The sequence below is a fragment of the Bradyrhizobium sp. DOA1 genome (assembly GCF_001593325.1).
Taxonomy (GTDB): Bacteria; Pseudomonadota; Alphaproteobacteria; order Rhizobiales; family Xanthobacteraceae; genus Bradyrhizobium.
Window position 1 is genome coordinate 2,066,983 of the sequence record NZ_JXJM01000001.1, and the last position, 55,415, is coordinate 2,122,397.

55 protein-coding genes and 2 pseudogenes are annotated in these 55,415 nt (G+C 64.1%); 29 read left to right on the forward strand and 28 right to left on the reverse strand.

Features of this window, described 5'->3' with window-relative positions:
- Both SE91_RS09650 and SE91_RS09655 read left to right on the forward strand, forming a co-directional pair.
- On the forward strand, nt 1-211 hold a 211-nt coding region (locus SE91_RS09650), incomplete at its 5' end, for a putative endonuclease domain-containing protein (protein WP_245318408.1).
- 98 nt (nt 212-309) lie between these two features.
- Nucleotides 310-861: a tetratricopeptide repeat protein gene (locus tag SE91_RS09655; RefSeq protein WP_156489547.1), complete on the forward strand. Its 552-nt coding sequence runs from the start codon at nt 310-312 to the stop codon at nt 859-861.
- Here SE91_RS09655 and SE91_RS09660 read toward each other — a convergent pair.
- Entirely contained in the window at nt 804-1,661 is an 858-nt protein-coding gene (locus SE91_RS09660) for an HD domain-containing protein (protein WP_060736520.1), read from the reverse strand. The two genes, SE91_RS09655 and SE91_RS09660, sit on opposite strands and share 58 nt — an antisense overlap.
- Nucleotides 1,662-2,030: 369 nt before the next feature.
- Here SE91_RS09660 and cynS point away from each other — a divergent pair, with 369 nt between their 5' ends.
- Entirely contained in the window at nt 2,031-2,519 is a 489-nt protein-coding gene (gene cynS, locus SE91_RS09665; protein WP_061847422.1) for a cyanase, read from the forward strand.
- Here the strand turns inward: cynS and SE91_RS09670 are convergent.
- Nucleotides 2,506-3,333, reverse strand: a complete 828-nt coding sequence (locus SE91_RS09670) for an isocitrate lyase/PEP mutase family protein (RefSeq protein ID WP_061847424.1) — start codon at nt 3,331-3,333, stop codon at nt 2,506-2,508. The genes cynS and SE91_RS09670 overlap by 14 nt on opposite strands.
- On the opposite strand from SE91_RS09670, the gene SE91_RS09675 reads away from it, so the two are divergent.
- On the forward strand, nt 3,289-4,410 hold the full coding sequence (locus tag SE91_RS09675) for a LysR family transcriptional regulator (RefSeq protein ID WP_245318410.1): 1,122 nt from the start codon (nt 3,289-3,291) through the stop codon (nt 4,408-4,410). The two genes, SE91_RS09670 and SE91_RS09675, sit on opposite strands and share 45 nt — an antisense overlap.
- A 5-nt stretch (nt 4,411-4,415) precedes the next feature.
- Here the strand turns inward: SE91_RS09675 and SE91_RS09680 are convergent, their stop codons facing one another.
- On the reverse strand, nt 4,416-4,739 hold the full coding sequence (locus SE91_RS09680; protein WP_008564165.1) for a DUF1476 domain-containing protein: 324 nt from the start codon (nt 4,737-4,739) through the stop codon (nt 4,416-4,418).
- A gap of 320 nt (nt 4,740-5,059) precedes the next feature.
- On the opposite strand from SE91_RS09680, the gene purC reads away from it, so the two are divergent.
- On the forward strand, nt 5,060-5,827 hold the full coding sequence (purC, locus tag SE91_RS09685) for a phosphoribosylaminoimidazolesuccinocarboxamide synthase (protein WP_173015815.1): 768 nt from the start codon (nt 5,060-5,062) through the stop codon (nt 5,825-5,827).
- Between the two features lie 15 nt (nt 5,828-5,842).
- Nucleotides 5,843-6,082, forward strand: coding sequence for a phosphoribosylformylglycinamidine synthase subunit PurS (gene purS, locus SE91_RS09690; RefSeq protein WP_061847426.1), 240 nt, complete (start codon nt 5,843-5,845; stop codon nt 6,080-6,082).
- Nucleotides 6,083-6,235: 153 nt separating this feature from the next.
- On the opposite strand, the gene SE91_RS09695 is transcribed toward purS, so the two are convergent.
- Nucleotides 6,236-7,252 carry a magnesium and cobalt transport protein CorA gene (locus SE91_RS09695; protein WP_061847429.1) on the reverse strand — a complete coding sequence of 339 codons (1,017 nt, stop codon included), beginning with the start codon at nt 7,250-7,252 and terminating at the stop codon, nt 6,236-6,238.
- A gap of 167 nt (nt 7,253-7,419) precedes the next feature.
- Between SE91_RS09695 and purQ the strand changes: the two genes are divergently transcribed.
- Nucleotides 7,420-8,121, forward strand: a complete 702-nt coding sequence (purQ, locus tag SE91_RS09700; protein ID WP_061847431.1) for a phosphoribosylformylglycinamidine synthase subunit PurQ — start codon at nt 7,420-7,422, stop codon at nt 8,119-8,121.
- Entirely contained in the window at nt 8,118-9,092 is a 975-nt protein-coding gene (locus SE91_RS09705) for a tripartite tricarboxylate transporter substrate binding protein BugD (protein ID WP_061847433.1), read from the forward strand. The genes purQ and SE91_RS09705 overlap by 4 nt, the downstream gene beginning before the upstream one ends.
- Before the next feature lie 27 nt (nt 9,093-9,119).
- Here the strand turns inward: SE91_RS09705 and SE91_RS09710 are convergent, their stop codons facing one another.
- The 3 genes from SE91_RS09710 to SE91_RS09720 form a co-directional block, all read right to left on the reverse strand.
- Entirely contained in the window at nt 9,120-9,545 is a 426-nt protein-coding gene (locus SE91_RS09710) for a GFA family protein (protein WP_061847435.1), read from the reverse strand.
- A 47-nt stretch (nt 9,546-9,592) separates the two neighbouring features.
- On the reverse strand, nt 9,593-10,558 hold the full coding sequence (locus SE91_RS09715) for a DMT family transporter (RefSeq protein WP_061847437.1): 966 nt from the start codon (nt 10,556-10,558) through the stop codon (nt 9,593-9,595).
- Nucleotides 10,559-10,634: 76 nt separating this feature from the next.
- Complete coding sequence (locus tag SE91_RS09720; protein ID WP_061847439.1) at nt 10,635-11,114, reverse strand: PaaI family thioesterase; 480 nt, start codon at nt 11,112-11,114, stop codon at nt 10,635-10,637.
- 186 nt (nt 11,115-11,300) lie between these two features.
- On the opposite strand from SE91_RS09720, the gene purL reads away from it, so the two are divergent.
- A complete protein-coding gene (purL, locus tag SE91_RS09725; protein WP_061847441.1) occupies nt 11,301-13,511 on the forward strand; it encodes a phosphoribosylformylglycinamidine synthase subunit PurL in 2,211 nt (736 codons plus the stop codon).
- Between the two features lie 124 nt (nt 13,512-13,635).
- Here the strand turns inward: purL and SE91_RS09730 are convergent, their stop codons facing one another.
- Entirely contained in the window at nt 13,636-14,823 is a 1,188-nt protein-coding gene (locus SE91_RS09730; RefSeq protein ID WP_061851071.1) for an acyltransferase family protein, read from the reverse strand.
- 175 nt (nt 14,824-14,998) lie between these two features.
- Here SE91_RS09730 and SE91_RS09735 point away from each other — a divergent pair, with 175 nt between their 5' ends.
- Nucleotides 14,999-15,172 carry a DUF1328 domain-containing protein gene (locus tag SE91_RS09735; RefSeq protein ID WP_061847443.1) on the forward strand — a complete coding sequence of 58 codons (174 nt, stop codon included), beginning with the start codon at nt 14,999-15,001 and terminating at the stop codon, nt 15,170-15,172.
- Nucleotides 15,173-15,302: 130 nt separating this feature from the next.
- Here the strand turns inward: SE91_RS09735 and SE91_RS09740 are convergent, their stop codons facing one another.
- Nucleotides 15,303-15,662 carry a DUF427 domain-containing protein gene (locus SE91_RS09740; protein WP_061847445.1) on the reverse strand — a complete coding sequence of 120 codons (360 nt, stop codon included), beginning with the start codon at nt 15,660-15,662 and terminating at the stop codon, nt 15,303-15,305.
- A 198-nt stretch (nt 15,663-15,860) separates the two neighbouring features.
- Between SE91_RS09740 and SE91_RS09745 the strand changes: the two genes are divergently transcribed.
- Nucleotides 15,861-16,115 (forward strand): BolA/IbaG family iron-sulfur metabolism protein, encoded by a 255-nt coding sequence (locus SE91_RS09745; protein WP_060736517.1) that lies wholly within the window; start codon nt 15,861-15,863, stop codon nt 16,113-16,115.
- A 25-nt stretch (nt 16,116-16,140) separates the two neighbouring features.
- Complete coding sequence (locus SE91_RS09750; RefSeq protein ID WP_061851072.1) at nt 16,141-17,334, forward strand: low temperature requirement protein A; 1,194 nt, start codon at nt 16,141-16,143, stop codon at nt 17,332-17,334.
- A 10-nt stretch (nt 17,335-17,344) separates the two neighbouring features.
- Here the strand turns inward: SE91_RS09750 and egtD are convergent, their stop codons facing one another.
- Both egtD and egtB read right to left on the reverse strand, forming a co-directional pair.
- A complete protein-coding gene (gene egtD / locus SE91_RS09755) occupies nt 17,345-18,313 on the reverse strand; it encodes an L-histidine N(alpha)-methyltransferase (RefSeq protein ID WP_061847448.1) in 969 nt (322 codons plus the stop codon).
- Between the two features lie 43 nt (nt 18,314-18,356).
- Nucleotides 18,357-19,652 (reverse strand): ergothioneine biosynthesis protein EgtB, encoded by a 1,296-nt coding sequence (gene egtB, locus SE91_RS09760; RefSeq protein WP_061847450.1) that lies wholly within the window; start codon nt 19,650-19,652, stop codon nt 18,357-18,359.
- A 234-nt stretch (nt 19,653-19,886) separates the two neighbouring features.
- Here egtB and grxD point away from each other — a divergent pair, with 234 nt between their 5' ends.
- From grxD to SE91_RS09780, 4 genes are read left to right on the forward strand one after another with little or no spacing between them, the layout of a single operon-like run.
- The gene (gene grxD / locus SE91_RS09765) at nt 19,887-20,213 is read left to right on the forward strand and encodes a Grx4 family monothiol glutaredoxin (protein ID WP_008564203.1); all 327 of its coding nucleotides are present in this window, start codon (nt 19,887-19,889) and stop codon (nt 20,211-20,213) included.
- A 4-nt stretch (nt 20,214-20,217) separates the two neighbouring features.
- Nucleotides 20,218-20,769, forward strand: a complete 552-nt coding sequence (locus SE91_RS09770; protein WP_061851073.1) for an O-acetyl-ADP-ribose deacetylase — start codon at nt 20,218-20,220, stop codon at nt 20,767-20,769.
- A 46-nt stretch (nt 20,770-20,815) separates the two neighbouring features.
- A complete protein-coding gene (locus SE91_RS09775; RefSeq protein WP_061847452.1) occupies nt 20,816-22,102 on the forward strand; it encodes a serine hydrolase domain-containing protein in 1,287 nt (428 codons plus the stop codon).
- A 1-nt stretch (nt 22,103) separates the two neighbouring features.
- A complete protein-coding gene (locus SE91_RS09780; protein WP_061847454.1) occupies nt 22,104-23,363 on the forward strand; it encodes a serine hydrolase domain-containing protein in 1,260 nt (419 codons plus the stop codon).
- Nucleotides 23,364-23,467: 104 nt separating this feature from the next.
- On the opposite strand, the gene SE91_RS09785 is transcribed toward SE91_RS09780, so the two are convergent.
- Both SE91_RS09785 and SE91_RS09790 read right to left on the reverse strand, forming a co-directional pair.
- A complete protein-coding gene (locus tag SE91_RS09785; RefSeq protein WP_060737805.1) occupies nt 23,468-24,535 on the reverse strand; it encodes a threonine aldolase family protein in 1,068 nt (355 codons plus the stop codon).
- A gap of 15 nt (nt 24,536-24,550) precedes the next feature.
- On the reverse strand, nt 24,551-24,991 hold the full coding sequence (locus SE91_RS09790; RefSeq protein ID WP_245318413.1) for a type II toxin-antitoxin system RelE/ParE family toxin: 441 nt from the start codon (nt 24,989-24,991) through the stop codon (nt 24,551-24,553).
- Between the two features lie 473 nt (nt 24,992-25,464).
- Here SE91_RS09790 and SE91_RS38240 point away from each other — a divergent pair, with 473 nt between their 5' ends.
- Nucleotides 25,465-25,632, forward strand: a complete 168-nt coding sequence (locus tag SE91_RS38240) for a hypothetical protein (protein ID WP_156489553.1) — start codon at nt 25,465-25,467, stop codon at nt 25,630-25,632.
- A gap of 165 nt (nt 25,633-25,797) precedes the next feature.
- Here the strand turns inward: SE91_RS38240 and rpsD are convergent, their stop codons facing one another.
- The 5 genes from rpsD to murI all read right to left on the reverse strand — a co-directional run bounded on the left by rpsD (nt 25,798) and on the right by murI (nt 29,672).
- A complete protein-coding gene (gene rpsD / locus SE91_RS09800; protein WP_008564227.1) occupies nt 25,798-26,415 on the reverse strand; it encodes a 30S ribosomal protein S4 in 618 nt (205 codons plus the stop codon).
- A gap of 200 nt (nt 26,416-26,615) precedes the next feature.
- Nucleotides 26,616-27,383 carry a hypothetical protein gene (locus SE91_RS09805; protein WP_061847456.1) on the reverse strand — a complete coding sequence of 256 codons (768 nt, stop codon included), beginning with the start codon at nt 27,381-27,383 and terminating at the stop codon, nt 26,616-26,618.
- A 105-nt stretch (nt 27,384-27,488) separates the two neighbouring features.
- Nucleotides 27,489-27,872, reverse strand: a complete 384-nt coding sequence (locus SE91_RS09810) for a cupin domain-containing protein (protein WP_060736511.1) — start codon at nt 27,870-27,872, stop codon at nt 27,489-27,491.
- Between the two features lie 67 nt (nt 27,873-27,939).
- Nucleotides 27,940-28,713 carry an HpcH/HpaI aldolase family protein gene (locus SE91_RS09815; protein WP_061847458.1) on the reverse strand — a complete coding sequence of 258 codons (774 nt, stop codon included), beginning with the start codon at nt 28,711-28,713 and terminating at the stop codon, nt 27,940-27,942.
- A 161-nt stretch (nt 28,714-28,874) separates the two neighbouring features.
- Nucleotides 28,875-29,672, reverse strand: coding sequence for a glutamate racemase (gene murI, locus SE91_RS09820; protein ID WP_061847460.1), 798 nt, complete (start codon nt 29,670-29,672; stop codon nt 28,875-28,877).
- Between the two features lie 185 nt (nt 29,673-29,857).
- Between murI and SE91_RS09825 the strand changes: the two genes are divergently transcribed.
- Nucleotides 29,858-30,499, forward strand: a complete 642-nt coding sequence (locus tag SE91_RS09825) for a glutathione S-transferase family protein (RefSeq protein ID WP_061847462.1) — start codon at nt 29,858-29,860, stop codon at nt 30,497-30,499.
- A gap of 17 nt (nt 30,500-30,516) precedes the next feature.
- Here SE91_RS09825 and SE91_RS09830 read toward each other — a convergent pair whose 3' ends face one another.
- Both SE91_RS09830 and SE91_RS09835 read right to left on the reverse strand, forming a co-directional pair.
- The gene (locus SE91_RS09830) at nt 30,517-31,323 is read right to left on the reverse strand and encodes a Crp/Fnr family transcriptional regulator (protein ID WP_060736509.1); all 807 of its coding nucleotides are present in this window, start codon (nt 31,321-31,323) and stop codon (nt 30,517-30,519) included.
- 251 nt (nt 31,324-31,574) lie between these two features.
- Nucleotides 31,575-32,654, reverse strand: a complete 1,080-nt coding sequence (locus tag SE91_RS09835; RefSeq protein ID WP_061847464.1) for a SecDF P1 head subdomain-containing protein — start codon at nt 32,652-32,654, stop codon at nt 31,575-31,577.
- A 226-nt stretch (nt 32,655-32,880) separates the two neighbouring features.
- Here SE91_RS09835 and SE91_RS09840 point away from each other — a divergent pair, with 226 nt between their 5' ends.
- From SE91_RS09840 to SE91_RS09855, 4 genes and pseudogenes are all read left to right on the forward strand, one after another.
- Nucleotides 32,881-34,788 (forward strand): acyl-CoA synthetase, encoded by a 1,908-nt coding sequence (locus tag SE91_RS09840; RefSeq protein WP_061847467.1) that lies wholly within the window; start codon nt 32,881-32,883, stop codon nt 34,786-34,788.
- A 203-nt stretch (nt 34,789-34,991) separates the two neighbouring features.
- Nucleotides 34,992-36,812 (forward strand): caspase family protein, encoded by a 1,821-nt coding sequence (locus tag SE91_RS09845; protein ID WP_061847468.1) that lies wholly within the window; start codon nt 34,992-34,994, stop codon nt 36,810-36,812.
- A gap of 48 nt (nt 36,813-36,860) precedes the next feature.
- Nucleotides 36,861-38,707: pseudogene (locus SE91_RS09850) on the forward strand (caspase family protein).
- A 23-nt stretch (nt 38,708-38,730) separates the two neighbouring features.
- Nucleotides 38,731-40,486: pseudogene (locus SE91_RS09855) on the forward strand (caspase family protein).
- Nucleotides 40,487-40,678: 192 nt separating this feature from the next.
- Here the strand turns inward: SE91_RS09855 and SE91_RS09860 are convergent.
- Together SE91_RS09860 and SE91_RS37560 are read right to left on the reverse strand one after the other, a co-directional pair.
- Nucleotides 40,679-41,698: an ABC transporter substrate-binding protein gene (locus tag SE91_RS09860; RefSeq protein ID WP_245318415.1), complete on the reverse strand. Its 1,020-nt coding sequence runs from the start codon at nt 41,696-41,698 to the stop codon at nt 40,679-40,681.
- 18 nt (nt 41,699-41,716) lie between these two features.
- Complete coding sequence (locus SE91_RS37560) at nt 41,717-42,106, reverse strand: twin-arginine translocation signal domain-containing protein (protein WP_245318417.1); 390 nt, start codon at nt 42,104-42,106, stop codon at nt 41,717-41,719.
- 202 nt (nt 42,107-42,308) lie between these two features.
- Here SE91_RS37560 and SE91_RS09865 point away from each other — a divergent pair, with 202 nt between their 5' ends.
- Nucleotides 42,309-44,162, forward strand: a complete 1,854-nt coding sequence (locus SE91_RS09865) for an ATP-binding protein (protein WP_061847470.1) — start codon at nt 42,309-42,311, stop codon at nt 44,160-44,162.
- Nucleotides 44,163-44,268: 106 nt separating this feature from the next.
- Here the strand turns inward: SE91_RS09865 and SE91_RS09870 are convergent, their stop codons facing one another.
- Together SE91_RS09870 and purB are read right to left on the reverse strand one after the other, a co-directional pair.
- Nucleotides 44,269-45,441 (reverse strand): M20 aminoacylase family protein, encoded by a 1,173-nt coding sequence (locus SE91_RS09870; RefSeq protein WP_061847472.1) that lies wholly within the window; start codon nt 45,439-45,441, stop codon nt 44,269-44,271.
- A gap of 105 nt (nt 45,442-45,546) precedes the next feature.
- Nucleotides 45,547-46,854: an adenylosuccinate lyase gene (purB, locus tag SE91_RS09875; protein ID WP_008564771.1), complete on the reverse strand. Its 1,308-nt coding sequence runs from the start codon at nt 46,852-46,854 to the stop codon at nt 45,547-45,549.
- 568 nt (nt 46,855-47,422) lie between these two features.
- Between purB and SE91_RS09880 the strand changes: the two genes are divergently transcribed.
- A complete protein-coding gene (locus tag SE91_RS09880; protein WP_061847474.1) occupies nt 47,423-48,010 on the forward strand; it encodes a TetR/AcrR family transcriptional regulator in 588 nt (195 codons plus the stop codon).
- An 18-nt stretch (nt 48,011-48,028) separates the two neighbouring features.
- On the opposite strand, the gene SE91_RS09885 is transcribed toward SE91_RS09880, so the two are convergent.
- From SE91_RS09885 to SE91_RS09895, 3 genes are all read right to left on the reverse strand, one after another.
- On the reverse strand, nt 48,029-48,334 hold the full coding sequence (locus SE91_RS09885) for a hypothetical protein (protein ID WP_060736501.1): 306 nt from the start codon (nt 48,332-48,334) through the stop codon (nt 48,029-48,031).
- 111 nt (nt 48,335-48,445) lie between these two features.
- Nucleotides 48,446-49,099, reverse strand: a complete 654-nt coding sequence (locus tag SE91_RS09890) for a response regulator (protein WP_061847476.1) — start codon at nt 49,097-49,099, stop codon at nt 48,446-48,448.
- A gap of 7 nt (nt 49,100-49,106) precedes the next feature.
- Nucleotides 49,107-50,474 carry a sensor histidine kinase gene (locus SE91_RS09895; RefSeq protein ID WP_061847478.1) on the reverse strand — a complete coding sequence of 456 codons (1,368 nt, stop codon included), beginning with the start codon at nt 50,472-50,474 and terminating at the stop codon, nt 49,107-49,109.
- A 199-nt stretch (nt 50,475-50,673) separates the two neighbouring features.
- Between SE91_RS09895 and SE91_RS09900 the strand changes: the two genes are divergently transcribed.
- From SE91_RS09900 to SE91_RS09920, 5 genes are all read left to right on the forward strand, one after another.
- Nucleotides 50,674-51,444: a MotA/TolQ/ExbB proton channel family protein gene (locus tag SE91_RS09900; RefSeq protein ID WP_060736499.1), complete on the forward strand. Its 771-nt coding sequence runs from the start codon at nt 50,674-50,676 to the stop codon at nt 51,442-51,444.
- On the forward strand, nt 51,441-52,127 hold the full coding sequence (locus SE91_RS09905; protein ID WP_008564749.1) for a DUF2135 domain-containing protein: 687 nt from the start codon (nt 51,441-51,443) through the stop codon (nt 52,125-52,127). Before SE91_RS09900 ends, SE91_RS09905 begins: the two co-directional genes overlap by 4 nt.
- Nucleotides 52,120-52,725: a hypothetical protein gene (locus SE91_RS09910; RefSeq protein ID WP_060736498.1), complete on the forward strand. Its 606-nt coding sequence runs from the start codon at nt 52,120-52,122 to the stop codon at nt 52,723-52,725. Before SE91_RS09905 ends, SE91_RS09910 begins: the two co-directional genes overlap by 8 nt.
- A gap of 66 nt (nt 52,726-52,791) precedes the next feature.
- A complete protein-coding gene (locus SE91_RS09915; RefSeq protein WP_061847480.1) occupies nt 52,792-53,532 on the forward strand; it encodes a metallophosphoesterase family protein in 741 nt (246 codons plus the stop codon).
- A gap of 5 nt (nt 53,533-53,537) precedes the next feature.
- A complete protein-coding gene (locus SE91_RS09920; RefSeq protein WP_061847482.1) occupies nt 53,538-54,977 on the forward strand; it encodes a serine/threonine protein kinase in 1,440 nt (479 codons plus the stop codon).
- Nucleotides 54,978-54,983: 6 nt separating this feature from the next.
- Here SE91_RS09920 and SE91_RS09925 read toward each other — a convergent pair whose 3' ends face one another.
- Nucleotides 54,984-55,175: a hypothetical protein gene (locus tag SE91_RS09925; protein WP_060736495.1), complete on the reverse strand. Its 192-nt coding sequence runs from the start codon at nt 55,173-55,175 to the stop codon at nt 54,984-54,986.
- Between the last annotated feature and the right edge of the window lie 240 nt (nt 55,176-55,415).

Sequence of the window (55,415 nt, forward strand, 5' to 3'; positions counted from 1 at the left end):
CATTCCGGACTTCGTCTCCTTCCCGCACCGGATCGCGATCGAGCTGGTCAATCCGGGTGAGGGCGAAGCGATCGCCGCGGACCGGGCGGGGCGGCGGACTTGGCTGGAAGCGCGGGATTATCGCGTGCTCGACATCCGCGCGGCGGACGTGGAGCGCGATCTCGAGGCGGAGCTGGTGCGGCTGCAGGGGATGATGGGGGAGGGTGCGTAGGGTCGAGCCGGCCGGCGGCGCCTATTGCAACCAAGGGTGTGCAGGAGCGCGATCAGCTGCTGTGGCAGTCTCCGGGAATTGAGTTGGGGACGGCATGCTTGGAAATAACAGGCTGCGCCCTTGTTTGTGCGGCAGCTATCCGGTCTTGTGGCGTTGTTGCAAGGCGCAGTGACCAGCCGAGCCAGCTGAGCGAGGCTGCAAAGCAGCTCGACGCGACGAAATGGCCGGCGCCGATTATCAATCTGTTCATTGGCATGGTGACGCCGGAGCAAGTGCTCAGCGTTGCCGAGGGCCTCGACCGGGTGAAGAGCAAGGGGCAGGTCCGCGAGGCGAATTTCTATGTTGCAGAGCGCGCGCTGCAGAGCGGCTTCACGGACGAGGCGTTGAAGCGGTTCGAGCTGGCGGCAGCCGATTGCCCGAAAACCTTTATCGAGAACCAGCCGCTGATTTTGAGCTCGGCGCGCTGCGAGCAAACCGCTGATGGAACGGGCGCGCTAGTCGGCCCGTGCGGGAAGACCTGCCGTTCCAGGCACGTGAGCAAACAGAAGAGTGGCGGAGACTTGATCGAGATCAACCGAAAGCTTTGGAATACCTATAGCTGCGGACCAGACAGCCCGACCTCTCTCTCAGCCCGAAGGACATTGCCATAGAGACTGCCGATCCATTGTCTTCCGCTCGAGGTTACATTCAAATAGCGGAGGGCAATCTGGATTTGCGGTGCAACCTTGGTCCAGTAGAATTGGGGATATTTGTACACCACGTCCGCGGGCGTGGCATATCCGAGCGATTTGTTGAGTCCTATCTCCTCGAACTCGTAGAACAGCGCATTTGATTTCTTCATGTAGTTCGGATCGCCGAGCTGACCGATCAGGTCGGCGGCGCGAAGCAACAAACCTTCCTCTTCGTCAAGATCATCTTTGAGTTCGTTCGGAGATGCGTCTGCATAAGGAAAACGAGTGTATTCGATGGCCTGGGCAACGCGAGCGGCATCAATGTCGTCGACTGGGTCAAGCCGCTCCACGGCGAATAATTTTGAGCGGTCGACATGATAGGGCGCAAGCGCTGCATCGGAGGAGCCGATCGGCAACTCAACCGTTCGGCCGGTACCATCAACAACAAAGGTTCCGTCCTGGTCTCCGTGAATTATTCCCCTCACGTAGCCGATATCGTGAAGCAGGCACGCCAGGATAAAGTGAGCATAGTCGCTGGCCGTCGTTGGCCTCAGAAGAGAGCGCCCGATCAGGATGTCGTGCCCGACCAGCGTGACCAACAAGGTGTGCTCGACGTTGTGGTAGAGTGCATCGCTGTTACCGATACACTCCAGAGCCAGTTTTGCTGCGTAGGGGAGCAATTCCGGCAAGCTGGCGTGAGACGAGCCGAAGCGACCGCTGGTCTCCGAGATCAGGAACGCACCGAGCGCCTGGGACGTCAGTTCTGGAATCGTTATCATGAGCAAACTCTCACTTTCGTCGCCCAACCTTCAGGAGTCCTCCTGCAGGATCGGGAAGGAGAGGACCCCTCTAGAAGGGTGAAGCCAAAGGGTGGGTGATGCTTGACCTAGATCAACGGCAGCGAGGCAGGGCCACGCGCGCCCGGTGGCAATTTCCGCTGAGGGTTCAGAAGCGGCCGTCAACCGGGGGCGACGCGAAGGTCGGCCAAGGCCCCACAAGCCGACATCAGGGTTGCGCAAATGGAGAATGGTTCGCCGGAGTCTTTCGCGCGCGGGGACGCCGGTGAAGCGCTGGCCTGGTTTACTGGCACGTTTCGTGCCTCCCAAAGCGGCAGGCCCGACACAGTGCCTGATCAAGGGAGACCCGACATGAAACGCGAAGACCTCACCGAGAAGCTGCTCGACATCAAGCGCGAGAAGGGCTGGAGCTGGAAGCACATCTGCGAGAGGATCGGCGGCTATTCCGAGGTGCTGATCGTCGGCGCGATCATGGGGCAGATGAAGCTGACCAAGCCGCAGGCCGCCAATGCCGGCGAGCTGTTCGGGCTGTCGAAGACGGAAGTCGCGATGCTGAACGAGGTGCCGATGCGCGGCACCGGCACGGCGATGCCGCCGACCGATCCCCTGATCTACCGCTTCTACGAGATGGTGATGGTGAACGGTCCCGCCTGGAAGGCGTTGATCGAGGAGGAGTTCGGCGACGGCATCATGTCGGCGATCGACTTCGACATGGGCATCGAGCGCGTCGCCAACCCGAAGGGCGACCGCGTCAAGATCACCATGAGCGGCAAGTTCCTGCCGTACAAATATTACGGCGCCAGCGGCAACGTGCCGGAATACGGCTTTAAGGAGGAGTGACCGCGGCGAAGGCGGCGCGCAGCTCGCCGACCGGTGCCATCTCGCTGACGTAGGTGAAGGACCCTTTCTCCTTCATCTCGCGCGCGCAGTTCAGGAACGCGGCGAGCGCGTAGCGAGACATTGCGCCGCCGACGCTGATGCGCTTGACGCCGGCGGCGGACAATTGCGATGCCGTCAGCGTCGGGTCGGCAAAGCCCATCACGTGGTTGAAGGGCTTACTGATCGAGGACACGACGGTCCGGATCGTCGCGAGATCGTACAGGCCCGGCGCATAGAGGACGTCGGCGCCGGCAGCCTCGAAGGCCTGCAGGCGGCGGATCGTGTCGTCGATATCCTTGCGGCCGTGCAGGAAGTTCTCGGCCCGCGCCGTCAGCGTGAACGGAATTGGCAGCGCGCGCGCCGCTTCCACCGCGGCCTGGACGCGCTCGACGGCATGGGAAAAGTCGTAGATGGGGCGGTCGCGGTCGCCGCTGAAATCCTCGATCGAGGCGCCGACCGCGCCAGTCTCTGCTGCACGCCGAATGGCTTCGGCGGCGCGCTTCGGCTCGTGTGCGCCGCAATTCTCGAGGTCGACGCTAACGGGAAGGTCGGTGGCATCCACGATCGTACGCGCATTGGCAAGGATGAGGTCGAGACCGACGTCGCTCTTACCGAGCATGTTGGCAACCCCGAGGCTCGTGGTCGCCAAGGCCTCGAAGCCCATCGCCGCGAGCAGCTTTGCCGTGCCGGCATCCCATGGATTGGGAATGATGAAGGCACCGGGGCGTTCGTGCAGCGCGCGAAACGCTCTCGCCTTAACCAACTGGCTTGTCATCCTCGTCTCCATTGTCTGTCCCAACGAGCTGTAGGCGCACTTCCGTCATCCGCCAAATTTGTTATTCTTTCGCATATCATCAGCTTTTTGCATGAGGTCGCGATGGACAGTGACGCCCTCAACACCTTCCTGGCGGTTCATCGCAGGGGTGGGATTTCGAACGCCGCGAAATTCCTGCATCGTTCGCAGCCGGCGATCTCGCGCCGTATCGCGCTTCTGGAGCAGGAGCTCGGCGTTCCCCTGTTCGAGCGGGTGGCGGGCCGCACCCGGCTCAGCGATGCCGGGCGCGTGCTGATCCCCTATGCCGAGCGTGCGGTGGCGGCGGCGCAGGATGCCGAACAGGCGATCCGCGCGTTGACCAAGCAGAATGCCGGGCCGGTTTCGCTGGCCGTGACCGGCACGCTCGCCGACGGCCGCCTCTCGACCATCATGAAGCGGTTCGCCAAGGAGCATCCCGTTGTCACGCTGAGCTTGCGGACGGCGACCAGCGCGGAGGTCAGCGATCTCATCCGCCGCGGCGAGGCCACGATTGGCCTCCGCTACAACGCCGACCCCTCCGGCGATCTCGCCTGCGAGCAGGTCCTGCGCGAGCCGTTGCAAGTGGTCTGTGCGCCCGACCATCCTCGCGCCGGACAGCGCGTGAAGCGCCTTGCCGAGCTAGTTCGCGAGCGCTGGATCGCATTCCCGGAGAATCGCGGCCGTCGCGAGATTGCCGCGGCTCACGTGTTCGCGTTGTTTCTGACGCGGGGACTTGGCGAGGTGGAGTGGACCGCGGTGGACAGCCTCACCGCGCAGAAGCGGCTGGTGGAAGCAGGCTTCGGCCTTGCCCTGTTGGCAAAAAGTCATTTGGCCGAGGAGCTGCGTGCGGGCTCGATCGCGACGATCGCCGTGGGCGATCTTGATGCGCACCAGGACATCGTCCTCGTCACGCGCAGTGGCGGCTTTCTGAGCGCTGCCGCCGAGCGCCTGCTCGAAAGCATTCGCCGCAACTATGCCGGGCCGGATGTCTCGACCACGCGGAAAGGCAGAAAGAGAACGCCGACGCGCAAGGGTGTTGCGCGCCGGCGCTTGGTTTGACTCGCTTATTTCCCCGCCTTCACCTCGGCGGCTGCCACCGCGATGAGTTCGCTCATCTTGGCGCGAATCGCCTGCTCGGTGATGGCGACGTTCTTGGCGGCGAAATCGCCCGTGATCTTGCGCAGGACGTCGGCATCCCCGGCCTCCTCGAAATCGGCCGCGACCACCTCCTTGGCATAGGCCGTGGCGGCATCGCCCGTGATTCCGAGCTTCTCCGCCGCCCACAGACCGAGCAGCCGGTTGCGACGGGCCTCTGCCTTGAATTTCTGCTCCTCGTCGAGGGCGTACTTCTTCTCGAAGCCTTCCTGGCGCTTGTCGAACTCGCTCATGCCTGTTCCAAATCCCTTCTAAATGGAGCCGGCGGCTTACGTTGCGGCGACCCGGCTCCGTGCCTACATAGATAGCACAAAAAGGCAAAACAACGGGCCGTTAAGCCGCAGGCAGGACGGTATAAGTTGGCGCCGGACGGCCGGATCGATTGTGCTGGGACAGCCAATCGGATAGGTTGCCTGAAGGTTTGGTTCCTGTTCTGTTTCCAGGGGTTACAGACGGGTTCCCAGCCGTTCACGGCAGCTCCGCTGTGGGTCGTAATCCTAGTCAACCGGAGCACACCAAATTCATGGATTTCAACAAAACACGGTACATCCCCATGAGCCGTCGGCGTCGCATTTATGAAGGCAAGGCAAAGGTTCTCTACGAAGGCCCGGAGCCCGGCACCCTGATCCAGCACTTCAAGGATGACGCGACCGCGTTCAATGCGAAAAAGCATCAGGTGATCGAGGGCAAGGGTGTCCTCAACAACCGGATCTCGGAGTACCTGTTTCAGCACCTCAACGACATCGGGGTGCCGACCCATTTCATCCGCCGCCTCAACATGCGCGAGCAGTTGATTCGCGAGGTCGAGATCGTGCCGCTGGAGGTGGTGGTGCGTAACGTCGCCGCCGGCTCGCTGTCGCAGCGTCTCGGCATCGAAGAGGGCACGCAGCTGCCCCGTTCGATCATCGAATTCTACTACAAGAACGACCAGCTCAACGACCCCATGGTGTCGGAAGAGCACATCACCGCCTTCGGCTGGGCGACGCCGCAGGAGATCGACGACATCATGGCGCTGGCCATTCGCGTCAACGACTTCCTCACGGGCCTCTTCCTCGGCATCGGCATCCGCCTCGTCGACTTCAAGATGGAATGCGGCCGCCTGTTCGAGAACGAGATGATGCGGATCATCGTCGCCGACGAGATCTCCCCTGACTCCTGCCGTCTGTGGGACATCAAGTCGAACGAGAAGCTCGACAAGGACCGTTTCCGCAGGGATCTCGGCGGCCTGCTCGAGGCCTATACCGAAGTCGCAAAGCGCCTCGGCATCCTCATGGAGAACGAGCGTCCGCAGGGCTCCGGCCCGGTGCTGGTGAAGAGCTGAGAGAGGATCTTTGACGTGAAGGCACGTGTCACCGTGACCCTGAAGACGGGTATCCTCGATCCGCAAGGCAAGGCCATCGAAGGCGCGCTGAAATCGCTCGGCGTCGATGGCATCGCCAGCGTCCGCCAGGGCAAGGTGTTCGACATCGAGCTTGCCGGTGCCGACAAGGCCAAGGCCGAGGCCGCGCTGAAGGACGCCGCTGACAAGCTGCTGGCGAATACCGTGATCGAGAACTATCGGGTCGAGATCGTCTGAGGCTGCCTCGTAGACCCTCATGGCGAGGCGCGCGAAGCGCGTCTCGAGCCACGCGGGCCCGCCGCTTACACCTCGGCCTTCATCCTTCGAGACGCGCGCAAAGAGAGGGTTCCCCAGGCTGAGGGGCGAGACCCGGACGCAGCTGCAATTCGCTCACAGCCACCCCACGCTGCGGAAACGCCAGTATAGCGAGCCGCATGCCGTCAGCATCACGCCGAGCAGCATGAAGTAGCCGTACTCCCATTCCAGCTCCGGCATGTGCTTGAAGTTCATGCCGTAGATGCCGGCGAGCGCGGTGGGAATGGCGATGATCGCGAGCCAGGACGCGAGCTTCTTCGACACCGCGGTCTCCTGGGCCTGGCCGACCAGCAGGCTCGCCTCGAAGGCGAAGGCCAGAACCTCGCGCATGGAATCGATGCGCTCCTGGATGTTGCGGACGTGGTCGGTGACGTCGCGGAACAGCGGCTGCATGGCCTGCCGCACCATCGACAGTTCGTCATGCTCGAGCCGGCGGCAGACCTCCACCAATGGGCCGATCGCGGTCCTGAGCCGCAACAGGTCGCGGCGCAGCATGTAAAGGCGCTCGATTTGCGCTTTGCTGATCGCCTTGGACAGCACGTCATCCTCGATGCCCTCGATCTCCTCGTGAATGCTCTCGAGCACTGGCGAGTAATTGTCGACGATGAAATCGAGAATGGCGTAGAGAATGTAATCCTCGCCGCGGGCGAGCGCCCGCGGGCAGCTTTCGCAGCGTTCGCGCACGGGCGCGTAGGACGTCGAGGCGCCGTGGCGCACCGAGACCAGATAGCCGTCACCGACGAAAATGTGCGTCTCGCCGAAGGCGATCCGGCCCTCGATCAATTGCGCGGTGCGCGCCACGATGAACAGCGCCTCGCCATATTGCTCGATCTTGGGACGCTGATGGGCGTGGTTGGCGTCTTCGATCGCGAGATCGTGCAGGTCGAACTGCTTCTGCACCGCGCCGAGCAGCGCCATGTCGGGCTCGTGCAGGCCGATCCAGACCACATGGCCGGGCTTGGCCCGCCAGCTCGAAGCTTCGCTGATGGCGATGTTGGCGACGCGGCGGCCGTCGACATAGGCACCGGCAGCGACGACGCCTTCGGCAGACACCGGTTCGGAGGGGGAGATGGGCAGCGACGGGACGTTCATGGCTTCAATCCCGGGCAAGATCGTCAGGCAAAAGCGCCGAGGCTATGGCCTGTGTACAAGGCCGCCTGGCAAGGCTAGCACTGGTAAAATTCCCGTCAAATGGCTATGTCTCCTGACGAATTGGCCTTGGGGCCAGCCCGATTCCCGTCACCGCCGGAACTTAAGCCATGAAAGCCGCCATCCTCGTCTTTCCCGGAATCAACCGTGAGCGCGACATGGCGCGTGCCTTGCGGCTGGTCTCGGGCCATGACCCCGCGATGGTGTGGCACGCCGAGACCTCACTGCCGGCGGGGACTGATCTCGTGGTCGTGCCGGGCGGCTTCTCCTACGGCGATTATCTGCGCTGCGGCGCGATCGCGGCGCGCGCACCGGTGATGGATGCGGTGCGCGACTACGCTGCCAAGGGCGGGCTCGTGCTCGGCGTTTGCAACGGCTTTCAGATCCTCTGCGAGTCCGGCCTGTTGCCGGGCATCCTGATGCGCAATGCGCGGCTGAAATTCATCTGCAAGGACGTGCATCTGCGCGTGGAGCGTTCCGACACGCCGTTCACCCGCGGCTACAATGCCGGCCAGGTGATCCGTGTGCCCGTGGCTCATGGCGAAGGTAACTACGCGGCCGACGTGGAGACGATCAAGCGGCTCGAAGGCGAGGGCCGGGTGCTCTATCGCTATTGCGCGGCTGACGGTAGCTTCGACGACCTCAGCAACATCAATGGCGCCGCGCAGTCGATCGCGGGCATCGTCAACGACAAGGGCAACGTGCTCGGCATGATGCCGCATCCGGAAAACCACGTCGAAGACATCATGGGCTGCACCGACGGCCGCGGCCTGTTCGCCGGCCTCGTCCAGCATCTGGAAAAGGCCGCGTGATCGCTTACGCGCTGAAGCGGTCGCTCGCCGCGCTCGCGGCGCTGTCGTTCGCGTCCGCTGCGCTGGCGCAGGATTATCCCAAGCGTCCGATCACCATGATCGTGCCGTTCGCGGCCGGCGGCACCTCGGACGTGATCGCGCGCACGGTCGCCGAGCAGATGGGCATCGCGCTCGGCCAGACCATCGTGATCGAGAACGTCGCCGGCGCCGGCGGTTCGACCGCACTCGCGCGCGCCGCCCGCGCCGAGCCCGACGGTTACACCATCGCCATCGGCAATGCCGGCACCAATGCTGCGACCTACACGATCTATCCAAAGCTGCCGTTCACGCCGGACTCCTTCGTTCCGATTGCGATGGTGGCGAAGACCTTCGGCATCATCGCGCTCCGCAAGGATTTTCCGGCGAAGGACCTGAAGGAGTTCATCGCCTACGCCAAGGCCAATCCCGGCAAGATCAATCTCGGCCATGCCGGCGTCGGCTCGTCGAACTATCTGATCTGCAAGAGCTTCGTCACATCAGCTGGGATCGACGCGACGCTAGTCGGCTATCGCGGCGCCGCGCCCGCGCTGACGGACGCGGTCGGCAGCCAGATCGACGGCGTCTGCGACGCGGCCGCCTCCGTTTCACAATCGATCAACGAGAAGCTGGTGAAGGGCCTCGTGGTCGGCTCGACCGTGCGCCTCGCCACGCTGCCGGACCTGCCGACGTCCGCCGAAGCTGGCCTGCCCGAATTCGAGGCGCAGGGCTGGAACGGCCTGTTCGCGCCCAAGGGCACGGCGCCGGCCGTCATCGCCAAGCTCAACGCCGTCGCGCGTACGGCGGTGGAAACGGAGGCGGTGAAGAAGCGCTTTGCCGATCTGTCGACCGTTGCCCCCGATCCAGACGAGCACGCGCCCGAGGTGCTCGAGAAGCTCGTGACGCGCGACGTCGAGAAGTATCGGAAGATGCTCGCGGACGACGGCAAGCAATAGCTTCGCCGTCAATCGCCGACAGCGTGACTAATGAGCCGGAATGAAGCGGAGCGTGCCTGCCCGACGCGTCGGCTTGCCGGTATCGTTGGTGTGATTGACGCCATCCATGACCGGCGCCTCTGCGAAATCGAACGGGCTTATCCCATCAAGGCAGGCCACGTTGACGGCATAGAGGGTCGTGTCGGATCGTCGTTGATGATGCGTGTATATTCCGCAGTAAGAACAGAAGAAGTGCTGCGCCGATCCGGTATGGAAGCGGTAGGTTGTCAACGCGTCTTCGCCCTGCAGCAACTTGATCCCGCCCATTTCCGCCATGACGACGACGGCGCCCCGCATACGGCAGTAAGAGCACGTGCAGCGGCGAATCGAATTGAAGCCGTCGCTCAGCGTCGCCTCGAAACGCACCGCACCGCAATGACATTGGCCGGTTCGTACGATCGTGTCGCGCACCATGTTGATTGACTCTTCTGTTCAGATTGCTTGCACGGCTTGCTGCAGTCCTAGCGCAGCTTGAACTTCTCCGCCGGCACCGTCATCGCCGCAACACCCGCCATCACCAGCAGCAGCCCCAGCGCGAGGTTCGACGGCACGCTCTCGCCGAGCAGCAGCACGGAGAGGCCGACGCCGATCGGGATGCGCAAATAGCCTTGCGCGTTCGTGGTCAACGTGCCGAGCCGGCCGAGGCAGACGTAGAACAGCATCAGGCCAAGCGCGCTGGAGACGATGCCCATGACGATGGTGGCGATAATCGCCGTCGGCGTCGGATGCAGCGTCCAGGGCTGGTCGATGATCAGCGCGGGCGGCAGCAGCACGAGGCCGCCGAACAGCAGTGAGCCGGCCGCCACCACCATCGCGTCGTATTCGGAGAGGCGGAGGCCGAAGATCGTTGCGCAAGCGAAGGAGATGGTGGCGAGCAGGATCGCGATCTCGGCAATGATCTCGCTGCCGAAGCCGCGTAGCGCGTCGAGCCCGACGATAGCGACGGTGCCGGCGAGTCCCAAAATCGCGCCGGCGAGCTTGAGCAGCGTCGCCGGCTCGTGCCGCGTGATCAGCGAGGTGATCAGGAAGGCGAAGATCGGCGTCGTCGACGCCAGCACCACCGTGTTCGACGCCGGCACATATTGCTGCGACCAGGTGATGATCAGGAACGGGAAGGTCGAGTTGATCAATTGCTGGGTCGCGAACAGCTTCCACGCTTTGGCGTCGGTCGGAACCTTGATGCCTCGGATCCAGAGGATCGCGAACAGGAAGGCGGCCGCGATCAGCGAGCGTGCCGAGATGAACGTGACGGGTGGGATCGTGGGAAGCGCCAGCTTGGTCAGCGGATACGTCGAGCTCCAGCAGCAGGCGAGCGCGAGCAGCAGCGCATAATCGCGCCAGCTTCGTGCACCGGTGGTGGCCATGGAAGGCAATGACGTTGAGACGGAGGCGGCTGAGCGCCCCTTCGGCGATGTGCTCTGCGGCACCTTGTTCCTGCTCCCCGGCGCGATAGCGCTCGCCGGGAAGTCTGGGCGAGGGCGTTAGAAAAGGGAAGGTGCCGAGCTATGCGTTTGGCTGAGGTGCCGGCTTCCGCTTCACCCGCTTGATCGTGCCGGAGAAGGTGAACAGCGGCCGCCCGGCTGAGGTCAATTTCCCACGGAGAAAGATCAGCGAGCCACCCGCGCGAGATACCTCGCCCGTACATTCAACCAACTCGCCCTCGCGTGCCGCGTCAAGGAAATCGCAGGCAAAATTGGTGGTCACGGCCGGGCCGTCCAGCTCATGGGTGGCGATCGCGAACAGGCAGTAGTCGGCAAAGGCCATGAAGCAGCCGCCATGGACGTTGCCGGAGCCGTTGAGGTGCTTCTTCTCGACCCGGAAGGCGCTGCGGACGCTGCCGTCCGCCTCGATCTTGTGCCAGAAGGGGCCGACATGGGACTCGAAACTGTCGCGAATCCAGGTGCGCCAGCCCGTAAACTCGCCCTCGGTGGCGACGTGCAGGTCGGGACGGCGGATGGAGGGGACTTTGGTCAATTCATGCAAGGAAATAAGCCTTCAATTGCGGGTCTGGAGCCCTTAAATCCGATCCGTCAGCGCTGTGCAATTCCTGTTCCCGCGGGGCCCCCGGCGCAAAACGTGGGACAGCGGGAAAATGCGCCATAAAGGGCTTTTCGTGAGCCTCCGATGTTCCTAAGAACGGCCAAACCGCCGCCGAAAGCCCCTGAAGCCATGAAGAACGAACCCAAGATCACCCCCGAGTTGGTTGCCGCCCACGGGCTCAAGCCCGACGAATATGAGCGCATCCTGAAGCTGATCGGGCGGGAGCCGACCTTCACCGAGCTCGGCATCTTCTCGGCGATGTGGAACGAGCACTGCTCGTACAAATCCTCGCGGATCCATCTGCGCGGCCTGCCGACCAAGGCGCCATGGGTGATCCAAGGCCCCGGCGAGAACGCCGGCGTGATCGACATCGGCGACGGCCAAGCCGTGGTGTTCAAGATGGAGAGCCACAACCACCCGAGCTATATCGAGCCCTATCAGGGCGCGACCACCGGCGTCGGCGGCATCTTGCGCGACGTGTTCACGATGGGCGCGCGGCCGATTGCCTGCCTCAATGCGCTCAGCTTCGGTGCGCCAGAGCATGCCAAGACGCGGCATCTCGTCTCCGGCGTCGTCGCCGGCGTCGGCGGCTACGGCAATTCCTTCGGTGTGCCGACGGTGGGCGGTCAGGTGCGTTTCCACACGCGTTACGATGGCAACATCCTCGTCAACGCGATGGCCGTCGGCCTCGCCGATGCCGACAAGATCTTCTACGCGGCCGCCTCCGGCGTGAACATGCCGATCGTCTATCTCGGCTCCAAAACGGGCCGCGACGGCATTCACGGCGCCTCGATGGCCTCTGCCGAGTTCGACGACAAGTCCGAGGAGAAGCGCCCGACCGTTCAGGTCGGTGATCCCTTCGCCGAAAAGCTGCTGCTGGAAGCCTGCCTCGAGATCATGGAGAAGGGCTGCGTCATCGCGATCCAGGACATGGGCGCGGCGGGCCTGACCTGCTCGGCGGTCGAGATGGGCGCCAAGGGCGACCTCGGCGTCGACCTGGATCTCGACGCGGTGCCGACCCGCGAGACCGGCATGAGCGCCTACGAGATGATGCTCTCGGAGAGCCAGGAGCGCATGCTGATGGTGCTCAAGCCCGAGAAGGAAAAGGAAGCCGAGGCGATCTTCAAGAAGTGGGGTCTCGACTTCGCGGTCGTCGGCTACACCACGCCGAGCAAGCGTTTCGTTGTCAAGCACGGCGGCGACGTCATGGCCGACCTGCCGATCAAGGAGCTCGGCGACGAGGCGCCGGTCTATGACCGTCCGCATGTACCGTCCGCCGCGCTGCCGATCGTGCATGCGCGCGACGTGCCGGCGCCGATGGCGCTCGGGCCTGCGCTGGAGAAGCTGATCGGCACGCCCGACATGTGCAGCAAGCGCTGGGTCTGGGAGCAGTACGACCACGTCATCCTCGGCAACACCATGCAGCGCCCCGGCGGCGATGCCGCCGTGGTGCGCGTGCAGGACGGGCCGAAGGGGCTGGCGCTTACCGTCGACGTCACGCCCCGCTATTGCGAGGCCGATCCTTATCAAGGCGGTATGCAGGCGGTGGCGGAAGCCTGGCGCAACATCACAGCGGTCGGCGGCAAGCCGCTCGCGATCACCGACAACCTCAATTTCGGCAACCCTGAAAGGCCCGAGATCATGGGCCAGTTCGTCGGCTGCCTGAAGGGCATCTCGGAAGCCTGCCGCACGCTGGATTTCCCGGTCGTCTCCGGCAACGTCTCGCTCTACAACGAGACCAACGGTCGCGCGATCCTGCCGACGCCCTCGATCGGAGGGGTCGGCCTGCTCGACGATTTCACCAAGTCGGCTTCGCTGGCGTTCAAGGCCGAGGGCGAGGCGATCCTCCTGATCGGCGAGACCCATGGCTGGCTCGGCCAGTCGGTGTACCTCCGCGACATCTGCGGTCGCGAGGAGGGCGCGCCGCCGCCGGTCGATCTCGCCGCCGAGAAGCGCAACGGCGATTGCGTGCGCGGCATGATCCATGCGGGCACCGCGACCGCCGTGCATGACCTCTCCGACGGCGGTCTGTTGATCGCGCTTGCCGAGATGGCGATGGCGAGCGGCATCGGCGCAAAGCTGCTGGCGGCGCCGACCGCGCTCGTGCCGCAGGCCTATTGGTTCGGCGAGGATCAGGCGCGCTATCTCGTCACCGTGCCGGAAACCGAAGCCGGCCGCGTGCTCGCCAAGATGCGCGGCTGCGAGGTGCCCTGTGTGCGCATCGGCACCACCGGCGGCGATGCGATTACCATCGCCGGCGAAGCGCCGATCGCGATCGATACGCTGCGGGCTTCGTTCGAGCGCTGGCTGCCGGAATATATGGGCGGGAAGGCGGCCTGAGCCCACACCGCGTATTCCGTCATTGCGAGCGAAGCGAAGCGATCCAGAAATCTCTCCGCGGAGGGATCCTGGATTGCTTCGTCGCAAGGGCCTCCTCGCAATGACGGGCGGAGAGACCTTGCCTTCACAACACGTGCGAAGCCCCCGGAATCCGGCGCAAGGCGGCCGTCAGGCCCCAGCTCAGGATCACGGTGAGCACGAAGCCGACCGCGGCCTTCACGATCGCCGGCAGTTCGTAGTCGAACAGAACGTACTGGATCCACAGCGCGATCGGGTAGTGCACCAGGAAGATGCCGTAAGCATCCGCCTGCATGCGGTCGAGCAGGGTCGGCCCCGGCGCCTTCGAGTGCAGGAAGAAGGCGAGGATCGCGAGCAGGATCGAGGCGGAGAACAGGACGAGGAACGTGCCGTAGAACACGTGGTACCAGTGCGGCAGATGATCGGGATTCCCGAGGATCTCGCGCTTGATGTAGATCATGCACCACATCAGGCAGTAGGGGACCAGCGTGATGATCACCCACAGCCAGCGGTCCTTCGGCAACCGTCCCTCGGTGCTGAGAATGCCCCGATCGAAATTCGCGGCACCGACGCTGGCACCGATGAAGAAATAGCCGAAGTAGAGCAGGATGCGGCTCGCCTGCACGGAGAACGGCCCGAACTCGAACCATTTGTTGGTGCCGAAATAAAGCAGCGCCGGCAGATAGACGATGACGCTCACGACGACGAGCATCAGCCAGAATACGGCGGGCTGCTCGAATCCGCGCAGCGAGATGCGATTGCCGGGATCGACCAGATGCGCCGAGACCCGGTAGAGCAGGCTGGCGGTCAGGTCGAAGGCCAGCAGCACCCACACGAACCAGATCGGGCCGCTCGGCCAGGGCCCCGCCGTCACCATGTTCCACCAGAACGCCGCGAAGGTCAGATCCGGCTGCTGCCGCAGCGCAAGCGCGTAATAGGCGAGCGGAATGACGGTGAAGGCCGCGATCGCGAAGGGCAGCCCGAGCCGCAGCAGGCGGTCGCGCAAGAAGACCGACGGCGCCTTGCGCGCGATGCCGGGCCAGGTGAACAGGCCCGACAGGAAGAAGAACATCGCCATGAAGAAGCTGTCGGTGGCGAGCACGATCACGTCGAAACCGGCCCAGGAGGCCGGATCGGTATGACCGAAATGCGTATAGGGGATCACCGCGTGATGCAGCAGCACCACCAGCGTCAGAAACGTGCGGGCGCGATCCAGCGACAGATTGCGCGCCTTGCTCTTCGGCGCGGCGTGCGCCTCGGCGCCGATCGCCGCCGAATGTGACATCGTGATCATGGTGGCCCCGCGCTCCATACCCCGTTGGACTGTGCCGCCGGGAACCTGATTCAGCAAGGGCTGTGTAAGCCAGCCTCAATGCCGGGCGCGCTCGGGAACCAGTTCCGCCCAGTGCAGTTAGCGTTCGCGAAAAGGGCTTGAGGCCACGAGAGGTGGCAAGATTTCGGAGCTGGCGATGTCGATCCTAAAATGGGCGCTGATCTTCCTGCTGATCTCGGTTGTCGCCGGCGTATTCGGCTTTACCGGCATCTCCGCCGCCTCCGCCGATATCGCGCGCTTGCTGTTCTACGTCTTCGTCGTGATCTTCCTGGTGCTGCTGATACTGGGGCTCACCATCTTCAGGGCCTAGTCGGGGCTGCGTCAGCACTCTCGCTCGTCATGCGCGGGCTTGTCCCGGGCATCCACGAACCTCTTCTGGTGGCCGAGAACGTGGATGGCCGGGACGAAGCCCGGCCATGACGGTGGCGCTACAGCGCGATCTACCCCACTTCCTCGATCTTCACCTTGTCGGGATAGAAGGCGAGATGGCCTGAGATCTCCGTCATCGCGGGGAAGGGTGTCTCATAGGTCCAGATCGCGTTGTCGAGCATCTTGCCGTTGGCTTTGACGCTGTAATAGTTCGCGTCTCCCTTGTACGGGCAGTGCGTGACACGGTCGGTGCGCTCCAGCAGCGACATGTTGGTGTCCTGGCGCGGCACATATTGCACTGCCGGATATTTGGCCTCCTTCAGGGTCAACGCCTTGTCAGTCTCCGCGATCACGATGTCGCCAGCCGTGACGCGGACACGCCGGGGATTTGGGCTGATGGTGATGGGGTGGTCGGGCCCTGGAAGCTTCATGATGTCACGCCTTTTTCGATCAACCTGTCACGCGCGGCACTTTGTCGTGCCTTTATCCTGATGCGATCAGGGATATAGTGCCGGAGGACGTGACGTAGAAGGCCGTTCACGCTAAGTTTGGCCTTGCCGGGCCGGGGACCCCGGCAAGCGATTCGACGACGAGGCTGATTCGCAGCCGAGACAAGGAGCAAGACCCGAATGCCTATGGACGCCCACGATATCGAGGCGATGATCAAGGCAGCAATCCCCGATGCCGAGGTGACCATCCGAGACCTCGCCGGCGATGGCGACCATTACGCCGCGACCGTGATCTCCGAATCCTTCCGCGGCAAGTCCCGCGTCCAGCAGCACCAGATCGTCTACCAGTCCTTGCAAGGACAGATGGGCGGCGTGCTGCATGCGCTGGCGCTGCAAACCGGGGTACCCGGCGGACCCGGGGTGCCCGGCACCTGATCCAAGCTCCTGCGGGGGGACGATGATGGCTGCGGAGAATCCTCGCGGCGCGATGTTTCGCGTCATCACGCCGAACCAGCACAGCCGCGTCACCAATGTCGAGCTGTTCTTCGACCTCGTCTTCGTCTTCGCCGTCACGCAGGTCTCGCACACGCTGCTGCACCATTTCACGCCGCTCGGCGCGGTGCATGTCGCCGTGCTGTTTCTCGCGGTGTGGTGGGTGTGGGTCTTCACCGCCTGGGTCACCAACTGGCTCAATCCCGAGCTGACGCCGGTCCGCATCCTGCTTTTTGCGATGATGCTGGGCGGCCTCGTGCTGTCGACGACGATTCCGACCGCTTTCGAGGGACGCGGCCTGTGGTTCGCGATCGCCTACGCGACCCTGCAGGTCGGACGCACCGCGTTCTGGATGTTTGCGACCCCGCATCACCGAACCGCGGTTCGGCACAACGCGATCCGTATCCTAGCCTGGTTCTCCGTCTCGGCGGTGTTGTGGATCGCCGGCGGCTTGTCCCAGGGAGAGACGCGGCTCTGGCTGTGGATCGCGGCTGTGATTTGGGAGTACATCGCCCCGGCGGCACGGTTCTGGGTGCCGAAGCTGGGCTTCTCGTCGGTCGAGGCCTGGGCCGTCGAAGGCGCTCACATGGCCGAGCGCTGCTCTCTCTTCGTCATCATCGCGCTCGGCGAAGCCATCATCGTCAATGGCGCAACATTCGCTGAGCTGGAATGGACCGCGAGCAATATCCTCGCTTTCGTCTCTGCGCTGGTCGGCGCCATCGCGATGTGGTGGATCTATTTTCACAGGGGTGCCGAGGCCGGCTCAGAACGCATCTCGAAATCTGCCGAATCCGGGCGCCTGGCGCGGCTCGCCTACACCTACCTGCACACGCCGATCATCGCCGGCATCATCCTGACCGCAGTCTCGGACGAGCTGGTGCTGAAGCATCCGGCGGGGCATTCCGACATGCGCACGATCGTGAGTACGATCGGCGGCCCCTTGATTTTTCTGATCGGCACCATCCTGTTCAAGCACGCGATCCGTGGCTTCCTGCAGCTCTCGCACGGCGTCGGCATCATCCTGCTGCTGGCGCTGAGCTGGTTCGCCACGGACCTGTCGCCGGTCTGGCTGTCGGTCGCGACGACTACGATCATGATCATGGTGGCGGTGTGGGAGTCGGTGTCGCTGGGAGCGGCACCGGAGGAAGCGAAGGGGCATTGAACCCCGCCGGCTACTCCGCCACCTCCAGCGCATGCACGGAGAACATCCTGGCTGCATCCGTCCAGCTCTCGCGCACACGCCAGCCTGCGCCCTGCGCCAGCGCCGCAAACCGTTCGATGCTGTATTTGTAGCTGTTCTCGGTGTGGATGCTCTCGCCCGGGCGGAACGAGAAGCTGGTGCCGAGCAGGCGCACGGTCTGGCTTTTCTTGCTGATCAGGTGCATCTCGATACGGTGCCGCTCGCGATTGTAGATCGCGCGATGGGTGAAGGCGGACAGGTCGAAATTGCCGCCGAGCTCGCGGTTGATGCGCACCAGCACATTGAGGTTGAAGCGCGCGGTGACGCCGGCGGCATTATAGGCGTCGTGCAGCACCTTCTCGTCCTTCTCGAGATCGGCGCCGATGATCATCTGCGCTCCGGTACCGAGGATCTTGCGGGCGCTCTTCAGGAAGGCCTGCGCTTCCTGCGGCTCGAAATTGCCGATGGTCGACCCCGGAAAGAAGCCGACCTTGGGCATGGATGCGACTTGCCTCGGCAGCTCGAACGGCGTCGTGAAGTCGGCCGCGACGGGATAAATGCCGAGCGCGGGGAAATCCCGCTTCAGGCCGTTCGCCTGCGCCTTCAGGAAATCGCCGGAGATGTCGACGGGGACATAGGCCGCGAACCTGCAATGGCCCAGCAGCAGGCGGACCTTCGTCGTCGCTCCGGCGCCGAACTCGACCAGCGCCGCGTGCTCGGGAATGATCTTCCCGATCTCACCGCCGCGCTCTCTCAGGATCGCAAGCTCGGTGCGCGTCGGATAATATTCCGGCAGCTTCGTGATCGCCTCGAACAGCTCCGACCCGGTCGCATCGTAGAAAAATTTCGGCGACAGCTTTTTCGGCTGCTGCGAGAGATCCGCGATGGCCTCGCGGGCGAAAGCGGTGGTTTGCTCGTCGGGGAGATGGGCTTCGGCCAAAGCGCTGGCGTGCACATTCATGATACTCTCCTGAACGCGCTGTCCGGCGCGCACTTTCGTCGGATTACTCGTAGTCGGCGAGCCGCAGCCCCGTGAACTGCCAACGGTGGTGCGGATAAAAGAAGTTGCGATAGGTGATACGGCTGTGCCCTTCCGGGGTTGCAAGCGAGGAGCCGCGCAGCACCAGCTGGTTGACCATGAATTTGCCGTTGTATTCGCCGAGCGCGCCTTCGACGGCGCGATAGCCGGGGTAGGGCGAGTACGAAGACCGCGTCCATTGCCACACGATGCCGAAAGCGTCGTTGAGCTGCTTGGTGCGCGCAGCGACCTCCCATTCGATCTCGGTCGGCAGGTGTTTTCCGGCCCAGCGGGCATACGCATCCGCCTCGTAATAGCTGACGTGACAGACTGGCGCGTTCGGGTCGACCGGCTTGAGGCCGGCGAGCGTCATCACCTGCCATGCGCCATCGACCTCGCGCCAATAGCCGGGGGCCTGCCAGTCTTCCTTGCTGGCCGCGGCAAAGCCGTCCATCAGCCACAGCGTTGCGGTCCGGTAGCCGCCATCCTGCATGAAGGCGAGCCATTCGGCGTTGGTGACGAGATTGCGGGCGAGCTTGACCGGGCCGACCAGGGCGCGATGGGCAGGCTTCTCATTGTCGAAATGGAAGCTGTCATCGACATGGCCGACGGTGTGAATGCCCTCGTTGAGTGGCAGCCAGTCGTCGCCGCTGCGCGCTGCGGCCGGGAAGCGCCAGTTGGGATCATAAGCCGGGTAGACCGGGTTCTGCGCAAAGGCATGCAGGATGTCCGTGAACATCAGCTCCTGATGCTGCTGCTCGTGATTGAGCCCGACCTCGACCAGCGGCGCGATCTCGCGCAGCTTAGCCGCGTCGGCCTCGCGGAAGAATTTGACGACGGCGGCATCGACATATTTGCGATAGGCGCCGACTTCGTCCGCGCTGGGCCGGGTGATGTCACCGCGATGGTTGCGAGCATGACGCGGGCCGGCGCTGACGTAATAGGAATTGAACAGGAAGGCGAAATCGGGGTGGAAGGGCCGGTAGTCGGGACAGTGCTCGCCGAGCAGGAATTGCTCCCAGAACCAGGTGGTATGCGCCCGATGCCATTTCGCCGGGCTCGCATCGGGCATCGACTGAATCTGCTGGTCCTCCGGCGACAGCGGCGCCGCGCGGCGCTCAGTCTCATTGCGAACGTTGAGAAACGCGTCTTCCAGCCGCCAGGCGAGGTCGCCCGGGTGGGAGGAAAGTGACGAATGAGGGGCGGCCGTAGCGGAGGCTGGTTTCGTCACGTTTTTCTCCAGACAGGACAAGAGAACGTTGTTGGCGTTGCCCGGTTCCAAAACCAGGGTTCGTCCTAAATGGGGCCTCCGTTACGAGATAAAAGTCCTCCCAGCCGTTAATATTAGTGTCATCAGCCCATCACGCGGCGCCGTCAAAGCGGGCTGTCCCGGGGCCGTTCGCCGCCATTTTACTTTGGATGCACAACGGTTTGGGCTACATATATAGCCAGATATCGGGTTAAATCGGCTGGGCCGGCCCGGAAGCGATCGTTGAGGCCCCAAAAGGACACGGATATGAGCATCCAGGAATTCATCGCCAACGAAGTGAAGTCGAATGACGTGGTTCTGTTCATGAAGGGCACGCCGCAATTTCCGCAGTGCGGTTTCTCCGGCCAGGTCGTCCAGATCCTCGACCACATCGGCGTCGGCTATAAGGGGCTCAATGTCCTCGAATCCGCCGAGTTGCGCAACGGCATCAAGGAATATTCGAACTGGCCGACCATTCCGCAGCTCTACGTGAAGGGCGAGTTCGTCGGCGGCTGCGACATCGTTCGCGAGATGTTCCAGGCAGGCGAATTGCAGCAGCTCTTCACCGAGAAAGGCGTCGTCGTCGCGGCCTGATGTGATGACCGTGCTCAAGCGCCAGGTCAGTGGCGCCGAGCTCGAGGTCATCGTTGCCGACATCACCACACTCGGCGTTGACGCCATCGTCAACGCCGCCAACACGTCGCTCCTGGGTGGGGGCGGCGTGGACGGCGCGATCCATCGGGGCGCCGGGCCTGAACTCGTCGCGGAATGCCGCATGCTCCACGGCTGCAAGACCGGCGATGCCAAGATCACCAGGGGCTACCGGCTCAAGGCCGCGCACGTCATCCATACCGTCGGCCCGGTCTGGAATGGCGGCACCCTCGGCGAGGACGATCTGCTCGCCTCCTGCTATCGCCGCTCCATCGAGCTGTGCGGCAAGCATGAGCTGACCTCGGTGGCATTTCCGGCAATCTCGACCGGCATCTACCGCTTCCCTGCCGACCGCGCCGCCGAGATCGCCGTGCGCACGGTGATCGAAGGGCTCTCTGCGGCTCCCTCCGTTGCCCGCGTGTTGTTCTGCTGCTTCTCCGAGCCGAGCGCCAAGCTTCATGCCGAGGCACTGGCGCGGCACGGTGGCTCTTGTGCCTGAACTGGCCGCCGGTACACTCCGCCGGACCATGTTCCGGGGAGGGGATATGATTTCACATTCTGGACTGCGTGCGCTGGTCTGCGGCGCGCTGGTATCGCTTGGCGTGGTGTCGTTCGCGCGGGCGGAGGGCACCTACGAGATTCCGGCCGGCGCGCATTTCAATCAGGACAAGCTCGCCAAGATCAGCGAGTTCTTCAAGAACGAGGTCGCGACCGGCAAGATCGCCGGCGCCACGGTGCTGATCAAGCAGCACGGCAAGGCGGTGTATCACGAGGCCTTCGGCGTGCAGGACGTGGTCAGCAAGGCGCCGATTACCGACAAGACCATCTTCCGCCTGTTCTCGATGACCAAGGCGATCACCTCGGTGGTCGCGATGCAATTGGTCGAGGACGGCAAGATCAAGCTCGATGATCCCGTCTCGAAATACATCCCGTCCTTCGCCAATGTGAAGGTTGGCGTCGAGAAGAAGGCCGAGGACGGCAGCAAGTCGCTCGAGCTGGTGCCGCCGAACCGGCCGATGACCGTCCTCGATCTGATGCGCCATACTTCGGGCATCACCTATGGTTTCTATGGCGATAGCCTGGTGCGCAAGGCCTATCGCGAAGCCAATATCTATGCCGGCGATTATGATCTCGCCGAGTTCGCCGAGCGCATCGCAAAACTGCCGCTGCACAACCAGCCGGGCGCGCTCTGGCAATACGGTCATTCCACCGACGTGCTCGCGCGCGTGATGGAGGTCGCGGCCGGCAAGCCGCTCATCGACATCATGCGGGAGAAGCTGCTCGATCCCTTGGGCATGGTCGATACCGGCTTCTTCGTCACGGCCCCCGAGAAGCAGAAGCTGCTGGCGCAGCCGGTGCCGAACGACAGTGATTTCCGGGTCGGCCGGATCAACGATCCCACCGTCGCAAAGAAGATCCAGTTCGCCAGCGGTGGCATGGTCACGACCATGGCCGACTATGAGCGCTTCGCGCAGATGCTGCTCAATGGCGGCAGCCTCGACGGCAAGACCATCCTCAAGCCGGCGACCTTCAAGCTGATGACGACCGACCAGGTCGGACCGGGCTCCGGCGTCGATCGTGACTATTTCTACTTCCCCGGCGACGGGTTCGGCTTCGGTCTCGGGCTCGCCGTGCGAACCGATCCCGGCAACGCAAAACCGCCGCCGCCCGGCAATCTCGGCGAATTGAAGTGGGACGGCGCCTCCGGCTGCTATTTCGTCATCGATCCCAAGCAGGACATGTTCTTCGTCCTCCTGGAGCAGACCCCGACCGAGCGCCAGCGCGTGCAGCGGACATTGAAGCAACTCGTCTATGAAGCCATGGAGAAGTGAAATGTTCGGGCGCCGCGCGCTGATCGCGGCGCTCGTTCTTCTGTTCGGCATGGTCGGTGCGCGTGCGAGCTCGGAGAGCGCTACGCGCAAATTCTCAGCCGAAGGCCTGGCGAAGATTACCGATTACATCCGAAACGAGGTCGCCACCGGCAGGATTCCCGGCGCCATCTTGCTGCTCCAGCAGCACGGCAAGCCGGTCTATTACGAGAATTTCGGCGTCCGCGACGTCGCGACCCAGCTTTCGATGAGCGCGGACACGATCTTCCGCCTCTATTCGATGTCGAAGCCGATCACATCAGTCATGGCGATGATGCTGGTCGAGGAGCGCAAGCTCTCGCTCGATGATCCCGTCTCGAAATACATTCCGGCTTTCGCCCAGATGAAGGTCGGCGTCGAGAGGAAGGGCGAGGACGGCAAGGTCACGCTGGCGCTCGAGCCGCTCGCGCGTCCGGTCACCATCAAGGATCTGCTGCGCCACACCTCGGGGCTGCCTTACGGCTATCGTGGCGGCGGCCTGGTGCGCGAGCTCTATGCCGAGGCCAATCTTTTCCAAAGCCATCTCGGCAATGCCGACTTCGTTGCGAAAATCGCGACGCTGCCGCTGGCCGAGCAGCCGGGTACTGTCTGGGATTACGGCTTTTCGACCGATGTGCTCGGCCGCGTCGTCGAGGTCGCCTCGGGAAAGACGCTGCTCCAGTTCGAGAAGGAGCGGCTGCTCGACCCGCTGGGCATGACCGAGACGGCGTTCTTCGTCGCCGATCCCGCCAAGTTTCCGCGCATCGCCGAGCCGATGCCCGCGGATCGCAACATCAACCCGACCACACCGATGCGTGAGATCAGGCGGCCGCTGAAATGGGAGTCGGGCGGTGGCGGTATGGTCGGCACGATCGGTGACTACGCCCGTTTCGCGCAGATGCTGCTGAACGGCGGCAGCTATGAGGGGCGACGCTATCTCAAGCCTGAGACCATCGCGCTGATGGCGTCCGATCACGTCGGACCGGAGACGAAAATCGCGCGCGACCAAAGTTTTTATCCCGGCACCAATTCCGGCTTCGGCCTCGGCTTTGCGGTGCGCACCTCGGTGCCAGCGGGCACGTCATGGCCGCTTGGCGAGTATCGCTGGGACGGCGTCGGCGGCACGTTCTTCTTCATCGATCCCGAAGACGATCTGTTCGGGATCTTCATGGTGCAGACCCCCTCGCAGCGCGGCCGGATCCAGCTTGAGCTGAAGACGCTGATCTACCGGGCGATGGGGCGGTGAGCGCGGACGTTTCGCTGCAATCGTAGCCCGGATGAGCGAAGCGATATCCGGGACCTCTCGGCGCGGAAGTCCCGGGTGTCGCTGCGCTCACCCGGGCTACGGCATCACGCCGCGCGCACGATCTCGCGAACATATCCGATCGTTTCCTCGATCTGGCCCGCATCGACGTCGAGATGGGTGCAGGCGCGGATGCGGCCGTCCATCATCGCGAGCGTGACGCCGCGCTGGCGCAGCGCTGCGACCATCTTGTCGCCGGGAATGCCGGCGCCGTCGGGCCTGAAGAATACGAGATTGGTCTCGGGCTCCTGCACCTCGATGCCTGATATCTGCGACAGCCCGCGGGCGAGGGCGCGCGCATTGGCGTGGTCGTCGGCAAGGCGCTCGACATGATGGTCGAGCGCGTAGATGCAGGCTGCCGCACAGATGCCGGCCTGCCGCATCGAGCCGCCGAGCCGCTGCTTCCACTGCCACACCGCGTCGATGAAGCTGCGCGAGCCCGCCAGCACGCCGCCGATCGGCGCGCCCAGTCCCTTGGAGAAGTCGATCCAGGCCGAATCCCATCCTGCGGTCATGTCGCGCGGCGAGATGCCGCTTGCCACCGTGGCATTGAGCAGTCGCGCGCCGTCCATATGGGTGATGAGACCGTGTTGCTTGGCGATCGCGACGATCTCGTCGAGTGCCGCCTTCTTCCAGATCGTGCCGCCGCCGATATTGGCGGTCTGCTCGACGCTGACGACGGTCTGCGGCGGCTGGTAGCGCGTGCGCGGATGGAGTGCCTTGCGGAACGTCTCCGGCGTGAACTGGCCGCCCTCGCCCTTGAGCTGGGTCACCTGGAAACCGCCGATCGCGGCATGCGCACCGCCTTCGCGGGCGATGATGTGCGCAGTCTCATGCGCAAGGATCTCGTCGCCGGGGCGGCAATGCACCAGGGTCGCAGTGACATTGCACATCGTGCCCGAGGGCATGTAGACCGCCGCTTCCTTGCCGAGCAGATCGGCCACGCGCTCGCACAGCGCATTGACGGTCGGATCGTCGCCGACCTGCTCGTCACCGACCTCCGCCCGCGCCATCGCCTCGCGCATCGCAGCTGTCGGTCTCGTCTGCGTATCCGACAGCAGATTGATGCGCACTGGCGGCGCCTTTGGATCGATAGGGGGAGGGGTGTAGAGCATGGCCTATCTCATTCTCTAGTCGAATAGCTGCGGTCTGATGTCTTGCGCGCCATGAAGAATGGCGCGAATTTCAACGTGGTCGGGTTGCACCGTGTAGAAAATCAGATGGGATTGGAAGCGGAAACGTCGATAGCCCGCCGCGAGCTCATCCACTTGCTGGCCGATCAGGGGAAAGTCGGCGAGCAGCCCGAAGGAGCGGACCAAGCCTGCGTAATAGGCTTCTGCCTGGTATTTTCCGAACCGGCTCTCGGTGAAGTCGTAGATGTCGATCAGATCGGCGCGGGTACGCTCCGACAACCGGTACTCAGCCATGGCGGCGTTGAGCGACGCGTTGACGCGCGGCAGCGAGAATGTCGTCCGGCGAGTCCGAGGTGAAATTGTTGCAATCGGGCTGAGCGAACAGAGCTTGGTATCGGCGAACTTGCTCGTCGCGGGGCAGCTTGGCCCATGCCTCAAGCTCCGCCTCGCTGGGCGTGGCCGATGGGGTGATGTTGGCGAGCTGGTCGGTCGTCTGGGACATTAAGAGCAGGCTACCACAGCAGAAGCGCCCCGGAAACCGGGCTTTGAACGATGACTCCCCCACTTGTTGTTGCGAACTGGAGCAGCAGCCCCACCGGGCGGTGTCACTCGTTCGCAGTCAGCGAGTTCCAGGCGGACGCCTGGCGCCGTGACGAAACCGCATGACAACGATTTCTGTCTCGGTCACACGATAATCGATCGGATATGGATAGGGGGTTGACCGGCAAGCGGCGGACGTACGCCCGCGTGGTCTGCCGGCCTGCATAGGGATGATCCTTTAGGAGCGCGATGAGCGCGACAATGCGGTCGCGCACGTGGCCTGCTCTCCCTGGGGGAGCGCGCCTCGATATAGGTCAGGACTTCGTCGATCTGGGCGAGCGCCCGTTTCGTGTAACGGACCTTCACAGCCCGTGCTTGGCCCACATCGCGCGGACTTCGTCGACGGTGGCCAGCTCACCGCGGGCGATTTCAGCTTCCGCCTCGGCGAGATCCGCCTCTTCTGCCGCCGTCAGCTAGATCGGAGGCTGATCGACCCCGGCGAGTTCAAGCAGGGCTCGCGCCAACTCATCCTGCTCTGAATCTGGCAGGTCGGAAACCTTTCGAAAGGCCTCTTCCAGAAGACGCGTCATGGTCAACTCCGTTACACGCAAGCATAACACGGATGGGCTGAGAGTTGAGAATGGCCGCCCCAAACAAAAAGGCCCCGGAAACCGGGGCCTTTGAATGTCGATCTGTCGAGCCTATCAGCGCGAATAGAATTCGACCACCAGATGCGGCTCCATCTGCACCGGGAACGGCACGTCGGAGAGGCCGGGGATGCGGGTGTACTTCGCGGTCATCTTGCCGTGGTCGACTTCGAGATAGTCGGGAACGTCGCGCTCGGGGAGCTGGCTGGCTTCGAGCACGTGAGCGAGCTGCTTGGAGGCTTCCTTGACCTCGATCACGTCGCCGACCTTGAGCTGGTAGCTCGAGATGTTGACCTTGCGGCCGTTCACCTTGACGTGGCCGTGATTGATGAACTGGCGGGCGGCGAAGATCGTGGAGACGAACTTGGCGCGGTACACGACCGCGTCGAGACGACGCTCCAAGAGGCCGATCAGGTTCTCGCCGGTGTCACCCTTGAGGCGGCTGGCTTCCACATAGATCCCGTGGAACTGGCGCTCGCTGATGTTGGCGTAATAGCCCTTCAGCTTCTGCTTGGCGCGCAGCTGCACGCCGAAGTCGGAGAGCTTGCCCTTGCGGCGCTGGCCATGCTGGCCGGGGCCGTACTCGCGGCGATTCACGGGGCTCTTCGGGCGGCCCCAGATGTTCTGGCCCATACGGCGATCGATCTTGTACTTCGCCTCACTGCGCTTAGTCATCGCGTCCTCTTCGGTTGCATGGTTTGAGGAAACGCGCCCTCCTGTGTGACGGGATGATCCCGGCACCGACAGGTCCGATCCCCAAAGCTTAAGGGAGTGGACCACGGGTCGCGAAACGCTTCGCGGGGCCGAAATCGGCCCGCGAGCAGGCGGCTTTTAGGGGAGTTTAGGGTTCGCTGTCAATGCGAATGACCCTGGAATCAGGTCCTGACCGCCCGGATCGGCTTTGGTTCAGCCGTCCGCAATTCGCCAGCGATTTCAGTGTTCAGGACCTGTTCCAGGCGGGTCAGGACCCTCGCGATCGGGGCTGCGTCGGTGACGCGATGATCCCAGCGGATCACGACATGGATGGTCTGGTCCGCCTCGACCGTCCCATAGCTGACGACGAAGGGCCCCGGCGTGATGGGATGGAGCTCGCCCCCGCCATAGGCGGCGACCGAGCTGACGGCAAAGCTACCGAACCAATTGCCGCGCTGGCGGCCGAAATTCAGCCCCACTGCCCAGGACAGCCGCCGCAAAGGCAGCGGGAGCCGGGTCGCCCGCATGATCTTGCGGAACATGGGAACATCCTCGACCGGTGCCGTCTTGGCGCGCCGGATCTCGGCGTCGACCGCCGCCAGCGCCATCGCGTCGGGGGCGGCGATACGCTGTGGGATGACGCATTCCTCGCCATCGTCGACCCGGGCGATCGCCACCAGCGCCACGCTCTTGGGCAGCTCATAGAGGGCTGGCCAAGGCCATTTGGCGTACACGGTACGCAGGACCGGCTCGTCCCTGGCCACGAGGGCAAAGGCCTTGACGAACATCGCCGCCCAGCCGGCGGGTGTGGTTGCGCCGGCGCGGGCCTCCAGGACGGGGCGGATGTCGAGTGAGCGGGATAGCGAGACGAAAGGCACGCCCATCGAGGCATGCATGAGGTCGCAAATCAGACGGCGCCGCAGCGAAATGGTCTTGGGCGTCCCGCGCATTGGTCTTTCGGTTCCGGATCAAAGATCAAAATATAGGCAGCGAGCGGGGCCCGCCCGCTCGCTCTAGCACGAACCAACCCGCTTGGGGCCGGTCGGTTCGCCGCATCAGGGCGCCGGCGAGGCCAACGGCTTGGTTTTGTCGACCACGTAAACCCCGAGCACTTTCATAGACTTATCGCCGTGAGCCTTGGCATCGTGCACGACGCCTGCCGGGATCTGATAGGAATCACCTGCTTTCAGGGTTTTCTCTGGCTGCCCATCGATGAGCAGCGTCAGCTCGCCTTCGAGCACGTAGCCGGTCTCGATGCCCGGATGGGTATGGCGTCCGGCGGCGCCGCCTGCCGGGACTTCCGCGATGGCTGTGATGGTGTTGTAGCCATCCGGAAACTCGACTTTCTGGAGCGGGGTACGCTTGATGCCGGGCTGCTGGGCGAAGGCGGCAGCGGCAAGGCCGGCGAAGGCAAGAGCGAGCAAGGTCTTTTTGAGCATTGTTTCCTCCCTGGAGCCGCCGACCCTAGCAGCGTCGCGGTTCCCGGCAAGGCCGTGCTCGACCCGTTCAGCGCTTGATCCCGTCGAACGCCGTCATGATGCCGCGCTGGAACAGCGACCAGTCGAAGCCGAGCGCGATGGCGCGATAACCCCGGTCGATCAGGGCGTTGGCCTGGTCGGCGGTGCGGGCGACGCCGCCGATCGGCACGCCGCTTCTGAGGATGCCGGCCTCCGCGCGGGCGACCAGCTCCAGCAATTCCGGATCGTCCATCCGGCCGCGCTTGTTGATGGAGGTGGCGAGGTCGCCCGGACCGATCACCGCGACGTCGATGCCGGGCGTGGCCATGATCTCGTCGATGCGATTGACGGCGTCGATGTGCTCGATCGTGACCATGCAGATCATCTCGTCATCGGCGTTCGCCATGTAATCCGGCATCGACTGACCCCAGCGGAATGGCGCATGGAAAGGACCCCAGAGACGATCGCCGCGCGGCGGGTAGCGGACGCTGCGCACGGCCTTCTCGGCGTCGGCGCGGCTTGTGATCATCGGGAAGTTGATGCCGAACGCGCCGATGTCCATCGGCGCTTTGGCAAGCCACGGCTCGTTCGCGGCGATCCGCACCAGGGGCGTGCACGGCGTGCCCGTGGTCGCGGCGATCATCGCATGGGCTTCGGTCAATCCGATCGGCCCATGTTCGAGATCGACGATGATCCAGTCCAGCGAGCGCGCCATGATCTGCACCATCTGCACGCTCGGAATGGTCGCGATCGCGCCGAAGGCGGGCCGTCCTTCGCTCCACAATTGGCGGAGGCGGTTGAGCGGCTTTGCGGGGACCGACATGTGATGACCTGCGCAGAGATGACGACAGCGAGCCTAGAGCATTATCGGTTCTGATTGAATCAGAACCGAAGCTCTAGATTCTTGTTCGACGCGTTTTCTTCGCGCAGCCGGTGTCCACTTCGCTCAAAAACGCTACAGCAGCGCGCCGCCGGGCCGCAAGCTCAGGCCACTGCGCGCCCGCCGAAGAACGGCGTCAGCGTGGCGTTGAGGCCATGCACACGGTTCGAGGTGAAGATCATCTCGGCGCGGTCCAGCGCGATGCCGTCGATCCGCGGGCCGAGCAGGTCCGAGACGCGGCGGGCGATCGCCGGTGCGGGGTCGATCCAGTTGACCGGCCAGGGCGCGAGCTTCTTCATCCGGTCGAGCAGCAGCGGATAATGCGTGCAGGCGAGCACCACCGTGTCGGTGCGCGATGCTGCGTTCGTGGCCTCGCCGACGAAGCAGGGAGCGAGTTCGGCGAGGATGGCCTCGTCGCTGATCGCCCGCCCGCTGAGCTCGGCTTCAGCCAGCGAGGCAAGCTCGGGCGAGCCGACCAGCGTCACCTCGCAGCCCTGCGCGAAGTCGCGGATCAAGGCCTTGGTGTATTCCCGCTTCACCGTGCCCTTGGTGCCGAGCACCGAGACGCGGCGGCTCTTCGACTGCGCGCAGGCCGGCTTGATTGCCGGCACCGTACCGACGAAGGGCAGGGAATAAGCAGCCCGCAGGTGCGACAGCACCAGGGTGGATGCCGTGTTGCAGGCGATGACGACGATATCAGGGTCATGCGTGCCGATCAGCTCTCCCATCAACGGCACCACACGGGCGATGATCTCGTCCTCGCTGTGGTGGCCGTAGGGGAAGAAAGCATCGTCGGCGACGTAGACGTAATGCGCGTCCGGGCGTGCGGCCACGACCTCACGGAGCACCGTGAGCCCGCCAAGACCGGAATCGAATACAAGGATCGTCGGAGAATTGGTCACGTTAATACCCTAGCCCGCCATGGTTACCATTCGGTTTTTAGGGCGATTTTGCGGCGGGGCCGCTTGAGGGCCGGTTTGGAGAGGCTTGAATGCTCTGACACGATCCGCAAAAGTCCGGGGAGGCCGGCAATCACGAAAGATGATGCGGCGTCACAATCGTCCAGTTTACGCTTGCAGGAGGCCTCATGCTCACTGTCCATCACCTCGGCAAGTCACAGTCCGAGCGTATCATCTGGCTCTGCGAAGAGCTCGGCATACCCTATGAGCTGAAGCGCTACACGCGCGATGCCAGGACCATGCTGGCACCGGCCGAGTACAAGGCGCTACATCCGGCCGGCACGGCACCCGTCATCACCGACGGTGAGCTGGTGCTTGCGGAATCTGGCGCCATCGTCGACTACATCGTTGCGAAGTTCGGCGCCGGTCGACTGGTGCCCGGACCCGATGATCCGGCCTTCGCCCAGTTCCTGTATTGGCTTCATTTCGCCAACGGCACGCTGCAACCCGGCATGGGTCGGATGATGATCCTGAACCGGCTCGATCTCGCCCAGGACAATCCGACCCTGGTCGCCATGAAGGGACGCCTCGATCGTGCTCACGACCTTCTCGATGCGAGGCTTCGCGAAGCCGAATATCTGGCGGGCAGCGCCTTTACCACCGCCGACATCATGACCGTCTTTTCGCTCACCACAATGCGCTACTTCCAGCCCTATGATCTCCAGCGCTGTCCGAACGTGATCAGATATCTCGGCCGCATCGGCGACCGTCCGGCCTATCGGCGCGCGATGGAGAAGAGCGATCCGGGCATGGCGCTGTTGCTGAGCTGAGCTGAGCTGAGCTGAGGTCACGCGATCCTGTTCGTGGTTGCCGCTCGCTCGCTGGCCAGCTGCTTCTGCAGGCGGTCGATGTTCTGCAGCAGGCGCTGGCTGGTCAGCACCAGGAAGTAGTAGCCGAATTGCGGATCCTGGAAGTAGATCTCGAGCAGCCGGTCATAGGTGATCGTCAGCACCTGGCCGTCTTCGATGCATTCGACCGTTCCCGTGCGCCGGTTGTCCGGCGTGAGGAAGCCGAGTTCGCCCATCAGCGCTCCGGGCCCGATCTCGACGTTGATCTCCTTCACCAGGAACTTGCCGGTGACCGTGAGGAACATCTCCTTCGCGGGGTCGCGCAGCTTGAACAGCGTGTCGCCGCGGCGATATTTGCGCTCGGTCATGAAGGGCTTGAGCCATTCGATCGACATGTCGCCTTCAGTTGCATGGCGAGCCTTCTTGACCAGCTTGAGCATCTGCCGCAAACGCAGGGCGTTGATTGGAAGCAGCAGCAGATAGAGCAGGAACGTCGCGACGTTGGCGGTGAGCGCGCCGAAAACGGCGAAGAACGCACAGCCGACCATGTTGGCGACGCGCAGAGGCACCATCGTCCGCATCAAGAGGGTGGCGACGAAGAAGCCGGCGCCGACCGCAGCGAACAGATTGGCGAAGGTGATGTTGTGGATGAAGATCTCCAGCAGCCGGTTGAAGATCGCATCGTAGGTGACGTTGTTGGGATCGAGACCCATCTGGACCAGGATCTTCGCGATCCTGAGGTTGTCCGTCGCCGCATCTAGAATGCGGTCGAGGATCGAGGAAATGTCTGCGCTGCCGGACGGCATGGTACTAACCCCGCGTAAGGTCTTCAGTCCTGGTCGGTATGCTCGACACGTATAGCCGAAATCGAATGACGGCCGTCTGAAATGAAGCCTTCGGCCGCCATGCCGCAAGAGGCAAATTTTAGCCTGATCGGGCGTTTCGGCAATTGCCCTTGCTGGCGCGTCTGGCTGCAGCGCGGCCGTGATTCGGGCGGGCTTCGGCGTTGCGGGGGGAATCCGGATGCCCCAGGCAGGGACGTCGGACGGTCTTCGCCTTACGGCTTGCTGGCGGGTTGCATGACCTGCCGCTCGACGAGACCCAGACGTCCGGGCAGCGAGCCGGCGCGCAGCAACATGGCAACGCTGTTGGCCTCTTCCAGGGTGAAGTTGCCGGAAATCTGGCCGGAGCCGCCGGTGATGGGCTCGCGGATCACGGGGGCGGAGATCACCTTGTCGTCGAGCGCGATGGCAAAGGGCATTCCGACGTTTTCTGCGGTGAGGTGGGCGAAGCGCCGCGCACCGCGGCCATTGAAGCGGAACGAGGCGATCGGCTCCTTCGTTTCGCCAGCAAATCCTGGTCCCGCATAGCTGATGTCGTTGCCGTCGAGCACGCTGGCCTTGACCAGATAGGGAAGCTTGTCCTTGAAGCCGAGCATGATTTCGGTGCCTGCCGGAGGCGTGCCGGATTGCGCCTGCTCCGCCGACATCGTGACATCGATTAGGCGGAAGCTGATCTTGACCTTCTTGGCGAAGATCGCGGTGATGCGCTCGGGCTCCATCATGCCCGGTATGAAGATGCGGATGCGGTCCGGTCCTTCGCCCTGGACGCTGGCCGGCGTGACGCCGGCGTCCTTGAGGCGCTGCTCGATCATGGCGATGGAATCCTCGACGAGATCGCGCAGCCGTGCGGCGGATGCGGCATCGGTCGGCGCGAGCCTGATCAGCCCGTCGCCGGCGTCGGTCACGGCGAGCGCGTGCGTGGGCAATCCCTCCGCCGCCGAGGCGAGCTTGCGCGTGAGGAGATCGCGGCCCTTCGCATCCGCGATCTTGACGTCGACGCCGCCGTCGCGGATCGCAAGGCCGGAGAAGGCGATCCGGCCCTCGCGCAGGGTCTTGTAGACATCGTCCCGCAGGTCGGTGACGATCGCCTCCCGCAGGGCGTCGCTGTCCACCTTGTAGACGATGCGCGATCCGCCCAGCTTCTCCATCTTGTCGGTGATCAATGCCGCGACCTTGGCGCGCATCTTGTCGAGCTGGCTGTCCGCGGCGAATGTCGCGGAGGGCAGCGCAATTGCGGATGCGATGGCGAACCCGGCGATCAGCCGTGTGATGCGGTTCCGCGGGGGCGTTGTCATGATGACCTCAGGTCTTGCGGCAGGGCGCTGGCGCGCGAAATCAGTGCCAGTTCTTGGTCCCCCGACCGGCCGCGCAGGTTCAACCGGCGCAGGCGCCAGGCAATGGACGAACGCCAAATCATCCATCATTCGGTCCGCGCTCGGCCGACCATCGGTCGAGGCCTCGCCGTACCAAAACGCCAAAAAGACGGTGCGAGGACATGCATCTGAGGGAGGACGGAATTCCATGGCGGGTATCCACGCGCTCGATCGGCTCATCGGCAACGACTATCCGGATCTCTCGACGGACGCGGAGGTGCGCGCCTTCGAGCAGGTTTCTTATGCCGACCGCATTGCCGCCGAGAGCACCTATGACGCGATCAGGCTGGGCGCCGCGCGCGATCCGGATGGCGCGGCAATCCAGTTCCTGCAAAACGCCGATCCCGCCGACACGCCGGTCGTGGTCACGTACCGCGATTTCATCGCGCGCGTCACGCAGGCCGCCAACATGTTTCACGCGCTCGGCGCGGAGAAGGGCGACGTCATCAGCTTCATGCTGCCGCTGGTGCCCGATGCCTTCGTGACGCTGTTCGGCGCGGAGGCCGCCGGCATCGCCAACCCGGTCAATCCGCTGCTCGAGCCGCACCAGATCGCGGAGATCCTGGAGGCTGCGAACACCAAGATCCTGGTGGCGCTCGGGCCGATGCCCGGCACTGACATCTGGCAGAAAGTCGAGCAGATCAGGCCGCAACTGAAGCACCTCAAGGCGATCGTGCAGGTGTTCGGCGGCGGTGATCCGTCGAAAGGCATCTTTGCATTCGGCGACCTGATCAAACAGCAGCCCTCGGACCGGCTCATCAGCGAACGCAAGATTCTCGGCAGTGACATCGCCGCCTATTTCCACACCGGCGGCACCACAGGCACGCCGAAGCTGGTGCGGCACACCCATACCAACCAAGTCTATCAGGCCTGGGCGCTCAATCTGCTGCTGAAGGCGAAGCCGGGCTCTAATCTGCTGTTCGGTATGCCGCTGTTTCACGTCGGCGGATCGTTGACGCAGGTGCTGCTGACGCTGTCGAGCGGCGGCTCGCTGGTCGTGCTGTCGCCGAGCGGCTGGCGCAATACGAACGCGGTGAAGAACATTTGGCAGCTCGTCGAGCGCTTCAGGCCCGAGGCGCTGTCGAGCGTGCCGACGGTGCTTGCCGCCACGCTCGCGGTGCCGCCGGGCGATGCCGACATCTCCAGCCTGAAATATGCGGCCGGCGGCGGCTCGGCAATTCCCGTCGCCGTCGGATCGGCGATCCAGGACAAGCTGAAGCTGCCGGTGGTCGAGGTCTACGGCATGACGGAGACGTCGAGCGTGCACACGCTGGCCTATCCGTCCCGGCCGATCCGGCTCGGCTCGGTCGGCCTTCCCATGCCGTATGCGCGCGTGCGCGTCGTGCAGCTCGATGCCGATGGCCGCCTCATCCGCGACTGCGCGCCTGACGAGATCGGCGTCGTCATCATGGCCGGGCCCGGCGTGTTCGGCGGCTATCTCAACGACGAGCACAACAAGGGTGCTTTCGTCGACGAGGTCTGGGTCAATTCCGGCGATCTCGGCCGGCTCGACGCCGACGGCTATCTTTGGATCACCGGCCGCGCCAAGGATCTCGTGATCCGCGGCGGCCACAACATCGATCCGGCGCCGATCGAGGAGATCATGTTCGGACATCCCGCGGTCGGCTTCGCGGCGGTGGTTGGCCAGCCCGACGCCTATGCCGGCGAATTGCCGGTGGGGTATGTGCAATTGAAGTCGGGCGCGACCGTCGAGCCGGGCGAGCTCGAAGCCTGGGTGCGCGAGCGCACGCCAGAGCGCGCCGCCGTTCCGGTGCAGGTCATTCCGATCAATCCGATGCCGGTGACGGGTGTCGGCAAGGTGTTCAAGCCACAGCTGCGCTGGGACGCGGCGGAGCGCGTGTTCACCAAGGTGCTGGCGCCGCTGGTCGAACGCGGCATCGATTGCAAGGTCAAGGTCGGAGCCCATGGCAGCCACGGATCGATCGCAACCGTGACGCTCGCCGGGCTGCCGCCGGATCAGCGCGAAGTGGTTGCGGGCGAGGTGCACGCGTTGCTTGCACCCTTCGTGATGCGCCACGAAGTGGTGCAGGCGTAGGGGCCTCGACAGACGGCGGGCGTCAGCTGGGAAAGCGGGTGACGCTTCGCCGCATTATCCTTACCCCCGTTAGATCGGGTTATGTGACAGGTATCACATAGGAAGAATTAGCAATCGGCGACGCTAGCGAATAGTCTCAGGAAATTGCATCCGGGGGGACGCAAGTGATTCCGTTTCGGCTATTTGCATTGTTGATATTGACGATGGGTCTTGTCTGCGGTCCGGCGCATGCCGACCGGCGGGTGGCGCTCGTGATCGGCAATTCTGCCTACAAGAGCGCGCCGAAGCTGAACAATCCCGTCAACGATGCCACCCTGGTCGGCGGCATGTTCAAGAAGGCCGGCTTCGATTCCGTGGATGTGAGGCTGGATCTCAGCGCCAGCGAGATGCGGCGCATGCTGCGCGAATTCGCCGGCAGGTCGCGTGATGCGGAGATGGCGGTGATCTATCACGCCGGTCACGGCATCGAGCTCGACGGCAACAACTATCTCATCCCGACCGATGCGACGCTGGAGACCGACGGCGACGTTCTCGACGAGACCATTCCGGTTGAGCGGGCATTGTTCGCGGTCGAGCCGGCCAAGCAGCTGCGCCTGATCATCCTGGATGCGTGCCGCGACAATCCGTTCGCGAAGACGATGAAGCGTACGCTGGCTTCGCGCGCGATCGGACGGGGCCTCGCCAAGGTCGAGCCGACCAGCCCCAACACCATGATCGCCTTCGCGGCAAAAGCCGGATCGACCGCGTCCGACGGCGATGCCCGAAACAGCCCGTTCGCTGCCGCCCTGGTCGAGCATCTGCCGAAGCCCGGTCTCGACCTGCGCAAGGCCTTCGGCTTCGTGCGCGATGACGTGTTGAAGACGACCGGTTACAAGCAGGAGCCCTATGTCTATGGCTCGCTCGGCGGCGACGACGTGCCCCTGGTCGCCGTCAAGCCGGCTGCGACCGGTCCGCAGGCGAACCCACAGGACGCCGTTCGCAGGGACTACGAACTCGCGCTCCAGCTCGCCACGCGCGACGGCTGGGAAGCGTTCCTGGCGCAATATCCTGATGGCTTCTACGCCAACCTCGCCAAAGGGCAGTTGAACAAGATCGCTGCCGAAGAGACGCGCGCTGCGGCCGAACAAAAGGCCAAGGCGGCCGAGCACGAAAAGGCGAGGCTGATTGCCGAGCGCGCCCAGAAGGCCGAGCAGGAGAAGGCGTCCGCGGCGGCCAAGGCCGCCGAGGACGCTCGGATCGCCGCGGAGAAGCAGAAACAGATCGAGCAGGCGAGAGCTGAAGCGGCCGAGCAGCAGCGCAAGATCGCCGAGGCGGCCGCAGCGAAGGCACTGGCTGAGAAACAGGCGGCGGAGAAGGCCAAGGCCGAGCTCGCTGCAAAGCAGGCGGCGGAGAAGGCGGAGCAGGCCGCTGCAAAGCCGGCCGCCGATCGGCAGCTGCCCGAAGTCGAGAACCAGAAAGTGGCTGCGCTCTCGCCCGGGTCCACATCCACCTTGTCGGCGGCCGAGCTTTCCAAATCCGTACAGAGTGAATTGCGCCGCGTCGGTTGCTTGAGCTCGTCTGCTGAGAGCGAGTGGAGTTCGACCGCGCAGCGCTCGCTGACGCTGTTCAACAAATATGCCGGCACCAAGTTCGACGTAAAGCTCGCCAGCTTGGATGCACTCGATGCGTTGAAAGCAAAGCCCGGACGCGTCTGCCCGCTAGTGTGCAATTTCGGCTTCAAGGCCGACGGCGATCAATGCGTGAAGATCACCTGCCGTTCAGGCTATCGCGTCGGCGACGACAACGAATGCGAGAAGATTCCGGAGAAGAAGCCGGTTGCGACGCGCGAGGAGTCGCGGAGACGCGATGCTGACCGGAGGGCAACCGAAGCGGCGCCGCCCAAGCCCGAGGCGAGTGGGCAGATCATTTGCAGTTCGACCGGCTGCCGCCCGGTGCAAAAAGGATGTCGGCTCGTCAGCGGGGTCATCCCTGGCAGGGTTAGCTCGAACACCGCCACCGGAGGCTCTTACGAGGTGTGCAACTAGCCGTTCCTGACCGATGGTTTCCATGCAGTGCATCAAGGCCCACAGCCAATGTGCGTGAATATTGTTCGATCTTTCTGCGTTTTGATTGTCGCAGCTTTCGTGACTTGCGCGTCGGCGCAGGCCCAGAAGCGCGTCGCGCTCGTCATCGGAAATTCGGCCTACAAGAGCGTGCCGAAGCTAGCAAATCCGGCGAACGATGCGGGCTTGATCGGCGGCACGCTGAAGAAGGCCGGCTTCGATGCGGTCGATGTTCGGCAGGACCTGAGCGCCCCCGAAATGCGCAAGGCGCTGCGCGAATTCGGCACCAGGACGCGGGATGCCGATGTCGCGGTCATCTACTACGCCGGCCACGGCATGGAGGTCGACGGTACCAACTATCTGATCCCGACCGACGCCGCGCTGGAGACCGATACTGACGTCTACGACGAGGCGTTGCCGATCGATCGCGTGCTGGTGAGCATCGAACCTGCCAAGCAGCTTCGGCTGGTCATCCTTGATGCCTGCCGCGACAATCCCTTCGCCAAGACGATGAAGCGCACGGTGGCTTCGCCGCGATCGGACGCGGGCTTGCCAAGGTCGAGCCGACCACTCCGAACACGATGATCGCGTTCGCGGCCAAGGCCGGCTCGACGGCGTCGGATGGCGGCGACTCGCGGAACAGCCCGTTTGCGGTGGCATTGAGTGACCATCTGCCAAAACCGGGGCTCGATCTGCGCAAGGCGTTCGGCTTCGTGCGCGACGACGTGCTGAAGAGCACGGGCAACAAGCAGGAGCCCTTCGTGTATGGCTCGCTGGGCGGCGATGACGTGCCGCTCGTTCCCGCCAAGCCCGTTGCGACCGGTCCGCAAGCCAACCCGCAGTCCGAGCTCCGGCGAGATTATGAACTTGCACTCCAGCTCGGTACGCGGGACGGCTGGGAAGCGTTCCTGGCACAATATCCCGAGGGCTTCTATGCCAATCTCGCCAAGGGCCAGTTGAACAAGATCGCCGCTGAGGAGACGCGTGCCTCAGCCGAACAGAAGGCCAAGGCGGCCGAGCACGAAAAGGCAAGGCTAATTGCCGAGCGCGCCCAGAAGGCCGAGCAGGAGAAGGCGGCCGCGGCGGCGAAGGCCGCTGAAGAGGCGCGGATCGCCGCGGAGAAGCAGAAACAGATCGAGCAGGCGAGAGCGGAAGCGGCCGAGCAGCAGCGCAAGATCGCCGAGGCGGCCGCAGCGAAGGCCTTGGCCGAGAAGCAGGCGGCGGAGAAGGTTAAGGCCGAGCTCGCTGCCAAGCAGGCCGCAGAGAAAGCGGAGCAGGCGGCAAAGCCAGCCGCCGACCGGCAGCTGCCCGAAGTTGAGCACCAGAAAGTGGCCGCGCTCTCGCCGGGGCCGACATCCACATTGTCGACGGCCGAGCTTTCCAAATCGGTACAAAGCGAATTGCGCCGCGTCGGGTGCCTGACGGCGTCTGCGGAGAGCGAATGGAGTTCGGCCGCGCAGCGCTCGCTGACTCTGTTCAACAAATATGCCGGCACGCAGTTCGACGTGAAGCTCGTCAGCGTCGATGCCCTCGACGCGCTGAAGGCGAAGCCGGGACGGGTCTGCCCGCTGGTGTGCAACTTCGGCTTCAAGGCCGACGGTGATCAATGCGTGAAGATCACCTGCCGCACCGGCTATCGTGTCGGCGACGACAACGAATGCGAGAAGATCCCGGAGAAGAAGCCCGTGGCGACGCGCGAGGAGTCGCGGAGGCGTGACACCGATCGAAAGCAGAGTGAGGCTGCCCCGTCGGCACCGCAAGCTTCGGGACAGATGGTCTGCGGTGCCGCGGGATGCCGGTCGGTCGCAAAGGGATGCCGTCTCGGAACGACGAAGCTCAATAACGGTGTCAGCGTCACCACCGAGGTCTGTAATTGAGTGTGTATCGGCACATTGCCTTCATGATCTTTGCGAGCCTGCTCGTTTGCAGCCCGGCGCTCGCGCAGAAGCGCGTCGCGCTCGTGATCGGAAATTCCGACTACAAGAACACGCTGCGGCTCACCAATCCCGTGAACGATGCCGCCCTGATCGGCGACATGTTCAAGAAGGCCGGCTTCGATGCGGTCGACGTCAAGACAGACCTGAACGCCTCCGAGATGCGGCGGACGTTGCGTGAGTTTGCCGGCAAGGTCCGCGATGCCGACATGGCGGTCATCTACTATGCCGGCCACGGCATCGAGCTGGATGGCAACAACTACCTCATCCCGACCGATGCGATGCTGGAGACCGACGGCGACGTCCTCGACGAGACGGTTGCACTCGAGCGTGCGCTGTTCGCCGTCGAACCGGCGAAGCGGCTGCGTCTCGTCATCCTCGACGCCTGCCGCGACAATCCCTTCGAAGCGCATGGTGGCCTCGCGCGCGATCGGACGAGGTCTGGCCAAGGTCGAGCCGACCAGCCCGAACACGATGATCGCGTTCGCGGCCAAGGCGGGATCGACGGCGTCCGACGGCGATTCCCGCAACAGCCCCTTCGCCACGGCGCTGGCCGAGCACCTGCCGAAGCCCGGGCTGGATTTGCGCAAGGCGTTCGGCTTCGTGCGGGACGACGTCTTGAAGAGCACTGGGAACAGGCAGGAGCCCTTTGTGTACGGCTCGCTCGGCGGCGACGACGTGTCGCTGGTGCCGGCGAAGCCGGCCGCCGTCCCAGGGCCGCAGGCCAATCCGCAGGACAGCGTGCGCAGGGACTATGAGCTCGCGCTTCAGGCGGGCCTGCGCGAGGCCTGGGAAGCTTTCCTGCAGACCTATCCGGACGGCTTCTACGCCAACCTCGCCCGCGTGCAGCTCAAGAAGATTGCGGCCGAGGAAGAGCGCATGGCGGCGACCGAGAAGGCGCGGCTGGCCGAGCAGGAAAAGGTGAAGCTCGCCGCCGAACGTGCCCAGAAGGCGGAGCTGGAAAAGGCAGCGGCCGCGGCCAAAGCCGCCGAGGATGCGCGGATCGCCGCGGAGAAGCAGAAGCAGATCGAACAGGCGAGGGCGGAAGCGGCCGAACGCGAGCGCAAGGCGGCCGAGGCGGCAGCAACCAAGGTGCTTGCGGAGAAGCAGGCGATCGAGAAGGCGGCGGCTGAAGCTGTGGCGAAGCAGGCGGCGGACAGGCTGGCCATTGAAGCCGAGAGCAAGAAGGTCGCAGCGCTGTCGCTGCCGCCGAGTGCCCCGCCGCCCGCTGACGTGCCGAGATTGGTTCAGCTCGAGCTGCGCCGCGTCGGCTGCTTGAAGGGCGAGGCTAATGGGGATTGGAGCGAGACGGCGCAACGGTCGCTCTCGCTGTTCAACAGATACGCCGGCACCAGGTTCGACGCGAAGCTTGCCAGCGTCGATGCGCTCGATGCGCTCAAGGCGAAGCCTGGACGGGTCTGCCCGCTGATCTGCAATTTCGGCTTCAAGGCAGACGGCGATCAGTGCGTGAAGATCACTTGCCGCGCCGGCTATCGTCTCGGCGACGACAATGAGTGCGAGAAGATCGAGCGGAAACCCGTCGCGCGCCAAAGTCCTCAAACCGGGGATCGGGATCGGAAGAGTGCCGAGACGGGGCCGGCCAAGCCGCAAGCCTCCGGACAGATTATCTGTACATCGAGCGGCGGCTGCCGGCCGGTCGGCAAGGGATGTCGCCTCGAAAGCCATCCCGGAGGTGTGGGGCAAAGAGAGATATGCAATTGACCGCGTTTCCGTAAGGAACGCGTGGCTCATCAAGTGGGCCGGCTGAGCCAATCCACGTCCTTGCCTTCACTAGACGCAGTCCTACGACAACATGCGCGGCTATTGCGAACGCGCTGGTCGACGGAATCAGCAAGAAGAATGCTGTGGTCCCTGCCGAAGGCCACGTGTCTCCGTGGAAATCAAAGAGGTGGATCAGGCCAATAGTCTGGCTCCAGCGCTACCGGCCGGACCATGCCTCGCCGCTACCCGCGGATCGCCGCATTGGCCTGCGCGGCCGCGCGCGTCATCGCATCCTTTGCGGATTTCGCCCCCGCTGACTACCTCGTTGACCCCAATCATGAAGGCGTCGAGGATCAGTTTCGATTGCGGGTGGAAGAGAATTGCCTTGGCGCGGTCGACATCTGCATTTTGCAGGTTGGTCAGTGCCGCCGTGGCGGCCTCCGAGCCGAACGCCGTCTTGAAGCCTTCGCTGGACCATGCCGACACGCGTGTCGTGGCCAGCCCCGCTGCGGCTGTCCGTAGCGAAGTCGGCCTGCTCGTTGCCCAGAGCAGGAACAGGAAAGCAGCCCGCTTGTTTCGTGATTTGGAATTGATGCAGGCCTGCCAGTGCGACATGAAGGGAACGGGGGCGCGCCCCGCCAGACGCGGGAAAGCTGCATAGCCGGCGTGGCTGGCCACGCGGCTCTTCGCCGGATTGGAGATGTCGGTCGCGAAGTTGCTGCTGTCGATTGCTATTGCCGTCCTGCCTTGCAGGAAGTCATCGAGCACGTGGTACCATTCATAGCTGCCGGCGCCGAAAGGTCCGGCCTGGTTCAGCAGCTGTCCATACATCTCGACGGCCGCAATCGCATCCGAGCTGTCAAAAGCGGCCTTGTTGTCCTTGACCATGGCTCCGCCGTACGAGAACACGAAGCCCAAGGCTGGTGGGCAGGAATTGAAGCTCGCCTGGGCCCGCATGGCGATGCCCGACACCTCGCTGGTCTTGACTGCCCTGGCCGTCGCAAGCAACTCGTCGAATGTCCGGGGAACTGGCAGGTTGCCGGCTGCCAGCGCATGCTTGTTGATGAAAAGGGTCATCGCCTCTGAGGTGATCGGGATGGCGTAGCGTTCTCCATCCGACCACAGCGGGAATGCCCGGGCCGTCTTGAGCAGGTCGTCCTCGTCATACCATGCGATATCGGTCAGCGATCTGTTGAGATAGTAGTTGTTCAACGGCTCGAGCCATCCTGCCTAGATGCCTTGACCATAAGTAGTGAACATGAAGACGTCGGGCGTAGTGCTGCCGCGGGCGAGCCTGATCGGCAGGGCGCCCATGTACGTCGTCTCCAACTGGAAATCGGCATCGACTGTGATGCCGGTGAGACTGGTGAACCCCGGCAGGAGTGGAGTGATCGCGTTCGACCAGGGATGGATCGCACCTGCGAGCGTGATCGTCTGCCCCGCAAACTGTTTCCAGTCGATCGACGCGTTGGCGAAAGCCGCAGAGAGATCCTGGGCAAAACTCCCGCGCGGCAGCGCAGTCAGAGCGGGCACGACCGCGCCGGCCGCCCCCAGCATCTTGATGAAACTGCGCCGGCTCGCCGGATTGGGATGGCCCGATGAGCTTCCAACCTGAGCCATGTTGATGCTCCTTGAATGAACCAAGGGCATGCATCCATAGCACGCCCGCGAGGCTGCTCCCCTGCGACATCGCGGCTCTGGCTCTGGCGCGGTCCGGTGAATGTCGGGTTCCCGACCTCCCTATCCATGCTATTGTCCTATCGTGCTCTGGCATCGGCGTCAGAACACGCGGTCCACACGAGCATCGAAGACCCCACGGCCAATGTCCGTCCCTGTTCGGGCTCTGCGTTTGCGACGGCTTGCTCGTCCGCTGGTTCTGGCGGTCGTGACGTTGATGACGCTGTTTGCCGCGACCGCAATTCTCGGCCTGCAGTATTGGCAACAGCGGCAGTCGACTCATCAAGTGGTCGGGCACAGCCGCCAGGTTCTCGAAACCCTCGATCGGCTGCGGGCCATCATCGCGGAACTGGAGGCCCAACGGCGCGGGTATCTGATGACCCTCGACCCGACCTATCTCAAGGCCTACGGCGTCTCAGACGAAGGTGTGCGGCGAGAGGCGCAGGCGCTTCAGGGGCTAGTCGTGGACGACCCGTTGCAGACTCTGCGCGCGCAACATCTGGCACTGACCGTTTCGGCGAAGCTGCGTGAGATCGACGAGATGGTGAAGACGGCCGGCACCTCGGGGCTGGCGGCGTTGGCGATGATTCGCAGCATGGATGAGATCCGTTCGCAAATCGACCAGATGGTGGATCACGAGCGCTTTCGGCTCGCTGACCGAGAGGCGCGCGCCGAAGCATTCGAGGAACGCTGGGCCTGGCTGATCGCCGGCGCGGTCGTCCTCGTCGTCGCGCTGGCTGGAGCTGCGCTGGCGCTCGCGCGGCTGGAAGCGAAACGGCGCAGACAGGCCACCGAGGAGAACATCCAGCTCCAGAGTGATCTTGCAGCGCGCGATATCAAGATCCGGCGCCTGTTCGATGCCAACATCATCGGCATCATCATCTGGGAAGTCGAGGGGCGCATTCTCGAGGCCAATGATGCGTTCCTGCGTGTCGTGGGGTACGACAGGGAGGATCTCGTCTCAGGCCGCGTGCATCGGACCGACCTCACGCCGCCGGAATGGCGCGAGCGCGACCGGCAAACCGTGGCGGAGCTGAAGCGGGGCGGGACGGTCCAGCCATTCGAGAAGGAGTACGTGCGGAAGGACGGCAGTCGTGTGCCCGTGCTGATCGGCGGGACCATGCTCAGGGAAGGCGGGGATCAAGGGGTGGGCTTCGTCCTTGACCTGACGGCCCTCGAGCGGGCGGAGGGCGAAGCTCGCGAGCACGAGCGGCGCTACCGTGAAGCACTGTTGGAGCTCGCGCACGCCAATCGGGTGACCACGATGGGGCAACTCACGGCCTCGATTGCCCATGAAGTCAACCAGCCGATCGCGGCCATCGTGGCGAGTGCCGAGGCCGGGGTGAACTGGCTGGGCGCGCAACCGCCCAATCTGGCGCGGGTTCGACAGACGCTCGACTTGATCGCCGGCGACGGCATGCGGGCCGGCGACATCATCGGCCGCATCCGGGCACTCATCAGGAAAGCGCCCCCGCAAAAGGAGCATATCGAGATCAACGAGGCGGTGCTCGAGGTCCTCGCGCTGACCCGTAGTGAAGCGTTGAAGAACCGCGTCTCGGTGCGAACGCAACTTGCCGAGGGCTTGCCGCCTATTCAGGCTGATCGGGTTCAACTTCAGCAGGTGATGCTCAACCTGATTGTCAACGCGGTCGAGGCGATGGCCTCGGTCGACGAGGGGGCGCGCGAATTGCTGATCAGCACTGGCAGGGACGCATCGAACCACGTGCATGTCACCTTGCGGGATTCCGGTCCGGGCTTGGATCAGAAGAACGTGGAGTGCATGTTCGAAGCCTTCTACACCACCAAGCCGACGGGCATGGGGATGGGCCTCGCCATCTGCCGTTCGATCATCGAGGCGCATGGCGGGAAGATGTGGGCGGGGGCAAACGAGCCGCGCGGCTCCGTCTTTCAGTTCACCCTGCCTCTCGCGTCAGACGAGACGGCCTCCGGTCTGCTGGAGGCGGATACGGAGACGGGCCTGCGCTCGGCTGCACGATGATGGACATGTAGCCGGATAGGCGCAGCGACATCCTGACTTGCTGCAACGCGAGGGCTGTCCCCGGGGGCCTCTGCTGACCCGGGCTACAAGTGCGGCGAATGCAGCTCTACCCCGCCGGCATTCGCGTCTCGACCAGACGGGCCCAGAACGAGGCGCCGTGGCCCAGGATGTTATCGTTGAAGACGTAGGCCGGGTGATGGCAGTCGTTACCGTCGCCCATGCCGACCAGGATCATCGCGCCGGGGCGCGCCTCGAGCATGAAAGAGAAGTCCTCGGCACCCATCATCGGGATGAACTTGTCGTTGACGCGATCAGTGCCGACGATGTCGCGGGCGACATCGGCGGCAAGACCTGCTTCGCGGGCATGGTTCATCGTCACCGGATACATCCGTGTGTATTTCGTTTCGGCCGAGCCCCCATAGGCACGGGCGATGCTGTCGGCGACTTCGCCGATGCGGCGCTCGACGAGATCGCGCACTTCAGGATCGAGCGTGCGCACTGTGCCGGCGAGCTCGGCGATCTCGGGGATGATATTGAAGGCCGTGCCTGAATGGAATTGCGTGATCGAGATGACCGCCGACTTCAGCGGGTCGACGTTGCGCGCCACGATCGATTGCAGCGCATTGACGATCTGGGAGCCGATCAGGACGCTGTCGACCGATTTGTGCGGGCCGGCGCCGGCATGGCCGCCCTTGCCGTGGACCGTGATCTGGATGTTGTCGGAGGAGGCGAGCATGGGGCCCGGCGTGGTGGCGAAATGGCCTTCCGGCAGGTTCGGCATGTTGTGCATGCCGTAGACCTCCTGGATATTCCAGCGCGTCATCAGCCCGTCCTCGACCATGGCCTTGCCGCCGCCGCCGCCTTCCTCGGCGGGCTGGAAGATCACGACCGCGTTGCCGTCGAAATTGCGCGTCTCGGTCAGGTACTTTGCGGCCCCGAGCAGCATCGCGGTGTGACCGTCGTGGCCGCAGGCATGCATCTTGCCGGGGACTTTCGAGGCGTAGGGCACGCCCGAGGTTTCCATGATCGGCAGTGCGTCCATGTCGGCGCGGAGGCCAATGGTCTTGCCGGAGGCCGACTTGCGGCCGCGGATCAAGCCGACGACGCCGGTGCGGCCGATGCCCGTCACCACCTCGTCGCAGCCGAACGCGCGCAGCTTCTCCGCGACGATGCCGGCGGTGCGGTGGACGTCGTATTGCAGCTCGGGATTCTCGTGGAAGTCATGGCGCCAGGCGGCCATTTCGTCGGAGAGGGCGGCAACGCGGTTGACGATGGGCATGATGGCTCCGTTTTTCTTCGTAGGGCGGGTTAGCGTAGCGTAACCCGCCGCGACGCTGGGACGGAAGGCGGATTACGCTGCGCTAATCCGCCCTACGCGAAGTTGTCAGCTCTCGCCGAACACGCGCTTGAAGATCGTATCGACGTGCTTGAGGTGATAGCCGAGGTCGAACTGCTCCTCGATCTCGGCGTCCGAGAGATACTTCTTCACCTCAGTGTCGTTCTTCAAGAGCTGAAGGAAATCGCCTTCGCCGCGCCACACCGGCATCGCGTTGCGCTGCACGAGCTTGTAGGAATCCTCGCGGCTGGCGCCCTTCTGGGTGAGCGCGAGTAGCACGCGCTGCGAATGCACGAGACCGCCGAGGCGGTCGAGATTCTTCTGCATGTTGGCGGGGTACACCAGGAGCTTGTCGATCAGGCCAGCCAGGCGCACCAAGGCGAAGTCGAGCGTCACGGTCGCGTCGGGACCCATCATGCGTTCGGCCGAGGAGTGCGAGATGTCGCGCTCGTGCCAGAGCACGACGTTCTCCAGCGCCGGCGTCACATAGGCCCGCACCATGCGGGACAGGCCGGTGAGATTCTCCGACAGCACCGGGTTTCGCTTGTGCGGCATCGCGGACGAGCCCTTCTGGCCCTCCGAGAAGAACTCCTCGGCCTCCAGCACTTCGGTGCGTTGCATGTGGCGGATCTCCACCGCGATGCGCTCGATCGAGGACGCGATCACGCCGAGGGTCGAGAAGTACATAGCGTGGCGGTCGCGCGGGATCACCTGCGTCGAGATCGGCTCCGGCACCAGGCCCATGGCCTTGGCGACATGCTCCTCGACGCGCGGGTCGATCTGCGCGAACGTGCCGACCGCGCCGGAGATGGCGCAGGTCGCGACTTCTTTGCGCGCTGCGATCAGGCGCTCCTTGGCGCGCGTGAACTCGGCATAGGCATAAGCGAGCTTGAGACCGAAGGTCACCGGCTCGGCATGGATGCCATGGCTGCGGCCGATGGTCGGCGTCATCTTGTGCTCGAAGGCGCGCTTCTTCAGCGCGGCGAGCACCTTGTCGAGGTCGGCGAGCAAGAGGTCGGCGGCGCGGGTGAGCTGGACGTTGAGACAGGTGTCGAGCACGTCGGAGGAGGTCATGCCCTGGTGGACGAAGCGCGCCTCGGGACCGACGATCTCGGCGAGGTGCGTGAGGAAGGCGATGACGTCGTGCTTGGTCTCGCGCTCGATCTCGTCGATCCGGGCGACGTCGAAAACGGCGTCCTTGGCCTTGGCCCAGACCGTTTTGGCGGCCTCCTTGGGGATCGTGCCAAGCTCGGCCAGGGCATCCGCCGCATGCGCCTCGATCTCAAACCAGATCTTGAACCGGGTCTGCGGCTCCCAGATCGAGGCCATTTCCGGGCGGGTATAGCGGGGGATCATCTGACGGCTCCAAAGAGGTGGGCGGACGCCCTAAGGGGACGCTTGGGGCGTGGGCTCGGCCAAAATGCTTTTTACGGCGCGATTTAGCAGAGCGGGGAGAGCGAAACAAACGATCCGGCCCATGGAAAGCTGTCCAGAGTGGCTAATCCACCGGTTGGGCCGGAGACGGGGCCGCCCTGGAAAAAAAATCAGCTATCAATCACGGATCATTGACTGACAGATATTGAAATCTGTCAGCGAGACGTGTATATCCGTTCCCGGACGCTCCGATTGGGCGTCCCGCGACAAGCCCCGGGGAGCCCGCCATCCGAACTAAGTGCGGATCGGAGGGCGAATTGAAGAACGGGGACCGCGGACGAATGGAGACTTAGACAATGACGACCGAAATCCTCAATTTTACCGGCGTGATTGGGCATTGGCTCAATTTGCTGGTGGCGCGCCAGATCGCGGCGCAGGCTGCAAAACTGCCGCATTAGGGCATAGGCTTTCCGAAACGACCGGCCAGGGCGCTTCGGAAGCAGCCTTAGTGCCGGAGTAACTGAGCCCTGAACGGGAACATGGTGCTGGCATGAATGAAGCCGTTGTCTTGACGCCGGAGCGGATCCTCGAAGTCACCGAGGACGTGCTCAGGCGTTTCGGGCTCGCCAAGGCTACCGTGGTTGACGTTGCCCGTGCGCTCGATGTGAGCCACGGCAGCGTCTACCGCCATTTCCCGAGCAAGGCCTCGCTGCGCGAGGCTGTTGCCAAGCGCTGGCTCGACCGCATCGACGCGCCGTTGCGCGCGATCGCGGAGGAGCAGGGCCCGGCGCCTGCCAGGCTCGACCGCTGGCTGCGCACGCTGTTCGCCGCCAAGCGCTCACGCGTGCTCGACGACCCCGAGATGTTCGAGACTTACCTGACGCTGGCGCGCGAGGCCTGCGCTGCCGTCAAATGCCACAAGGACACCCTGACCGACCAGATCTCGGCGATCCTGACCGATGGAAACAAACAAGGTGCGTTCGCCGTGGATGACGTGAAGGCCACCGCGCGCGCCATCTTCGATGCGACTGTCCGCTTCCATCACCCGGCCCATGCCGACGAATGGAAGGATGCCGATCTCCCTGCGCGCGTCGACGCGACGCTGGCGCTCCTGCTGCGCGGGTTGAAGGCGGGATAGTTTTTCACCGCTTGGCAGTCAATTCCGCGCCTTTTGAAGAACGGCGCCATTGTGTGCCGATGGCAAGGACGTCGAGCGTCTGCGCGCATGAAAGTTCGGCTCGGACGACGGCACCACCGGGGGACAATCCGGATAGGCATTGACCGCGATCTCGACGACGTCCTTTGACCGCTTGCGGAGGCGATAGAAGGTCAGCTCCTGTTCGAGCATGGGGCAGCGGAAGTGGACGACGGCGGTATCCGGCAGGCGGCAGAGTTCGTCGATGAGTTCGCCTACTGTGATGATCGGGGGATGGTCGACAGCGTTGTGATGACCCTTACTCATGACCTGTGACTCCTTGACTGCCTTACTAACCGGAACCGGATGCACTCCGTTCCAATGTCCTTCAGCCGATTGAAAAGCTCCAGGGATCGACGCAGTGCGGCAGCTTTGCTGCTAGATTCTCGTGAGTCCGCACGTCGCCGCCAGCCGCACGAGTTGGGCGTCCGTGCGCGCCCCGGTCTTCGACTTGATCAGATAGTGGTAGTTCTGGACCGTTTTCACACTGAGATTGAGGTGCGCCGCGATCTGCTCGGTGGTGGCGCCGCCGGCGAACTGGCGTAGGATTTCGATCTCGCGTTCGCCCAACTGATCAAGCACTGAACCCGTCGGCGACAGGCTGTCCTCGGCCAGAATATGCGCGATATCGTCGCTCATGGCGCGCTCGCCGCGCGCGACGCTGCGAATGGCCCGCACCACGGCGGACGGCTCGCTGCTTTTGGTGACGAAACCGGAGGCCCCGGCGCCGAAGGCGGCTTTCACCAGCACCGCTTCGTTATGCATGGTGAAGACGAGAATCCGCGCCCGCTGGCTTCGCGCGCGGATGTTGCGGATCGCTTCCAGTCCGCTCGCGCCGGGCATCGAGATATCGAGCACCACGACATCGGGGTCGTGCGCCTTGAAGGCAGTGTAGGCGTCTGCAGCGTTGTCGGCTTCCGCGACGACACGAAGATCGCCCTGGCTCTCCAGCACGCGCCGATAGCCCTGCCGCACGATCGGGTGGTCGTCGACCAGCAGCACGGAGATGCCTGTTGCCGCGACATCGTTCACGTCGGCCTCATGCGGCGAGCGGGATGGTGGCGGCGACGCTGAGGCCGCGGTTCGCGGGCAGGATCGACAGCGATCCGCCCGCGGCCGCAATACGCTCGCGGATGCCGGTGAGGCCGAAGCCGGCCGATTGCGCGACGCGCTCCGCATCGCCACCGCCGTCGTCCTCGATCCGGATCAGCAGCGCGTCATCATCGCCGGCACGCCGTTCGATCCTGAGCGAGATCTCGCGGGCCGAGCCGTGGCGGAGCGCGTTGGTCAGGCACTCCTGCGCCACGCGAAAGGCGGTGGTGGCCGCTGGGCCACTGATGTGTGTGAGATCGCCCCTGAGGTCGAGCTGGATCGTCGGCCGCGCCGCGCTCTGAGAGCGCCAGCTGTCGACAAGGTTGACGAGGCTCGCCTCGAGCCCGAGCTCCTCGGGCAGGGGGTGGCGCAGTCGCTTCAGCGCGTCGCGCAGCGAGGCCATCAGATGATGTGTCGCCTGCGAGATCATGCGGGCATCCTGTGCGATGCCGCTATCCCTGTCCTTCGCGCTCGCGGTCTCGATGGTGTTGGCGAAGGCAAGGATGGCGGAGAGATTCTGTCCGAACTCGTCGTGCAGCTCGCGGGCGAGCGCGCGGCGCTCGTCGTCGCGGATCTCGAGCAGGCGCCGCGTCAGGGCGGCGCGCTGCTCGGTCGCTTCCTCCAGCCGGCCGCCAAGCGCATCGACGGCGTTGCCGATCATGGCAAGCTCCATCGAGCGGAAGCGCGGCAGCTTGGTGCGGTACTGGCCGCGCGCCATACGCTGCAGTGCGGTGACGATGGCGCGCGCCGGCGCCAAAGTGTGCGCGATCGCGAGCGACGCCAGCAGCGCTATTGCCGCCGCCATCAGCAGCGCGACGTCGATCACGTTGAGGATGTACTCCCAGGCGAGCGCGATTGCCGCTGCGCCGTCCGGTGTCGCAACCACCGTGCCGGCGGCTGCCGCGCGCGGGCTGACCGGCCGCACCGCCTCGGCGTGGCTGCCGAGGAAAGTCGGCACGATCGATGCGAACCAGCGCGGTGGCGTCTTGCCAAGACCCTCGCTCTGACCGCAGAGGGGCTTCTCGAATGCCGCGGTGGGCTGGAACTCGACGCAGACGCCGGGCGAGATCAGCTTCATCGTCTCCAGCGTGCGCCAGTCCGGAACCGGCAAGAGATGCTCGCGGGCTCTGCTGCTCCGCAACAAGAGCTCGCGCCAGTACAGTGCCTGTAGCGCCTGCGCGACCCGCTGCGCGGAGGCCGCGGTTGCCCTGTCGACGCTTCGGTAGGCGTCGATCGTGGCCCAAACCGTCGCGGCTCCCAGGCACAGGACCACGATGAGCAGCAGACGGGCGACGAGCTGAAGCACGAGGCGCATGCGATCACCCCCAACGTTTGATAAGCTCAGCCTAACAACGCCGCCGCGCCTTGCCAATTGCGGGGTTGGGCACGATGGCAGCTCGGGCAAATTTCCCAAGCCGAATTGGGCATGGCTCTTTGGACCGGGCGCGGCAGCTTTGATCTAATCGGCCAATGATCCCTACAGGCCAATCGTCGCAAGCCAGGAGCAATGCAGCATGAGTTCGATGACGATTGGACCGATCTCGAGGCAGGCTGCCGACCCGTCCGAGCGCAGCGCGCTGTTGTTCTGGATGATCTTCACCGGGCTCTCGATTTTTGCCGTCGTCCTGCTGTGGCGCTTCGGTTTGATCCATCTGATGCTGAGCTCGGACCGGACCTACATTTCGGCCGTTATCGCCGTGCTCTATGTCCTTACCTGCGGCCACTGCTTTCTGCGCACGCGGGCAATCGCGCGCGAGGGCGCGGCGGCGCGGCGCTGCCGCGCGGTGCTTTCGGCCGCCGGCGGCAGCAAAGCCCTCGATGCGAGCGGGACCGCGCTGCCGCGCGGCCTCGTGCGCGATCACATCGAGAGCCTGGTGACCAAGGCCGCCGCGCAGGACTACCGGCCAGTCGACCAGACGCTGCTGCTGCGGACGCTGGCCGACCGCCTGCGCGGCTCCAACGGGTTTGGCGCCTTCGTCTCGGACACGCTGATGAAGCTCGGCCTGCTCGGCACCATCATCGGCTTCATCATCATGCTGGCACCGATCGCGGGCCTGGATGCCGCCGACAAGGTGGCGATGCGGTCCTCGATGGGGTTGATGAGCGACGGCATGGCCGTTGCCATGTACACCACGCTGGCGGGCCTCGTCGGCTCGATCCTGGTGCGCATCCAGTATTACATGCTGGACGCCGCGACGCAGCAGGTGTTCTCGGATGCGGTGGTGCTGACCGAGACCTATGTGACGCCGGTGCTTGAGCGCAAAGGCGCCGGGACGCCGTCATGATGGATGATTTCGGTCTCTATCCGCGCGAGGAGCCGTTCGATCCGCTGGGCGTGATGCTGTTCAAGGCGCTCCAGGTGATCGCGTTCCTGTTCTTTCTGGCGCTGCTCGCGGTCTCGCCGGATGCCAAGGAGGGCAAGATCGACTCCAAGGCCGAGTTCATCATCACGTTGGATTGGCCGGACAACCACCCTGACGATCTCGACCTGTTCGTGCAGGACCCCGCAGGCAACATCGCGTGGTATCGGCACCGCGAGGCCGGCTTCCTCACGCTCGATCGCGACGACCGCGGCGGGGCCAACGACTTCATCATCGTCGCCGGCAAGAAGATCGCCTCGCCCATTCGCGAGGAGATCGTCACCGTGCGCGGCATCCTCGCCGGCGAATACACCGTCAATGTCTCGCATTTCGTGGCGACGACAGGCTCACCCGTCACAGCCAGTGTGAAGGTGCAGAAGCTCAATCCGACCGCGCAGGTGGTCTTCGACAACAAGTTCACGCTCGATCACACAGGCGACGAGAAGACCGCGGTGCGGTTCCGGATCGATGACGAAGGCAAGGTCGTCAATGTGGACCAGCGGCCGAAATCGCTGCTGGAGACGTTCCGCAGCAGCTGGCGCAACGGCGGCGATCTCGACCCGAGAACCGGCGTGAGCAAGAACACTGCAAGGATCCGACGTGACTAGCCTTCAAACGGTCATCCTCACCTTGTCGGTCGCCTATGCCGTGATTGGCGCGCTGCTGCTGGTCGTGCTCGTCTATGGGCGGCTGCACTGGTCGCTGAAGGCTGTGGCGGTCGTCATCACCAGCGCCTTCTATGTGGTCAGCTTCACCGAGATGCGCGGGCTGCTCGGCTGGGCCAGCTCCGAGCGGATGCCGACCGCTTTCAAGCTGCTTCAGGCCCGTATCGTCGAGCCGCATTCGCTGCAAGGCGATCCCGGCTCGATCTATCTGTGGGTCGAGGCGCTCGACGAGGACAATCGCCCGAGCGGCATTCCCCGAGCGTTCCGGGTGCCCTACGACGACAGGCTGGCCGACAAGACCCATGCGGCGCAGAACGAGATCGCGGCCGGACATCCGCAAGGCGGCCGTGCCGCCGATTTCGGTGGCGGCGATGGCAGCCTGATCGACCTGGTCCGGGAATATGTGACGCCGAAGACCATTCTGGAAACCACCGGCGGCGATTCCTCGACCGGCGAATTCACCGCTCCACCGGCCGGCGCGGAAGGCGCCGTGTTCACCCCGTTGCCGCCCCCACGGATGCCGCCCAAGGACGAGCAATAGGTCCTCCTTGACGTCTCTCAATTTGGCCTTATCGCGTTCCGATAAGGTTTTGAGGGTGGAGGGTGCGTGCTGCTAGCTGTCTTCTCGGATATCCACGGCAACCGGCAGGCGTTCGAGGCGTGCCTGAAGCTGGCCCGCGCGAAGGGCGCGGAGCGCTTCATCCTGCTTGGTGACTTCGTCGGCTATGGCGCCGATCCGGAATGGGTCGTGGACACCGCGATGGAGCTCGTTGCCAACGGCGCCGTGGCCGTGCGCGGCAATCACGACCAGGCCGTGAATTCCTCGGCCGAGACCATGAACGCGGAGGCGCAGGTCGCGATCGAATGGACGCGCGGCCGTCTCGACACCGCGCAGCGACGGTTCCTGCCCGAACTGCCGATGCTGGTTGAAGGGGATGGTCTTCTCTTCGTGCATTCGGAAGCTTCCAACCCGCAGCGCTGGCACTATGTCCGCTCGACCACCGATGCCGCCAAAAGCCTGATCGCGACGCAGGCCCATGTCACCTTCTGCGGCCACATCCACCGGCCGGCGCTCTATTCGATGTCGGTGACGGCGAAGATGACGAGCTTTGTGCCGAAGACCGATGTCTCCGTGCAACTCCTGCGCGGCCGGCAATGGCTGGCGGTGGTCGGTTCGGTCGGCCAGCCCCGCGACGGCGATCCGTCGGCGTCCTTCGTGCTGTACGACACGGTCTCCTGCCAGATCACCTATTGCCGCGCCCCTTACGACGTGGCCACCGCGGCAGGCCGGATCCGTGACAACGGCCTGCCGCACTGGCTGGCTGACCGCCTGTCGCAGGGGCGCTGACGACGATGCCCAAACCTTTGGTCAAATCAGGCGCGGAGATCGACGGCTACACCATCGGCGAATGCGTCCATGCCGGCGGCATGGCCACGCTGTGGACCGTCACCCATCCCGGCATCGACGTCCCGCTGCTAATGAAGATCCCGCGAGTGTCCGAAGGCGAGGACCCCGCCGCGATCGTCTCCTTCGAGATGGAGATGATGATCCTGCCGCGGCTCGCGGGGCCGCACGTGCCGTCCTGTTTCGGCACCGGCGATTTCGCCCGCCAGGCCTATGTGGTGATCGAGCGCATCGTCGGCACCACGCTGTACAAGCGACTGCCGGACCTGCCGCTGCCTTACGACGAGGCGCGGCAGCTCGTGGCGAAGATCGCGACCGCGCTCGCCGACCTGCATCGGCAGAACGTGATCCATCACGATATCAAGCCGAGCAGCATCATGTTCCGCGAGAGTGGCGAGGCGGTGCTGATCGACTATGGCCTGTCGCACCACGATCATCTGCCTGATCTGTTGCAGGAGGAGTTTCGCCTGCCTTACGGCACCGCGCCCTACATGGCGCCGGAGCGTCTGCTGGGCGTGCGGGACGATCCGCGCAGCGACCTGTTCTCGCTCGGTGTGCTTCTATATTTTTTCACCACGGGCGAGCGTCCCTTTGGCGAGGGCGAGACGTTGCGCGCGATGCGGCGCCGACTGTGGCGCGATCCCTATCCGCCGCGGGCCTTGCGTGCCGATTATCCGCCCTGGCTTCAAGAGGTGATGCTGCGCTGCCTGGAGATCGAGCCGGTCTGGCGTTACCCGACCGCTGCACAGCTGGCCTTCGATCTGACCCACCCGGATCAGGTCAAGCTCACCGCGCGCGCCGAGCGGCTGAAGCGCGATTCCCTCCGCGTCGCGTGGCGACGTCGCTTCAACCAGGGCGTGATGGCACCGCGCGCGAAATCGGACGTCGCGGCGCAGATCGCCTCGAGCCCCATTCTTGCGGTTGCGCTCGACACGATGGAGGGCGCACCGGAGCTGAACGAGGCGCTACGCGTGACCACCGAGCGCATTCTCGCGACGCTGCCCTCGGCGCGGCTCGCCTGCCTCAACGTGCTCAAGCTCAACCGTATCGCGATCGACCGGACGCTCGACGAGCAGGGCTCCAACAAGCATGTCGATCGCCTGGTCGCGCTGCGGCATTGGGCGACGCCGCTCAAGCTGGATGAGAGCCGGCTATCGGTTCATGTGCTGGAGGCCGTCGATCCCGCCACGGCGCTACTGGAATTCGCCGAGATGAACTCCATCGACCATCTTATCGTCGGGGCGCGGCAAAGTTCGTTCAGGCGTACTTGGCTCGGCAGCGTCTCGGCCAAGGTGGCTGCAGAGGCGACCTGCACGGTCACCGTCGTGCGCCCGCCGCGGATGGCGGTGGATGCGGCGAGGGCAGGCTCCGGCGTGGTTTGGGGCTAGGAAAAATCACGCCGCGTGGGCGGCGTGGCCGGTACGCTTGCGGCGGATGGGCCAGGAGAATTGCGGGCCGGGCTCACCGTGATCGGCGCTGCCGCCGAAATACTGGATGATCTCGCGGCAGGGCTCGCAATTGAACAGGTTACGCGATGCGGACGCCTTGGTCATTTCCTTCAGGCAGTTCGGGCAGTGCGGCTTCATCAGTCTCAATCCAATTCAGAATCTCATTGCCGGCACCGCGACCGGATCGGTTAGTCCAGGTCCGCCGGTTCAGCTCCCGGATCGTCGCGCATCTCCCCTTCGGTACGTTCGAGCCGACCGAAGAAATAGTCGAGATCCGGATGCGGACGCCGCGGGATACGGCACCTGCGCTTCGGTTGACGCTTCACGAGCGCGAATTGCACGGTGTCAGATCCGATTGCGACGGATGCTGCGTACCGA

What these genes read in the sequence shown, in the direction of transcription:
- SE91_RS09695 (WP_061847429.1), bottom strand. Translation starts at nt 7,252, where the DNA reads ATGAACGTCCCGTCGCTGCCCATCTCCCCCTCCGAACCGGTGTCTGCC.
- egtD (WP_061847448.1), bottom strand. Translation starts at nt 18,313, where the DNA reads ATGAATGTGCACGCCAGCGCTTTGGCCGAAGCCCATCTCCCCGACGAG.
- SE91_RS09830 (WP_060736509.1), bottom strand. Translation starts at nt 31,323, where the DNA reads ATGCCGTCCGGCAGCGCAGACATTTCCTCGATCCTCGACCGCATTCTA.
- SE91_RS09865 (WP_061847470.1), top strand. Translation starts at nt 42,309, where the DNA reads ATGTCCGTCCCTGTTCGGGCTCTGCGTTTGCGACGGCTTGCTCGTCCG.
- SE91_RS09670 (WP_061847424.1), bottom strand. Translation starts at nt 3,333, where the DNA reads ATGACAAGCCAGTTGGTTAAGGCGAGAGCGTTTCGCGCGCTGCACGAA.
- SE91_RS09780 (WP_061847454.1), top strand. Translation starts at nt 22,104, where the DNA reads ATGTTCGGGCGCCGCGCGCTGATCGCGGCGCTCGTTCTTCTGTTCGGC.
- SE91_RS09680 (WP_008564165.1), bottom strand. Translation starts at nt 4,739, where the DNA reads ATGAGCGAGTTCGACAAGCGCCAGGAAGGCTTCGAGAAGAAGTACGCC.
- SE91_RS09735 (WP_061847443.1), top strand. Translation starts at nt 14,999, where the DNA reads ATGTCGATCCTAAAATGGGCGCTGATCTTCCTGCTGATCTCGGTTGTC.
- SE91_RS09710 (WP_061847435.1), bottom strand. Translation starts at nt 9,545, where the DNA reads ATGGTGCGCGACACGATCGTACGAACCGGCCAATGTCATTGCGGTGCG.
- purQ (WP_061847431.1), top strand. Translation starts at nt 7,420, where the DNA reads ATGAAAGCCGCCATCCTCGTCTTTCCCGGAATCAACCGTGAGCGCGAC.
- SE91_RS09740 (WP_061847445.1), bottom strand. Translation starts at nt 15,662, where the DNA reads ATGAAGCTTCCAGGGCCCGACCACCCCATCACCATCAGCCCAAATCCC.
- purL (WP_061847441.1), top strand. Translation starts at nt 11,301, where the DNA reads ATGAAGAACGAACCCAAGATCACCCCCGAGTTGGTTGCCGCCCACGGG.
- SE91_RS09900 (WP_060736499.1), top strand. Translation starts at nt 50,674, where the DNA reads ATGAGTTCGATGACGATTGGACCGATCTCGAGGCAGGCTGCCGACCCG.
- SE91_RS09775 (WP_061847452.1), top strand. Translation starts at nt 20,816, where the DNA reads ATGATTTCACATTCTGGACTGCGTGCGCTGGTCTGCGGCGCGCTGGTA.
- SE91_RS09745 (WP_060736517.1), top strand. Translation starts at nt 15,861, where the DNA reads ATGCCTATGGACGCCCACGATATCGAGGCGATGATCAAGGCAGCAATC.
- SE91_RS09925 (WP_060736495.1), bottom strand. Translation starts at nt 55,175, where the DNA reads ATGAAGCCGCACTGCCCGAACTGCCTGAAGGAAATGACCAAGGCGTCC.
- SE91_RS09870 (WP_061847472.1), bottom strand. Translation starts at nt 45,441, where the DNA reads ATGCCCATCGTCAACCGCGTTGCCGCCCTCTCCGACGAAATGGCCGCC.
- SE91_RS09845 (WP_061847468.1), top strand. Translation starts at nt 34,992, where the DNA reads ATGGGTCTTGTCTGCGGTCCGGCGCATGCCGACCGGCGGGTGGCGCTC.
- SE91_RS09770 (WP_061851073.1), top strand. Translation starts at nt 20,218, where the DNA reads ATGACCGTGCTCAAGCGCCAGGTCAGTGGCGCCGAGCTCGAGGTCATC.
- rpsD (WP_008564227.1), bottom strand. Translation starts at nt 26,415, where the DNA reads ATGACTAAGCGCAGTGAGGCGAAGTACAAGATCGATCGCCGTATGGGC.
- SE91_RS09730 (WP_061851071.1), bottom strand. Translation starts at nt 14,823, where the DNA reads ATGATCACGATGTCACATTCGGCGGCGATCGGCGCCGAGGCGCACGCC.
- SE91_RS09785 (WP_060737805.1), bottom strand. Translation starts at nt 24,535, where the DNA reads ATGCTCTACACCCCTCCCCCTATCGATCCAAAGGCGCCGCCAGTGCGC.
- SE91_RS09840 (WP_061847467.1), top strand. Translation starts at nt 32,881, where the DNA reads ATGGCGGGTATCCACGCGCTCGATCGGCTCATCGGCAACGACTATCCG.
- purB (WP_008564771.1), bottom strand. Translation starts at nt 46,854, where the DNA reads ATGATCCCCCGCTATACCCGCCCGGAAATGGCCTCGATCTGGGAGCCG.
- SE91_RS09660 (WP_060736520.1), bottom strand. Translation starts at nt 1,661, where the DNA reads ATGATAACGATTCCAGAACTGACGTCCCAGGCGCTCGGTGCGTTCCTG.
- purC (WP_173015815.1), top strand. Translation starts at nt 5,060, where the DNA reads ATGAGCCGTCGGCGTCGCATTTATGAAGGCAAGGCAAAGGTTCTCTAC.
- SE91_RS09920 (WP_061847482.1), top strand. Translation starts at nt 53,538, where the DNA reads ATGCCCAAACCTTTGGTCAAATCAGGCGCGGAGATCGACGGCTACACC.
- SE91_RS09895 (WP_061847478.1), bottom strand. Translation starts at nt 50,474, where the DNA reads ATGCGCCTCGTGCTTCAGCTCGTCGCCCGTCTGCTGCTCATCGTGGTC.
- SE91_RS09835 (WP_061847464.1), bottom strand. Translation starts at nt 32,654, where the DNA reads ATGACAACGCCCCCGCGGAACCGCATCACACGGCTGATCGCCGGGTTC.
- SE91_RS09810 (WP_060736511.1), bottom strand. Translation starts at nt 27,872, where the DNA reads ATGCTCAAAAAGACCTTGCTCGCTCTTGCCTTCGCCGGCCTTGCCGCT.
- cynS (WP_061847422.1), top strand. Translation starts at nt 2,031, where the DNA reads ATGAAACGCGAAGACCTCACCGAGAAGCTGCTCGACATCAAGCGCGAG.
- SE91_RS09825 (WP_061847462.1), top strand. Translation starts at nt 29,858, where the DNA reads ATGCTCACTGTCCATCACCTCGGCAAGTCACAGTCCGAGCGTATCATC.
- grxD (WP_008564203.1), top strand. Translation starts at nt 19,887, where the DNA reads ATGAGCATCCAGGAATTCATCGCCAACGAAGTGAAGTCGAATGACGTG.
- SE91_RS09805 (WP_061847456.1), bottom strand. Translation starts at nt 27,383, where the DNA reads ATGCGCGGGACGCCCAAGACCATTTCGCTGCGGCGCCGTCTGATTTGC.
- SE91_RS09885 (WP_060736501.1), bottom strand. Translation starts at nt 48,334, where the DNA reads ATGAGTAAGGGTCATCACAACGCTGTCGACCATCCCCCGATCATCACA.
- SE91_RS09905 (WP_008564749.1), top strand. Translation starts at nt 51,441, where the DNA reads ATGATGGATGATTTCGGTCTCTATCCGCGCGAGGAGCCGTTCGATCCG.
- SE91_RS09750 (WP_061851072.1), top strand. Translation starts at nt 16,141, where the DNA reads ATGGCTGCGGAGAATCCTCGCGGCGCGATGTTTCGCGTCATCACGCCG.
- SE91_RS09880 (WP_061847474.1), top strand. Translation starts at nt 47,423, where the DNA reads ATGAATGAAGCCGTTGTCTTGACGCCGGAGCGGATCCTCGAAGTCACC.
- SE91_RS09815 (WP_061847458.1), bottom strand. Translation starts at nt 28,713, where the DNA reads ATGTCGGTCCCCGCAAAGCCGCTCAACCGCCTCCGCCAATTGTGGAGC.
- SE91_RS37560 (WP_245318417.1), bottom strand. Translation starts at nt 42,106, where the DNA reads ATGGCTCAGGTTGGAAGCTCATCGGGCCATCCCAATCCGGCGAGCCGG.